Origin of the sequence: Pantoea sp. PSNIH1, assembly GCF_007680655.1 — a bacterium.
Lineage (GTDB): Bacteria > Pseudomonadota > Gammaproteobacteria > Enterobacterales > Enterobacteriaceae > Pantoea > Pantoea eucrina.
The window spans coordinates 228,123-285,793 of record NZ_VEIP01000003.1 but is presented as its reverse complement, the minus strand read 5'-3'; the positions used below and the strand labels follow the sequence as shown (position 1 = coordinate 285,793).

Annotated in this window: 39 protein-coding genes and 1 other RNA gene (2 of these 40 cut by a window edge); 11 read left to right on the top strand and 29 right to left on the bottom strand. The window is 58.8% G+C overall.

Going from position 1 to position 57,671, the window contains the following annotated elements:
• Positions 1 to 8 carry the beginning of a site-specific tyrosine recombinase XerD gene (gene xerD, locus FS690_RS10895; protein ID WP_104085473.1) on the bottom strand. The gene continues 919 nt to the left of window position 1, outside the view, so only the first 8 of its 927 coding nucleotides appear in the window; its start codon is at positions 6 to 8; its stop codon lies beyond the left edge, outside the window.
• Between the two features lie 68 nt (positions 9 to 76).
• Here xerD and fldB point away from each other — a divergent pair, with 68 nt between their 5' ends.
• Positions 77 to 595, top strand: a complete 519-nt coding sequence (gene fldB, locus FS690_RS10890; RefSeq protein WP_071668567.1) for a flavodoxin FldB — start codon at positions 77 to 79, stop codon at positions 593 to 595.
• Here fldB and FS690_RS10885 read toward each other — a convergent pair.
• Together FS690_RS10885 and sdhE are read right to left on the bottom strand one after the other, a co-directional pair.
• A complete protein-coding gene (locus tag FS690_RS10885) occupies positions 592 to 1,008 on the bottom strand; it encodes a protein YgfX (RefSeq protein WP_108570038.1) in 417 nt (138 codons plus the stop codon). The two genes, fldB and FS690_RS10885, sit on opposite strands and share 4 nt — an antisense overlap.
• Positions 983 to 1,249: an FAD assembly factor SdhE gene (gene sdhE / locus FS690_RS10880; protein ID WP_039380010.1), complete on the bottom strand. Its 267-nt coding sequence runs from the start codon at positions 1,247 to 1,249 to the stop codon at positions 983 to 985. The genes FS690_RS10885 and sdhE overlap by 26 nt, the downstream gene beginning before the upstream one ends.
• Before the next feature lie 226 nt (positions 1,250 to 1,475).
• Between sdhE and ygfZ the strand changes: the two genes are divergently transcribed.
• Entirely contained in the window at positions 1,476 to 2,459 is a 984-nt protein-coding gene (gene ygfZ / locus FS690_RS10875) for a tRNA-modifying protein YgfZ (RefSeq protein WP_145339619.1), read from the top strand.
• 55 nt (positions 2,460 to 2,514) lie between these two features.
• On the opposite strand, the gene FS690_RS10870 is transcribed toward ygfZ, so the two are convergent.
• On the bottom strand, positions 2,515 to 3,168 hold the full coding sequence (locus FS690_RS10870; RefSeq protein WP_108570039.1) for a hemolysin III family protein: 654 nt from the start codon (positions 3,166 to 3,168) through the stop codon (positions 2,515 to 2,517).
• 174 nt (positions 3,169 to 3,342) lie between these two features.
• Between FS690_RS10870 and FS690_RS10865 the strand changes: the two genes are divergently transcribed.
• Together FS690_RS10865 and FS690_RS10860 are read left to right on the top strand one after the other, a co-directional pair.
• The gene (locus FS690_RS10865) at positions 3,343 to 4,074 is read left to right on the top strand and encodes a MurR/RpiR family transcriptional regulator (protein ID WP_039385630.1); all 732 of its coding nucleotides are present in this window, start codon (positions 3,343 to 3,345) and stop codon (positions 4,072 to 4,074) included.
• Between the two features lie 125 nt (positions 4,075 to 4,199).
• Complete coding sequence (locus FS690_RS10860) at positions 4,200 to 5,639, top strand: 6-phospho-beta-glucosidase (protein ID WP_108570040.1); 1,440 nt, start codon at positions 4,200 to 4,202, stop codon at positions 5,637 to 5,639.
• Between the two features lie 19 nt (positions 5,640 to 5,658).
• Here FS690_RS10860 and FS690_RS10855 read toward each other — a convergent pair whose 3' ends face one another.
• From FS690_RS10855 to FS690_RS10820, 8 genes are all read right to left on the bottom strand, one after another.
• The gene (locus FS690_RS10855) at positions 5,659 to 6,402 is read right to left on the bottom strand and encodes an SDR family oxidoreductase (protein WP_145339618.1); all 744 of its coding nucleotides are present in this window, start codon (positions 6,400 to 6,402) and stop codon (positions 5,659 to 5,661) included.
• 59 nt (positions 6,403 to 6,461) lie between these two features.
• Positions 6,462 to 9,335, bottom strand: a complete 2,874-nt coding sequence (gene gcvP, locus FS690_RS10850; protein WP_145339617.1) for an aminomethyl-transferring glycine dehydrogenase — start codon at positions 9,333 to 9,335, stop codon at positions 6,462 to 6,464.
• A 96-nt stretch (positions 9,336 to 9,431) separates the two neighbouring features.
• A complete protein-coding gene (gene gcvH, locus FS690_RS10845; protein ID WP_039380024.1) occupies positions 9,432 to 9,818 on the bottom strand; it encodes a glycine cleavage system protein GcvH in 387 nt (128 codons plus the stop codon).
• Positions 9,819 to 9,838: 20 nt separating this feature from the next.
• The gene (gene gcvT, locus FS690_RS10840; protein WP_039380026.1) at positions 9,839 to 10,936 is read right to left on the bottom strand and encodes a glycine cleavage system aminomethyltransferase GcvT; all 1,098 of its coding nucleotides are present in this window, start codon (positions 10,934 to 10,936) and stop codon (positions 9,839 to 9,841) included.
• A gap of 600 nt (positions 10,937 to 11,536) precedes the next feature.
• On the bottom strand, positions 11,537 to 12,739 hold the full coding sequence (ubiI, locus tag FS690_RS10835) for an FAD-dependent 2-octaprenylphenol hydroxylase (RefSeq protein ID WP_145339616.1): 1,203 nt from the start codon (positions 12,737 to 12,739) through the stop codon (positions 11,537 to 11,539).
• A 13-nt stretch (positions 12,740 to 12,752) separates the two neighbouring features.
• Positions 12,753 to 13,931 carry a 2-octaprenyl-6-methoxyphenyl hydroxylase gene (gene ubiH, locus FS690_RS10830; protein WP_145339615.1) on the bottom strand — a complete coding sequence of 393 codons (1,179 nt, stop codon included), beginning with the start codon at positions 13,929 to 13,931 and terminating at the stop codon, positions 12,753 to 12,755.
• Positions 13,928 to 15,250: a Xaa-Pro aminopeptidase gene (gene pepP, locus FS690_RS10825; protein WP_108570044.1), complete on the bottom strand. Its 1,323-nt coding sequence runs from the start codon at positions 15,248 to 15,250 to the stop codon at positions 13,928 to 13,930. Before pepP ends, ubiH begins: the two co-directional genes overlap by 4 nt.
• A gap of 51 nt (positions 15,251 to 15,301) precedes the next feature.
• On the bottom strand, positions 15,302 to 15,883 hold the full coding sequence (locus FS690_RS10820; protein WP_039380033.1) for a YecA family protein: 582 nt from the start codon (positions 15,881 to 15,883) through the stop codon (positions 15,302 to 15,304).
• Positions 15,884 to 16,052: 169 nt separating this feature from the next.
• Here FS690_RS10820 and zapA point away from each other — a divergent pair, with 169 nt between their 5' ends.
• The 3 genes from zapA (at position 16,053) to FS690_RS10805 (ending at position 17,342) form a co-directional block, all read left to right on the top strand.
• Complete coding sequence (gene zapA, locus FS690_RS10815) at positions 16,053 to 16,382, top strand: cell division protein ZapA (protein WP_034823204.1); 330 nt, start codon at positions 16,053 to 16,055, stop codon at positions 16,380 to 16,382.
• 39 nt (positions 16,383 to 16,421) lie between these two features.
• Positions 16,422 to 16,605, top strand: a non-coding RNA gene (ssrS, locus tag FS690_RS10810) — 6S RNA.
• Between the two features lie 134 nt (positions 16,606 to 16,739).
• Positions 16,740 to 17,342, top strand: coding sequence for a 5-formyltetrahydrofolate cyclo-ligase (locus FS690_RS10805; RefSeq protein ID WP_104085466.1), 603 nt, complete (start codon positions 16,740 to 16,742; stop codon positions 17,340 to 17,342).
• Between the two features lie 21 nt (positions 17,343 to 17,363).
• On the opposite strand, the gene serA is transcribed toward FS690_RS10805, so the two are convergent.
• The gene (gene serA, locus FS690_RS10800; protein WP_145339614.1) at positions 17,364 to 18,602 is read right to left on the bottom strand and encodes a phosphoglycerate dehydrogenase; all 1,239 of its coding nucleotides are present in this window, start codon (positions 18,600 to 18,602) and stop codon (positions 17,364 to 17,366) included.
• Positions 18,603 to 18,880: 278 nt separating this feature from the next.
• Positions 18,881 to 19,540, bottom strand: coding sequence for a ribose-5-phosphate isomerase RpiA (rpiA, locus tag FS690_RS10795; RefSeq protein WP_039380041.1), 660 nt, complete (start codon positions 19,538 to 19,540; stop codon positions 18,881 to 18,883).
• Positions 19,541 to 19,722: 182 nt separating this feature from the next.
• Between rpiA and FS690_RS10790 the strand changes: the two genes are divergently transcribed.
• Complete coding sequence (locus FS690_RS10790; protein WP_094111519.1) at positions 19,723 to 20,628, top strand: LysR family transcriptional regulator ArgP; 906 nt, start codon at positions 19,723 to 19,725, stop codon at positions 20,626 to 20,628.
• 39 nt (positions 20,629 to 20,667) lie between these two features.
• Here FS690_RS10790 and FS690_RS10785 read toward each other — a convergent pair whose 3' ends face one another.
• On the bottom strand, positions 20,668 to 21,402 hold the full coding sequence (locus FS690_RS10785; protein ID WP_039380044.1) for an oxidative stress defense protein: 735 nt from the start codon (positions 21,400 to 21,402) through the stop codon (positions 20,668 to 20,670).
• Between the two features lie 214 nt (positions 21,403 to 21,616).
• Here FS690_RS10785 and FS690_RS10780 point away from each other — a divergent pair, with 214 nt between their 5' ends.
• Positions 21,617 to 22,930 carry an MFS transporter gene (locus FS690_RS10780; protein WP_145339613.1) on the top strand — a complete coding sequence of 438 codons (1,314 nt, stop codon included), beginning with the start codon at positions 21,617 to 21,619 and terminating at the stop codon, positions 22,928 to 22,930.
• On the opposite strand, the gene FS690_RS10775 is transcribed toward FS690_RS10780, so the two are convergent.
• The 7 genes from FS690_RS10775 to tkt all read right to left on the bottom strand — a co-directional run bounded on the left by FS690_RS10775 (position 22,914) and on the right by tkt (position 31,393).
• Entirely contained in the window at positions 22,914 to 23,612 is a 699-nt protein-coding gene (locus FS690_RS10775; protein WP_104085463.1) for a transcriptional regulator, read from the bottom strand. The two genes, FS690_RS10780 and FS690_RS10775, sit on opposite strands and share 17 nt — an antisense overlap.
• A 77-nt stretch (positions 23,613 to 23,689) precedes the next feature.
• Positions 23,690 to 24,310, bottom strand: a complete 621-nt coding sequence (gene argO / locus FS690_RS10770) for an arginine exporter ArgO (protein WP_071668577.1) — start codon at positions 24,308 to 24,310, stop codon at positions 23,690 to 23,692.
• A 131-nt stretch (positions 24,311 to 24,441) separates the two neighbouring features.
• The gene (mscS, locus tag FS690_RS10765) at positions 24,442 to 25,323 is read right to left on the bottom strand and encodes a small-conductance mechanosensitive channel MscS (RefSeq protein ID WP_039380053.1); all 882 of its coding nucleotides are present in this window, start codon (positions 25,321 to 25,323) and stop codon (positions 24,442 to 24,444) included.
• 308 nt (positions 25,324 to 25,631) lie between these two features.
• Positions 25,632 to 26,711: a class II fructose-bisphosphate aldolase gene (gene fbaA / locus FS690_RS10760; protein ID WP_039380055.1), complete on the bottom strand. Its 1,080-nt coding sequence runs from the start codon at positions 26,709 to 26,711 to the stop codon at positions 25,632 to 25,634.
• A 102-nt stretch (positions 26,712 to 26,813) separates the two neighbouring features.
• Positions 26,814 to 27,977 (bottom strand): phosphoglycerate kinase, encoded by a 1,164-nt coding sequence (gene pgk / locus FS690_RS10755; protein ID WP_094111522.1) that lies wholly within the window; start codon positions 27,975 to 27,977, stop codon positions 26,814 to 26,816.
• Between the two features lie 51 nt (positions 27,978 to 28,028).
• Positions 28,029 to 29,048, bottom strand: coding sequence for an erythrose-4-phosphate dehydrogenase (gene epd, locus FS690_RS10750; RefSeq protein WP_039380059.1), 1,020 nt, complete (start codon positions 29,046 to 29,048; stop codon positions 28,029 to 28,031).
• Between the two features lie 353 nt (positions 29,049 to 29,401).
• Positions 29,402 to 31,393: a transketolase gene (gene tkt, locus FS690_RS10745; RefSeq protein WP_039380061.1), complete on the bottom strand. Its 1,992-nt coding sequence runs from the start codon at positions 31,391 to 31,393 to the stop codon at positions 29,402 to 29,404.
• 272 nt (positions 31,394 to 31,665) lie between these two features.
• Here tkt and FS690_RS10740 point away from each other — a divergent pair, with 272 nt between their 5' ends.
• Positions 31,666 to 32,421 (top strand): M48 family metallopeptidase, encoded by a 756-nt coding sequence (locus FS690_RS10740; RefSeq protein WP_145339612.1) that lies wholly within the window; start codon positions 31,666 to 31,668, stop codon positions 32,419 to 32,421.
• 45 nt (positions 32,422 to 32,466) lie between these two features.
• On the opposite strand, the gene speB is transcribed toward FS690_RS10740, so the two are convergent.
• The 7 genes from speB to speA form a co-directional block, all read right to left on the bottom strand.
• Positions 32,467 to 33,387 carry an agmatinase gene (speB, locus tag FS690_RS10735; RefSeq protein ID WP_039380065.1) on the bottom strand — a complete coding sequence of 307 codons (921 nt, stop codon included), beginning with the start codon at positions 33,385 to 33,387 and terminating at the stop codon, positions 32,467 to 32,469.
• 144 nt (positions 33,388 to 33,531) lie between these two features.
• Complete coding sequence (locus tag FS690_RS10730) at positions 33,532 to 34,728, bottom strand: HlyD family type I secretion periplasmic adaptor subunit (RefSeq protein ID WP_370512306.1); 1,197 nt, start codon at positions 34,726 to 34,728, stop codon at positions 33,532 to 33,534.
• Positions 34,729 to 34,751: 23 nt separating this feature from the next.
• Positions 34,752 to 36,929, bottom strand: coding sequence for a type I secretion system permease/ATPase (locus FS690_RS10725; protein ID WP_145339610.1), 2,178 nt, complete (start codon positions 36,927 to 36,929; stop codon positions 34,752 to 34,754).
• Positions 36,926 to 38,377 (bottom strand): TolC family outer membrane protein, encoded by a 1,452-nt coding sequence (locus tag FS690_RS10720; RefSeq protein WP_071668581.1) that lies wholly within the window; start codon positions 38,375 to 38,377, stop codon positions 36,926 to 36,928. Before FS690_RS10720 ends, FS690_RS10725 begins: the two co-directional genes overlap by 4 nt.
• A gap of 71 nt (positions 38,378 to 38,448) precedes the next feature.
• Complete coding sequence (locus FS690_RS10715) at positions 38,449 to 52,992, bottom strand: Ig-like domain-containing protein (RefSeq protein ID WP_145339609.1); 14,544 nt, start codon at positions 52,990 to 52,992, stop codon at positions 38,449 to 38,451.
• A 304-nt stretch (positions 52,993 to 53,296) separates the two neighbouring features.
• Positions 53,297 to 53,986 carry an EAL domain-containing protein gene (locus FS690_RS10710; RefSeq protein ID WP_145339608.1) on the bottom strand — a complete coding sequence of 230 codons (690 nt, stop codon included), beginning with the start codon at positions 53,984 to 53,986 and terminating at the stop codon, positions 53,297 to 53,299.
• A gap of 665 nt (positions 53,987 to 54,651) precedes the next feature.
• Positions 54,652 to 56,631 (bottom strand): biosynthetic arginine decarboxylase, encoded by a 1,980-nt coding sequence (speA, locus tag FS690_RS10705; RefSeq protein ID WP_039380074.1) that lies wholly within the window; start codon positions 56,629 to 56,631, stop codon positions 54,652 to 54,654.
• Positions 56,632 to 57,416: 785 nt separating this feature from the next.
• Here speA and metK point away from each other — a divergent pair.
• Positions 57,417 to 57,671 carry the 5' end (the start) of a methionine adenosyltransferase gene (metK, locus tag FS690_RS10700; protein WP_071668584.1) on the top strand. The gene runs 897 nt beyond the window's last position, so the window shows 255 of its 1,152 coding nt (coding positions 1–255); the start codon lies at positions 57,417 to 57,419; its stop codon lies beyond the right edge, outside the window.

Sequence of the window (57,671 nt, the reverse complement as noted above, 5' to 3'; positions counted from 1 at the left end):
GTGCTCATTATGCCTTAAAGCAGAGGGGTTCTGGTACAATTGCGCCAGAGTGAGTTTCATACAGAGCATTAACCGCATGAATATCGGACTTTTTTACGGTTCAAGTACCTGTTACACCGAGATGGCAGCGGAAAAAATCCGCGATTTTATTGGTGAAGAGCTGGTGACGCTGCACAACCTCAAAGATGATGACCCCTCGCTGATGGAGCAGTATGACCTGCTGATCCTCGGTATTCCAACCTGGGATTTTGGCGAGCTGCAGGAGGACTGGGAAGCGGTATGGCCGCAGCTGCCGGGACTTAACCTGCAGGGGAAAATTGTGGCGCTGTACGGTATGGGCGACCAGATTGAGTACAGCGAGTGGTTTCTTGATGCGCTGGGCATGCTGCACGAACTGCTGCTGCCGATGGGCGTGCAGTTTGTCGGCTACTGGCCGCTGGAGGGGTATACCTTTACCAGCCGCAAGCCGCTGACCGCTGACGGCACACAGTTTGTAGGTCTGGCGCTGGATGATGTTAACCAGTTTGAGCAGAGCGACGAGCGTATTGAGCAGTGGTGCGAACAGATTCTCACGGAAACAGCTGACCGGCTTTAACGCCGGTCTGCAGCGCCACTGAGCGCGTCCTGCGCGCGCAGCTGCCGCCAGCTGCGCATCGTCATGGCGTCCTGCATCAGCCAGAAACGCCAGCGCTGGCCCTGCGCATTCTGCAGGGTCAGCAGCACGCCCCACGGCTGCCATTGCGCCGTCCGGGCGGTATACCAGCGGGTTCCCTGCCAGCCCCAGCTTCCCTGAACATCCCGCGTCAGCTCGCCGCAGCGTTGCCGTAAGCGCCGCTCAGTGCGCCAGCTTTCCGCCAGCACCGCCACGGAAAGCAGCGCCTGCAGCGCATGCCACTCCGCAGGCCAGACGAACAGCAGCAGAGTCACGCAGCTGAAACCCGCCGCCAGATTTGCCAGCCGGGCGCTGCGTGAAGGACGCAGGCTACATTGCCACCGGACCGCGTTCACGGTTGCGCTGCTGGATCAGTTTTACCATGCGCTTAAACTCGGGATCCGCGGGCTCGCCGTGGTCCATCATCCAGTTAAACAGATCCGGATCGTCACTCTTCAGTAAAGCAACAAACACCCGCTTATCTTCATCACTCAGCGAATCATACTCATAGTGAAAAAAAGGCATAATGGAGACATCAAGCTCAAGCATGCCCCGACGGCAGGCCCACTTAACGCGTGATTTATCATGAATATCCATGTGTCGTGTTCCACGGCTGTAAACAGTGGGGTCAGTGTACCTGCTTTTTTTACCTGCTGCAGGCTGAGTGCTGTTTCCTGCGCAGGATTACGCAAAGCGGCAGGCTGTGTTGCCGCATCATCACGCGATTTGTGCGCCCGGTTCCGTAAACAGTTTGCATTGCCCCGCTGCTCTTTTAACATTGAACAAACAACTCCGGACAAACTTGATTAATCAGGATGGACACATGCCGATTTTTACCCTCCCTCCCCGCCAGCCTGTCGCTGCGGCACGCCTGCCCCTGACGCTGATGTCGCTTGATGAGTGGGCGCTGGTGGCGGTACAGGGCAAAGACAGCACCAGCTATCTGCAGGGACAGCTGACGCTGGATGTCGCAACGCTGACCAGTGAGCAGCATCGTCAGGCTGCCCACTGCGACGCCAAAGGCAAAATGTGGAGCAACCTGCGTCTGTTTCATCGCGGCGAGGGATACGCTTATCTGGTGCGCCGCAGCCTGCGTGACCAGCAGATTGCTGAACTGAAAAAATATGCGGTGTTTGCCAAAGTGACCATCGAAGCTGACGATGAAGCTGTCGTACTGGGCGTTGCCGGCTTTCAGGCGCGTGCGGCACTGACGAATCTGTTTGCCACGCTGCCGGATGCCGCGCATGCGGTAGTGCAGCAGGATGAGAGCACGCTGCTGTGGCTGGATCAGCCTGCGGAACGTTTTGTCGTGATTACCACCCCTGCCAAAGCGGAAGCGATTAAAGTAGCACTCGAGGGCGAGGCGCAGTTCAACGACAGCAGGCAGTGGCTGGCGCTGGATATCGAAGCGGGTATTCCGGTTATCGATAGCGCTACCAGCGCCCAGCTGATCCCGCAGGCCACCAACCTGCAGGCGCTGGATGCGATCAGCTTTAAGAAAGGTTGCTATACCGGTCAGGAGATGGTCGCGCGGGCAAAATTCCGCGGTGCCAACAAGCGTGCCCTGTTCTGGCTGGCGGGTAGCGCCGGTAAAGTACCGGAAGCGGGGAGTTCAATGGAGCTGCAGATGGGCGATCGCTGGCGGCGTACCGGCACGGTACTGTGTGCGGTACAGCTTGAGGATGGCAGCGTCTGGGTGCAGATGGTGATGAATAACGATCCGGAACCAGATGCGATCCTGCGTGCTGAAGGCGATGAAGGTGGTGAACTCACCATTCAGCCACTGCCTTACGCGCTGGACGCGTAAGAGGCACAGAGCGGGAGGCCGTCCGGCGTCCCGCTGCAATGCGCATAAAGCCCGTTTATTTCACATAAAAGTAGATGGCGCAGAAGTGCAGCACGCTGCCGCCGAGTACAAAGCCGTGCCAGATCGCATGGTTAAAGGGTATCCGGCGCGACACGTAAAAAATCACGCCCAGGGAGTAGACCACGCCTCCCGCCGCCAGCAGCCAGACGCCTCCGGCGGAAAGCCGCATCGCCAGCTGATAGATCACCACCAGCGACAGCCACCCCATGCTGAGATAGGTCACCAGCGACAGCACCTTAAAACGGTGCGCTATCGTCAGTTTAAAAATGATGCCCGCCAGCGCCAGACTCCAGATCACCACCATCAGTCCGTGTGCCAGCGGCGATTTCAGCCCGACCAGCAAAAACGGCGTATAGGTGCCGGCGATCAGCAGATAGATAGCGCAGTGATCAAATTTCTTCAGCCACGGCCGGGCGCGCTGATGCGGAATGGCGTGATAGAGCGTAGAGGCGAGATAGAGCAGAATCATGCTGCCGCCATAGAGGCTGTAGCTGGTGATAGCAGTGATGCTCGCCTGCGTATCCACTGCCTGCGTCAGCAGCAGCACCAGACCGATAATACCAAACAGGCAGCCAACGCCATGGCTGACGCTGTTGGCTATCTCTTCGGCCAGCGAATAACCGGGCGTAATGAGTACGGGTTTTACCATGGTGCGGGATCCCTGAAGATAAAGGAGCGTGTTTTTTAACCCCTTCAGCCTAACCAGAAATATTTTCAGTGTACACATGTACGCTCAATTATTTCTGTGTCGGGGTGTGTCACCCGGCCTGCGGTGCAATCTGGTACACTGCAGGCTCCTTTTGCTGCCTGAGCGATGTTCCGCATGTTTGCACACCGCGATCTCTCCAGCCTGAACGATCTTGAGATGCAGGTTTACCATTTCATCATCAAACATCCGCAAAGCGTCAGCTATATGACCATTCGCGATCTGGCGGCGCAGGCGGGCGTCTCTACCACCACCGTACTGCGCTTTTGCCGCAAGCTGCACTGTGACGGCTGGTCAGAGTTTCGTATCCGCTTTCGCCTGGCTCAGGAGCAGACCCCGCCTGCAATCCCCTCATCGGGCGCTGGCGAAATGCTGAGTTTTTTCAAAAGTATTCACAATGCCGAGTTTGAGCAGCAGATTGCGCAGGCCGCGCAGATGATCCTGCAGGCCGGGCATATTTTCTTTATTGGTGCCGGCACGTCGGGCAGCCTCGGTAAATATGGCGCACGCTTCTTTTCCAACGTCGGCAAATTCAGCCACCATATTGACGACCCTTACTATCCGGTTATGCCCGGAGTCAGTGAAGGCGCGCTGGCGATTATTCTCTCCGTTTCCGGCGAGACCGAAGAGATCCTGCGCTTCGCCAGTCAGTTCAGCCTTAACCGCTGCAAAATCATCGCCATCACCAATCACGACACCAGCTCGCTGGCAAAAATGGCGGATTTTACCCTCTCCTATCACGTGCCGCAGATCACGCTGGCCGGGCAGCACGACATCACCACGCAGGTGCCGGTAATGTACATTATCGAAACGCTGGGACGCACGCTGGCGCATATGCTATCCCCCTGAAAACACCCTGTTTTTTAGCTGTGACAGGTTACATTCTGCACGCGGTGTTATAGCGTGACATTCACCGGCTGCTTGTTACACTGCGGGAAATTCTGTTTTCACCCGACGTATGATGAGGCTGAACAATGCGTGATGATTTGCAGTTACCACATGGGTTTCTCTGGGGCGGTGCAGTAGCCGCGCATCAGGTTGAAGGCGGCTGGGATCAGGGCGGCAAAGGCGTCAGTATCGCTGACGTGCTGACCGGTGGGGCACACGGCGTTGACCGCGTGATCACCGACGGCGTACAGCCGGGCAAACACTATCCTAATCACCAGGCGGTAGAGTTTTACTCACACTACAAACAGGACGTGGCGCTGTTTGCTGAGATGGGCTTTAAGTGCTTCCGCACCTCGATTGCCTGGACGCGCATCTTCCCCAACGGCGATGAAGCGCAGCCCAACGAGGCGGGCCTGCAGTTTTATGATGACCTGTTCGATGAGCTGCTGAAATATGGTATCGAACCGGTGATCACTCTCTCTCACTTTGAGATGCCTTATCATCTGGTAAAAGAGTATGGCGGCTGGGCTGACCGCCGGGTGGTCGATTTCTTTGTGCGCTTCAGCGATGTGGTGATGACGCGCTATCAGCACAAAGTGAAGTACTGGATGACTTTTAACGAGATCAACAACCAGCGCAACTGGCAATATCCGCTGTTTGGCTACTGCTGTTCCGGCGTGGTGTTTACTGAGCATGAGAAGCCAGAGCAGACGATGTATCAGGTTATGCATCACCAGTTTGTCGCCAGTGCAAAGGTGGTGAAACGCGGTCATGAGATCAATCCCGGTTTTCAGATCGGCTGCATGATCGCCATGGTGCCGGTCTATCCCTTCTCCTGTCATCCGGATGATGTCATGCGGGCGCAGGAGGCGATGCATCAGCGTTACGTTTTCAGCGACGTGCAGATGCGCGGCGCTTACCCCGCTTACACGCTGAAAGAGTGGGCGCGCAAAGGCTACCACATCGAGATGGCAGCAGACGATGCCGAAACCCTGCAGCAGGGCTGCTGCGACTACATCGGTTTCAGCTATTACATGAGCAACGCGGTCGATACCCGCGCCAGCGGCGTGGATGATCCGATCACCGGCTTTGACGGCGTGGTACCCAATCCGCACGTTAAAGCGTCAGACTGGGGCTGGCAGATCGATCCGGTGGGCCTGCGCTATGTGCTGAATTCACTCTATGAGCGCTATCAGAAGCCGCTGTTTATTGTGGAAAATGGCTTCGGCGCGATCGATAAACCTGATGCGGAGGGCTTTATCGCCGACGACTACCGCATTGACTACCTGCGGGCGCATATCGAAGAGATGAAAAAAGCGGTGGCGCTGGATGGTGTCGAGCTGCTGGGCTACACGCCGTGGGGCTGCATCGACTGCGTCTCGTTCACCACCGGTCAGTACAGCAAGCGCTATGGCTTTATCCACGTCGACAAAAACGACGACGGCAGCGGCACCTTTGCGCGTTCAAAGAAAAAGAGCTTCAGCTGGTATCAGCAGGTGATCGCCAGCAACGGCGCCACGCTCTGACCGGCGATGCGGGCGGATGTCAGAGTCCGCCCGTCACGTCCAGCATGCTGCCGGTGACATACGCGGCGGCATCGCTGCTCAGCCAGAGGATCGCGCGGGCGATCTCTTCCGGCTGCGCGCCGCGTCCCAGCGGAATACGCTGCGCCACCCGATCAACCCGCTCCGGCTCGCCGCCATCCGCATGCATGTCGGTATACGTGGAGCCGGGACGCACACCGGTTACCCGGATCCCCTGGGCGGCCACTTCGCGCGCCAGCCCGCGGGTCAGCGTGTCCACCGCCGCTTTTGATGCTGCATAATCCACATATTCGTCCGGCGCGCCGCTGTGTACGGCACCTGATGAAACATTCACAATCACACCGCCCTCCCCGCCGTGCGCCCTGCTCATGCGTTTCACCGCTTCCCGGCAGCAGATAAAAGTCCCGGTGACGTTCGTCGCCAGCACCCGCTGAATACGCTCAGCGCTTAGCGCCTCCACCCGGCACTGCGTAAACAGAATTCCGGCGTTGTTCACCACTATCCGCAGGGCACCCGGCTGCTCATCCAGCTGCGCAAACAGCCTCACGACCTGCGCCTCATCAGCAATATCCGCCTGCAGCGTGCAGGCGCTGCCGCCCCCGCGAATAATCTCCCCGACCAGCTGTTCTGCGTCCGTAGCCCGCTGACGGTAGTTGATTACCACGCGGTAACCCGCCTGCGCCAGCAGCAGCGAGGTAGCGCGTCCGATGCCCCGGCTGCCGCCGGTAACCAGTGCCAGATCCATATGTGCCTCCAAAAGAAAAAGGACCGGCAGCCGGTCCTTAAGGGGTCAGTTCACCGCGCTTACTGATATTCGCTCATCGGCACGCAGGCGCAGAAGACGTTGCGATCGCCGAAGACGTCATCAAGACGTTTTACCGTTGGCCAGTACTTATTCGCACTGCCTGCCGGGAATACTGCCAGCTCTCGCGTATAGGGATGCTGCCACTCGCCCACAATTTCCATTTGCGTATGCGGTGCGTTGACCAGCGGATTGTCATCAGCAGGCCACTCACCGGCGGTGACGCGGTCAATCTCCATGCGGATCGCCAGCATCGCGTCGATAAAGCGATCCAGCTCTGCTTTGCCCTCTGATTCAGTCGGCTCCACCATCAGCGTGCCCGCTACCGGGAAGGACATGGTCGGAGCGTGAAAACCGTAATCGATCAGGCGTTTGGCAATATCCAGCTCGCTGATACCGCTCTGCTCTTTCAGCGGACGAATATCGAGAATACATTCGTGCGCCACGCGACCATCGCGTCCGGTATAGAGGATCGGATAGGCCGATTGCAGACGACGCGCAATGTAGTTGGCATTAAGGATCGCCACTGAGCTCGCCTGTTTCAGCCCTTCTGCACCCATCATACGGATATACATCCAGCTGATAGGCAAAATCGAGGCGCTGCCAAACGGTGCAGCCGACACGGCGCCCTGCTGCGTCAGTACGCCATCAATCTGCACCACGCTGTGCCCCGGCACAAACGGAGCCAGATGCGCTTTTACGCCAATCGGTCCCATGCCCGGTCCGCCGCCGCCGTGCGGAATGCAGAAGGTTTTATGCAGGTTAAGATGCGAGACGTCAGCACCGATATAGCCAGGCGTAGTAATGCCCACCTGGGCGTTCATGTTGGCGCCATCCAGATATACCTGACCGCCATACTGATGCACAATCTGGCACACTTCGCGGATGGTTTCTTCATAAACGCCGTGGGTAGAAGGATAGGTCACCATGATGCAGGAGAGCGCATCGCCCGCCTGAGCCGCTTTCTCACGCAGATCGCCGAGATCGATATTGCCCTGTTTATCGCAGGCAACCACAACCACCGACATGCCCGCCATCTGCGCCGAGGCTGGGTTGGTGCCGTGTGCCGACCCGGGGATCAGGCAGATGTTGCGCCGGCCTTCATTGCGGCTTTCGTGATAGCGGCGGATCGCCAGCAGGCCGGCATACTCTCCCTGCGCCCCGGAGTTAGGCTGCATGCAGAGCGCGTCATAGCCGGTGAGCTGTACCAGCCACTGCGACAGCTGCCCAATCATCTGCAGATAGCCGGTAGCCTGTTCAGCGGGGCAGAATGGATGCAGTTCAGAGAACTCCGGCCAGGTGATCGGGATCATCTCTGCGGCGGCATTCAGCTTCATGGTGCAGGAGCCAAGCGGGATCATTGCCTGATTCAGCGCCAGATCTTTTTTCTCCAGGCTGTGCATGTAGCGCATCATTTCTGTTTCGCTGTGGTAGCGGTTAAATACCGGATGCGTCAGATATTCACTGCGGCGCTGCTGGCCTGCCGGAATAGCCGCACTCTCCGCCGATACGGTGGCATCAAGCTTATCGATATCCAGCCCGTGCGTGTCGCCCAGAAAAATGGCAAACAGCGCCTGTACATCTTCACGGCTGGTGGTTTCATCCAGCGTGATACCTACGGCGTCAGGCGTATCGCTGCGCAGGTTTACGCCAAAACTCAGCGCGCGATTCAGCACGCCGGCCTTGTCAGCAACCTCAACGGTCAGCGTGTCAAACCAGCTGCCGTGGCGCAGCGTCAATCCGCCTTTCTGCAGGCCGGTTGCCAGAATGCTGGTCAGGCGATGAATGCGCGAGGCGATACGTTGCAAACCCTGCGGACCGTGCCAGACCGCATAGAGGCCGGCGATATTGGCCAGCAGAACCTGTGAGGTACAGATATTGGAGTTCGCCTTTTCACGACGGATATGCTGCTCGCGCGTCTGCATCGCCATGCGCAGCGCGGTGTTGCCCGCCGCATCGCGTGAGACGCCGATAATCCGGCCCGGCATTGAGCGTTTGTGCTCATCGCGGCTGGCAAAAAAGGCCGCGTGCGGTCCGCCATAGCCCATTGGCACGCCAAAGCGCTGAGCGGAACCAAACACAATGTCAGCACCCTGTTTGCCGGGCGCCTCCAGCAGCAGCAGCGCCATGAAATCAGCGGCCACGCTCACAACAACTTTGCGGCTCTTCAGCTCTGCTACCAGATCGTGATAGTCATGTACTTCCCCACTGGTGCCCACCTGCTGCAGAAGAACACCAAACAGATCCTCATGATCGCGTGCTTTCTCTGCCCGATCGATAATCAGATCAAAGCCAAATGTTTCGGCGCGGGTGCGTACGACATCCAGCGTCTGCGGATGAATATCATCGGCGATAAAGAAGCGGGTGGCGCTCTTCAGCTTGCTGACGCGTTTCGCCATCGCCATCGCTTCAGCCGCCGCGGTGGCTTCATCCAGCAGCGACGCAGAGGCGATATCCATACCGGTCAGATCCAGCGTCAGCGTCTGGAAATTCAGTAGCGCCTCCAGACGCCCCTGTGACACCTCAGGCTGATACGGCGTATAGGCGGTATACCAGCCAGGGTTTTCCAGCATATTACGCAGGATCACCGGCGGAGTGATTACTGCACTGTAGCCCATGCCGATCCAGGATTTGTAGCGCTGATTCTGACTGGCCATCGCTTTCAGCTCTGCCAGCGCCTGCTGCTCGGTCGCGGCGTCACCCGTGGCCGGCGGCCCGGGCAGCTGAATATCCGCCGGTACGATGGTGCTGATGAGTTCGTTTAGCGAACCGGCACCAATCGCTTCCAGCATGCTGGCCTGCTGGGCGTCGGTGGGACCAATATGGCGCTCGATAAATGCACCGTTATGTTCAAGCTGGCTGAGAGTCTGGGTCATTACAGTCGATCCTGCATCGGGCTGGGTTACACAAAGGACTTACAACAGGCAGATAAAGAAGAGGTGCCGCACTGCGACACCTTCAGAGGCTACCGGTTACTCATCGATACTGGCTTTATAGGCGTCAGCATCAAGCATGCTGTCGAGTTCAGCTTCATCGCTGGCTTGCAGGCGGAACAACCAGCCATCGCCATAAGGCGCGCTGTTCACCAGCTCGGGTGAGTCGGTCAGCGCCTCATTCACCGCTACAATTTCACCGCTCAGCGGTGCATAGATGTCGGAAGCAGCTTTAACCGACTCCGCGACGGCGCAGTCGTCGCCCGCGCTAAACGTAGCGCCAACGTCTGGCAGATCGACAAACACCATATCACCGAGCAGCTCCTGTGCATGCTCGGTGATCCCCACGGTGTAAGAGCCATCTTCTTCTTTACGCACCCACTCGTGGCTGTCACGGTATTTCAACGTATTTGGCACATTGCTCATCGCCATTTCTCCTGAAAAATTTACTGAGCGACCGGCTTACCGGCGCGTACAAAAACGGGTTTAGTCACTTTTACCGGCATTTCGCGATTGCGGATCTCCACAATGGCCTGCCCGCCAATACCGGCAGGTACGCGCGCCAGGGCGATGCTGCAGCCCAGCGTCGGCGAGAAGGAACCACTGGTAATCATACCCTGCTGCGGTACGCCCTGCTCATCGGTAAAGCGCACCGTCTGACCACCGCGCAGTACGCCTTTTTCCGTCATGACCAGCCCCACCAGTTTTTCAGTGCCCTGCTCGCGCTGCGCTTCCAGCGCTTCACGTCCGATAAAATCACGATCGGCCGGTTCCCGGCTGATGGTCCAGCCCATATTCGCGGCCAGCGGCGAAACGCCTTCATCCATCTCCTGGCCATAGAGATTCATACCGGCTTCCAGACGCAGCGTGTCGCGCGCGCCTAAGCCGGCGGGTTTTACGCCCGCGGCCAGTAGCTGCTGCCAGAACATTTCCGCCTGGTCAGCGGGCAGCGCAATTTCATAGCCTGCCTCGCCGGTGTAGCCGGTGGTGGCAATGAACAGGTCGCCTGACTGCACGCCATAAAAAGGCTTCATGCCGGCAACGGCGGCACGCTGGCTCTCATCAAACAGCGTCTGTGCTTTCTGCTGCGCATTCGGACCCTGCACGGCAATCAGCGCCAGGTCATGACGCTCGGTCAGCGTCACGCCAAACGGTGCGGCGTGCTGCGTTATCCACGCGAGATCTTTCTCTCGCGTGGCGGAGTTGACCACCAGGCGGAAAAAATCCTCCTGCATGAAGTAGACGATCAGATCGTCTATCACGCCGCCCGATGCGTTAAGCATGCCGCTGTAGAGCGCTTTGCCGGGTTGAGTCAGTTTTGCGACATCATTTGCCAGCAGATAACGCAGAAACTCGCGGGTCCGTGCGCCGTGCAGATCAACGATAGTCATGTGCGATACATCAAACATGCCGGCGTCGCTGCGCACTGCGTGGTGCTCATCGATTTGCGAGCCGTAGTGCAGCGGCATCATCCAGCCGTGGAAGTCCACCATGCGTGCACCGTCCTGCTGGTGCTGCTTAAACAGAGGCGTTTGCTGAGTCATAACCATCCTGTGAAAACCAATAAGCGGGGCTCGCCTGCGCGGTAATAAACGCCGACGCAAACGTTCTCTTTCAGCTGACGTTACCACTGAAAAACAGATTTAACCATAAGCAAAACGAGGTCGAAGCCGGGCCTCATCTTTGCAGTGCATCCCATAGCATGCAGCATAATCCGCTGCCTTTGTGTGATTAAACGCGCAGATTATGCAACTCCGGGGCGATATCTCAGTAAATAAAACACGCCACCGCGGGTGAGGAGCTAAATGGCACGGCTGTGCGATTAATCCTGCATGAAAATAACTAATGCGAATCTGGCGGTAAAATTAGAATAAATCAAACGAGGCATCATTATGGCGCAGAGCGCTCTGTTTTAGTGCGAACAGGGAGTCAGGAGGAGGTTTTTGCCGGGGCGCATAAATGCGCCCCCTACCATAGGGCGGGTGCGAAATGTAACGTCCGGGGGATGGGGTTGCCGGGGCGCATTAATGCGCCCCCTACGCCAGGGCGATGCGAAACGATGACGTCCGGTATTGAGCCACCGTAGGGGCGCCATTTATGGCGCCCGGGTTGATGCGGATACGAAACGACAACGTCCTGGTTAGCTAGCGGATCCACTCTGGCAGGTCGTTCAGCCCCATCGCCTGCTTCAGCAGACGCGGCTTCACGCCTGGCAGCGTATCGGCCAGCTTTAGCCCGACGTCACGCAGCAGCTTTTTCGCCGGATGCGTGCCGGCGAACAGCTCGCGGAATCCCTGCATGCCGGCCAGCATCAGCGCTGCGCTGTGCTTGCGGCTGCGTTCGTAGCGACGCAGTGAGAGATGCTCACCGATATCACGACCCGCCTGATGCAGGCGGCGGATCTCACCAATCAGCTCAGCCGCATCCATAAAGCCTAAATTCACGCCCTGCCCGGCCAGCGGATGAATGGTGTGCGCCGCATCGCCGACCAGCGCCAGACGATGAGCTGCAAAATTGCGCGCATAGCGTGCCGTTAGCGGGAACGTTTTACGTTCGCTCTCAACGCTGCATAATCCCAGCCGCATATCAAAGGCTACAGAGAGTTGCTGATTAAACAGCGCTGCCGGCATCGACTGCATGCGCGCTGCTTCCTGTGGAGCCAGCGACCAGACGATTGAGCACAGGTGCGGATCCTGCATCGGCAGAAAGGCGAGAATACCTTCGCCGTGAAATACCTGACGCGCGATAGCATCATGCGGCATATCAGTACGCACGTTCGCGACCAGCGCATGATGCTCATAATCCCAGAACGTCAGCGGGATATCCGCTTTTTCGCGCAGCCAGGAGCCGGCGCCGTCGGCGGCTATCATCAGCCGGGCGCTCATCATGGTGCCATCTTCCAGCGTGATAAAGGCTTCATTATCACCAAACGCGACCTGCTGCAGGCGGGCCGGTGCAAACAGCGTAACATCTTTACACTGGCTGGCACGCTGCCACAGCGCACTGTGAATCACTTCATTTTCAACAATATAACCAAGATGCGACAGCCCCTGCTGCTCATCATCAAAGCTGACAGATCCAAAGCTGTCCTGATCCCACACTTCCATACCGTGATACGCGCTGGCGCGCAGGACGAGAATAGATGACCAGACGTCGAGTTTCTGTAGCAGACGTTCACTGGCTGCATTAATTGCGGATACCCGAATCGACGCGGCGGCTGCCGGATCGAACTGCGGTTCCGCCGCTTTCTCCAGTACTGCAACGCGCAGACCACTTCCCTGCAAACCGCAGGCCACTGCCAGACCGACCATGCCGCCACCGGCAATCACCACATCAAATGTTTGCATTGCTGCCTCTTTATTAACGCTTTACCCAGCCGAGCGTACGCGCGGCCAGCGGATGTTGCAGCCAGGGGAGGTGATCCATAGCCACCAGCCCGAGATTTCGTCCTGCAACCAGCGGTGCATAACGGTTAGCGAACAGGCGCACCAGGCCGTCAGTCACGCCGATTGTCGCCGCGCGGTCAGCCTGACGCCGGGCGGCAAAATGCTGCAGCACCGCATAACTGCCAGGATCCTGCTGCTGGCGCCAGGCGCCGGCCAGCGTTTCCGCCAGCGACATGACATCGCGCAGGCCAAGGTTAAAGCCCTGTCCGGCGATCGGATGCAGCGTCTGGGCAGCATTGCCGACCAGCGCCAGCCGGTGCGTCACCTGACGATCGGCGGTTTGCAGCACCAGCGGATAAATTTCACGCTGACCGGCATGGGTAAAGCGACCCAGCCGCCAGCCAAATGCGCGCTGCAGTTCGCGCCGGAATGTCTCTTCATCCCACGCCCGCACCCGGGATTCTGCGGCTGACGGATGGCACCACACCAGCGACATACGATTGCCGGACATCGGCAGCAGCGCCAGCGGCCCGTGCGGCGTAAAACGCTCAAACGCCTGCCCCTGATGCGGCAGCTGAGTGGACACGTTGGCAATCACCGCCAGCTGCTGATAATCCTCGCGCTGCCACTGAATACCGCATGATGCCGCCAGCGATGAGCGCGACCCATCTGCAGCCACCAGCAGCGTACCCTCCAGCGTTTCGCCGCTGTTAAGCGTCACCTGCGCATGCGCTTTATCACGCGTGACCTGCGTGACGTAATCGGGGCAGCGCAATGTTACGCCGGGCGCCTGCCGGAGACGCTCAAACAGGCGCTGTCCGACATCGAATAGCTCCACCACCTGCCCCAGCGCAGCCAGCTGATACGCCTCTGCGCTGAGCTGCACAAAGCCGCTGTGACCGCGATCGGAGACGTGAATGCGGGTGATCGGCGTGGCGCAGTCCGCCAGCGAACGCCAGAGGTCGATTGCTGCCAGCTGCTGGCAGGTGCCAGCGGCCAGCGCAATCGCCCGGCCATCAAAACCGGGGTGCGCACGGCTGGCCGGCTCGCTGCGCTCAATGAGCGTGACCGGTAACCTGCCCTGCGTCAGATGCGATATCGCCAGCGCCAGCGTGGCGCCGGTCATGCCCCCGCCTGCAATCAGAATGGTCATACGCCGCGCGCCGCTGCCATCAGGGCTTCAATCGCATCCGGATCTTTCACCACGCTATCAGTAAGATTCTCATGGCCTGTCGCCGTAATCACAATATCATCCTCAATGCGCACGCCTATGCCGCGGTACTGCGGCGGCACGCTGGCATCAGGTGCAATATAGAGGCCCGGCTCTACCGTAAGCACCATGCCCGGCTCCAGCACGCGGTCGCGGCTCGGCGTACCGTAATCGCCGACGTCATGCACATCCAGGCCCAGCCAGTGGCCGAGGCCGTGCATGAAGAAAGGGCGATGCGCCTGCGCTTCAAATAGTTCGTCGATATTGCCGTCAAGAATACCGAGATCAACGAGGCCGGTGATCATGATGTGCACAACTTCATCATTCACTTCATGAATGCTGACGCCGGGCCGGAACATCGACAGCGCTTTATGCAGCGAAGCCAGCACAATGTCGTAGATTTCCCGCTGCGGCGGTGTAAACCTGCCGTTTACCGGAAAGGTACGGGTAATATCACCCGCATAACCGTGAAACTCACAGCCGGCGTCGATTAGCACCAGATCGCCGTCGCGCATTGCGCTTTCATTTTCGGTGTAGTGCAAAATGCAGCCGTTTTCGCCACTTCCGACAATGGTGTTGTAGGAAGGAAAGCGCGCGCCGTGGCGGGAGAATTCATGGTGGATCTCCCCTTCAAGCTGATACTCATACATGTCGGGGCGGCACTGCTGCATGGCGCGGGTATGCGCCAGCGCGCTGATTTTTCCCGCCTGACGCAGTATCTCAATCTCTTCTGCGCTTTTAAACAGCCGCATCTCATGCACCCAGGGACGCCAGTCGGTCACGCTGGCTGGTGCGCTAAGATTCTGCCGGAAACCGCGACGTAATTTTTCCAGTGCGCTAAACAGCAGCTGGTCAGCGTAACCATATTCGCCCTGCGCGTGATACACCACGTCAAGCCCGTTCAGCAGCAAGTGCAGCTGTTCGCCAATATCATCCCACGGCAGTGCGCGATCAACACCCAGCTTCGCCGGCGCAGCCTCCTGCCCGAGGCGACGGCCAGACCACACCTCGGCAGTCAGATCGCGTATGCGGTTAAACAGCACGCTGTGATTGTGATGTTCATCGCTTTTGATCAGCACCAGCAGCGCCTGCGGCTCGTTAAACCCGGTGAAATACCAGAAGTCGCTGTTTTGGCGGTAGCTATATTCGGTGTCGTTGCTGCGCGTAACTTCAGGTGCTGCAAAAATCAGCGCCGCGCTGCCGGGGGCCATCTGCGTAATCAGCGCCTGACGACGCTGCCGGAACTGTTCCAGTGTGATCATAGTTGCACTCCCTGTTGATAACGGGCAGCAGCGCTGCCCGCAATGACGCGCTTAGTGTAGCGTAGGTTTCTGCACTTCCGGTGCGGTTGGCGTATGCGGGCGTGTGAAGGTGTCGTGACACAGCAGCGCCGCGACGCGCACATACTCAATCACCTCTTCCAGCGACTGCTCCAGCTCTTCCTGATCTTCATCTTCTTCATAGCCAAGCTGAGCAATAGTACGCAGATCGTCAATCGCCTCGCCGGTTTCACCGGTGACTTTATCCAGTTTAGGCTGCGTAACGCCCAGGCCAAGCAGGAAGTGATTAACCCAGCCCGCCAGCGCATCAGCCCGGTCAAACACGGTAATATCATCTTCATCCGGCAGCATCAGCTGAAACAGAAAGCCATCCTCTTCCAGGGTCGTAGTCAGGCTGTCATGCAGCGCCTGCAGCGGCTGCGCCAGGCTCTGCGAGAAGGCCATGCCTTCATTAGCCAGATCGTGCACCAGCGTCTTCCAGCTGGCGTCCTGATTACCGCCACACAGGATGCCACACAGCAGTCCATGCATTTCGGCAGGCGTCATGCCCACACCCTGCTGAGAGAGGGCTGCGGCCAGCGCGTTGTAAGTGGGTGTTGCGTTCTGTAAAGACATAAGCTTTGGTCGTCGTTGGCAGAATAAGTTCGTGATATGCTACCACCAGGTGCCTCAGGGTTTCCAGAAAAGGGGTTGTATCTTCTTACCCGCGTCTATATAGTTGCGCACCTTCCGGGCCAGTGGCGAGCCGGGTGGAGCGAACGAAGTAATCAGTCAGGATGGTGGCATGTCTGCACAACCGGTAGATATACAAATTTTTGGTCGTTCTTTGAGAGTAAATTGTCCGCCTGAACAGCAGGATGCACTAAATCTTGCCGCAGAGGACCTCAATCAACGGTTGCAAGATTTAAAAGTTCGCACTAGAGTCACAAATACAGAGCAACTGGTGTTCATCGCCGCGTTAAATATCTGCCACGAGCTGGCGCAAGAGAAAGGTAAAACGCGAGACTACGCAGCAAACATGGAACAACGTATCCGCATGCTGCAGCAGACGATTGAACAGGCTTTAGTTGAGCAGGGTCGCATTACCGACCGCCAGGGCCCTAAATTCGAATAATACTTCATGGTTCTCATGCCAGAGCAACGATGAAGTCCTGTTTCTCTGAGATGTTTGCAAGCGGGCCAGTCCCCTGAGCCGATATTTCATACCAACAGAGTGTGACGCTCTGTAGCCTGTGAGCATGCTCGGTTCGTCCGAGAAGCCTGATGGTTGCGACGGCATACTCACCTTGAACCAAGGGTTCAAGGGTTACAGCCTGCGGCGGCATCTCGGAGATCTCTTTTCTGTTTTATCCGGCATCATTTCAGGTAGTAGCGTCAGCCGAGACTGCGGCTGCTACCTGAAGCCAGTCCCCCTCCCCTTCTTTTGCATGTTATAGTCAGCGCAAGCTAACCCACTCTTTAGGGGGATCCTGTGTCCGCTATCGATTATTCCGAACGCCAGCTGCTGCGTCAGCATATCCGCCATCTGCGCCGGCATCTGACGCCTGAACAGCAGAGTGAAGCGGCCGAACAGCTGGCTGAGCACGCGATTAACCTGGCACCTGTCTCAGCGGCACAAAGCATTGCGCTGTTTCTCTCTACCGACGGTGAAATCAATACCCGCCCGCTGATTGCCCGTCTCTGGCAGCAAAAAAAAGCGGTTTATCTGCCGGTACTGCATCCGTTTGCGCCAGGCAACCTGCTGTTTTTGCGTTATACCCCTGAGACGCAGCTGGTCATGAATAAGCTGCGCATTCCGGAGCCGCCACTGGATATTACGCAGATGACGACGCTGGATCGACTGGATGTCATGCTGGTTCCGCTGGTGGCGTTTGATGAGAGTGGACAACGGCTGGGGATGGGCGGCGGCTTTTACGATCGCACGCTGCAGAACTGGCAGCGCCACGGCTGTCTGCCGATTGGCATTGCCCACGACTGCCAGCGCGTTGAGGCGCTGCCGGCAGCCGCATGGGACATCCCGCTACCCGCCGTGCTGACGCCGGCAAAGCTGTGGCAGTGGGATGCTTCGTTCTGACGGGCATATGCCCGTCACTAATCAGTAAAGCAGGCGCGCACGCATAGTGCCCGGAATAGCGCGCATGAGCTGCAGCGCTTTATCCGCCACATCTTTTTCCGCATCGATATCAATCACCACGTAACCAAGCTGTGGCGAGGTCTGCAGGAACTGCGCCGCGATATTGATATTCTGCTCAGCGAAAATCTGGTTGATGGCGGTAAGAATGCCCGGACGGTTTTCGTGAATGTGCAGCAGACGGCTGGCGCTGGCACCGTGCATCGGCAGTGATACCTCCGGAAAATTAACCGCAGAGAGCGTCGAGCCGTTGTCGGAGTATTTTGCCAGCTTACCCGAGACTTCCAGGCCGATATTCTCCTGCGCTTCCTGCGTTGAACCGCCAATGTGCGGCGTCAGAATAACGTTATCAAACTCGCACAGCGGTGAATTAAACGGATCGCTGTTGGTTGCCGGTTCGGTCGGGAAGACGTCAATAGCCGCACCCGCCAGATGTTTGCTGGAGAGCGCATGGCACAGCGCCGGAATATCGATAACGGTGCCGCGTGCGGCGTTGATCAGCAGCGCGCCCGGCTTCATCAGCGCCAGCTCTTCCGCGCCAATCATGTTCTGGGTTGAGGCGGTCTCCGGCACATGCAGGCTGACCACATCACTCATATTGAGCAGATCCGACAGGTGACGTACCTGCGTGGCGTTCCCCAGCGGCAGCTTGTTTTCAATATCGTAAAAGAAAACGTGCATCCCCAGGCCTTCAGCCAGCACGCCGAGCTGCATGCCGATATGACCATAACCAATGATACCCAGCTTTTTGCCGCGCGCTTCATAGGAGCCGGTTGCCACTTTGTTCCAGATACCGCGATGCGCTTTGGCGTTCGCTTCCGGAATGCCGCGCAGCATCAGCAGTATCTCGCCAATCACCAGTTCAGCCACGGAGCGGGTGTTGGAGAAAGGGGCGTTAAAGACCGGAATACCGCGCCGGGCGGCGGCGTTGAGATCGACCTGATTGGTGCCGATACAGAAGCAGCCGACCGCGACCAGTTTTTCCGCGGCGGCGAAGATCTCTTCCGTGAGCTGGGTGCGGGAGCGGATACCGATAAAGTGCGCATCACGGACAGAGGCTTTCAGCGACTCCGCATCCAGCGCCCCTTTGTGAAACTCAATGTTGGTATAGCCTGCCGCGCGCAGATTCTCCAGCGCGCTCTGATGCACGCCCTCCACCAGCAGAAATTTAATTTTGTCTTTATCCAGTGATACCTTTGCCATTTCCCGACCCTATTCAGAATTCAACGTGGAGTGCCATAAGATTACCTTCTGCCAAAATAACAAATTCTGGCAATGCGGCAATACAAACGATTGCGACCACGGCAGCACGCCCCGGCTTTCAGGCAGCACAAATCCATACAAAATCGCAGGATGCCGGGAGCAGAGAGCAGGAATCGGCTCTCCATGCTCTGTTTGTGACATAAGTCACCAAATTCAGGCTGATAAAGAAAAGCAGAATTAGCCGGGGGAAAAACGGCGCGTCAGGCGCGCCGGAGAGATCATTTGAGAATGGTTTTGACGCCATCCGGCGTGCCAATCAGCGCGACATCAGCGCCGCGCGTGGCAAACAGGCCGACCGTAACCACGCCCGCCAGCGCGTTGATGTTTTTTTCCATCGCGACAGGATCGAGGATCTGCAGATTGTGCACGTCGAGGATGATATTGCCATTATCGGTCACCACCTGCTGCCGATACTCCGGCTGGCCACCAAGCTTAACCAGCTCGCGCGCGACATAGGCACGCGCCATCGGGATCACCTCAACCGGAAGCGGGAAACGGCCAAGGATATCAACTTCTTTGGACGCATCCGCGATACAGATAAACTTCCGTGCGACCGCCGCCACAATCTTCTCGCGCGTCAGCGCCGCGCCGCCGCCCTTGATCATCTGCATATGCGGGTTGATCTCATCGGCACCATCGACATAGACCGCGATATCATCCACGTCGTTAAGATCGAAAACCGGTATGCCCAGCGATTTCAGCTTCAGGGTGGAGGCTTCAGAGCTGGAGACCGCCCCCTCAATCTGGTGCTTCATGGTGGCCAGCGCGTCGATAAAATGCGCGGCCGTTGAGCCGGTGCCTACGCCAACAATGGTGCCTGGCTGCACATACTGCAGCGCCGCCCACCCTACCGCTTTTTTCAGTTCATCCTGGGTCATGGTATGTTTAAAACCTGTGCGACATCAAAGTGCGCGTAGTATAAAACAACGCGCTGTAAAAGTGCGCGACTCACGCACCACCGATTTTTACCTTTGGAAGCCAGTCCGCAAAAATGCACCCGCCGCACAGCGCGGCCATTTTGTGGCATAGTACTTTCCACCCTGAACGAGAGAGAACAATAATGAAACGCCCGGATTACCGTACGCTTCAGGCGCTGGATGCAGTGATTCGCGAGCGCGGCTTTGAACGCGCCGCACAGAAGCTTTGTATTACCCAGTCAGCCGTATCGCAGCGTATCAAACAGCTGGAAAACCTGTTTGGTCAGCCGCTGCTGGTGCGCACCGTTCCGCCCCGCCCGACTGAGCAGGGGCAGAAGCTGCTGGCGCTGCTGCATCAGGTAGAGCTGCTGGAGGAGGAGTGGCTGGGTGACGATCAGAGCGGGACCACGCCGCTGCTGCTCTCGCTGGCGGTCAACGCCGACAGCCTTGCTACCTGGCTGCTGCCGGCGCTGAAAGATGTGCTGGCGGACTCCCCGGTGCGGCTGAATCTGCAGGTAGAAGATGAAACGCGTACGCAGGAACGTCTGCGCCGCGGTGAAGTGGTGGGCGCCGTGAGTATCCAGCCGCAGCCGCTGCCGAGCTGCCTGGTCGATCAGCTGGGAGCGCTCGACTATCTGTTCTGCGCCTCACCCGATTTTGCCGCCCGCTATTTCCCCAACGGCGTAACGCGATCTGCCTTGCTGAAGGCGCCGGCAGTGGCGTTTGACCATCTGGATGATATGCATCAGGCGTTTTTGCAGCAGAATTTCGATCTGTCACCGGGCAGCGTACCCTGCCATATCGTTAACTCGTCAGAGGCGTTTGTGCAGCTGGCGCGGCAGGGATCGGTCTGCTGTATGATCCCGCATCTGCAGATTGAGCGCGAACTGGCGCAGGGAGAGCTGGTGGATCTGACGCCGGGACTCTATCAGCGCCGGATGCTCTACTGGCACCGCTTTGCGCCCGAGAGCCGCCTGATGCGCAGCGTCACCGACGCGCTGATTGCTCACGGGCATCGGGTACTGCGTCAGGATGAGGTCGCAGCCTGAGCATAGCGCAGCGGCAGATGCCGCTGCGGCTGTCAGCTATCAGGGCGTCGCGGCGTTTGGTTTGATTTCAAACACCACATCGACCTGATCGTCAAAGTGAATACTCTGCTGTTCATACGTCTGCTGCGCGGTGGTATCCGCCGGCGCGGCGGCAGCTTTATACATGCGCGCCATCGGCATCGGCTGATAGTTGGCTACGTGATAGCGAACGCTGTAGACCGGTCCCAGCTTCGCGTTAAAGCCTTCTGCCAGCGCGCTGGCCTGCTGCGTCGCGTTAGCAATTGCGGCTTTACGCGCCTGCTCTTTATAGCTTTCTGCGTCTGCCACACCCAGCTCAACGGTGCGGATTTCGTTCAGACCCGACTTCAGCGCGCCATCCAGCAGATCGTTCAGCTTATCCAGCTGACGCAGCGTCACTTCCACCTGGCGTACCGCGCGGTAGCCTTTCAGTACCGACTTACCCTCTTTGGTGTAGTCATATTCTGGCTGGGTGCTCAGATTAGCCGCATCGATATCTTTCTTTTCGATACCGCTCTTTTGCAGAAAATCAAAATATTGCGCCACGCGCGCGTCAGCCTGTTTTTTAGCATCGGCGGCTTCTTTGGAGGCGACGCTGACCATAATTGAGAGCGTCGCCATATCCGGACGCGCATCAACGCTTGCCTGACCGGAAGTGACCACGTGCGGTCCCTCAGGCACTTCTCCGGCCTGTACCATGCCCGACAGTGCGCCAGTGCTCATTGCGGCGACCAGCGCCAGTGCTTTCAGTTTCACAAACTCCTCCTTGGAAATCGGGTTACCGGCTGCCACTATGGCGAAACCGCTACCGCTTTACTATGCGTGATGCTCTGAGTTTACGCAGACAGAAAAGTTCGTTCGCGCTGCGTTTTAACCTGCTGCTGGCTGCAAACTTATCACTACAGGGTTGCTAAAAACAGCATTGTGCGTTTCGCTTGATGGATACTCTCTGTTTCCAGGAACTCTGCCCATGGCGCACGATCCCTCAAGCCCTGGCGCGCCTGCTGCTGACGTGCGCGTCGGGCGCACGCGTTTTCTGATGCTGGCGCTGGTGTTTGTGAACATCATTATCAACTATATGGATCGCGCTAATCTGGCCGTGGCGGCACCAGCGCTGAGCGCTGAGTTACAGCTCACGCCGCTGCAGATGGGGCTGATTTTTTCTGCGTTCGGCTGGATCTACGCCGCGCTGCAGATCCCGGGCGGCTGGCTGATTGATCGACTTGGTGCGCGTATGGTGTATGGCGTGGCGATGATCGGCTGGTCGCTTATCACCCTGCTGCACGTCTGCGCCAGCAGCGTGGCGGCGCTGGTCGGACTGCGGCTTGGCGTCGGCGCGCTTGAAGCGCCGGTGATGCCGGCGAATAACCGTATTATTTCCGGCTGGTTTCCCCTGCATGAGCGCGCCAGCGCCATTGGCATTTACTCTTCGGCGCAGTTTGCTGGTCTCGCCTGCGTCACGCCGCTGCTGTTTCATATTGAAGCCGCATTTGGCTGGCGCGGGCTGTTCGCTATCACCGGCCTGACCGGCATTCTGTGGGCGGGCGTCTGGTTTGCGCTCTATCGCGAGCCTGGCGAGCATAAACGGGTGTCAGCCGCAGAGCGCGCCTGGCTGCTGGAGAATGGCGCGCTGCCCGACAGCGCATCCGCCGGGCGCACATCGCTACGCCTGAGCGACGTGCAGCAGATGCTGTGCAACCGCAGACTGCTGGGCATCTGTCTGGGCCAGTTTTCTATTTCCGCTACGTTCTGGTTCTTTCTGACATGGTTTCCGACCTATCTGGTCCGGTACCGGCATATGGATTTCATCAAAAGCGGTTATGTCGCCTTGCTGCCTTATCTGGCGGCGTTTTGTGGCGTGCTGCTGGCGGGGTTTATCTCCGATTATCTGATGCGGCGCGGCGTTTCAGCGAGCGTAGCGCGCAAGCTGCCGGTTCTGCTCGGGCTGACGATGACGCTGTTTATTCTCGGCGCCAACTACACGGATAACACCACGCTGATCGTGCTATTTATGTCGCTGGCTTTTTTCGGCAACGGGCTGGCAACCATAACCTGGGTTTTTGTCACCACGCTGGCGCCGCGTCATCTGGTCGGGCTGGCAGGCGGGATGTTTAACTTTACCGGTGCGCTCTCCGCGATTGTGGTGCCGATTGCAATTGGCGCGCTGATCGACGGCAGTGATTTTGCTCCGGCGCTGATATTTATCGCCGCCCTGGCGCTGGTGGGGATCGGCAGCTATCTGTTTATCGTTGGCCGCCCCGATGAGATTACTGCTCGCCGGTGATCTTCTGCGCCAGCGTTTTCAGCTGCGTCACCCGCTGCGCCAGATGCTCGTCATCCCTCTGCCAGATTTTAGCGAACGCCAGCGCTGCGCGATTATGATTGATCGGCAGCGCCATACCAATCTCACCATCATCACGCTGCCAGATGAGATGATCGCTCTGGCGCTTGCGCGCCAGCAGAGGCGCCATCTGCGTCCACTGCGCCGCGGCAAAACGCGGCTGCAGCTGCACATCGGGCTCTGCGGCCAGCAGCGCCATGCCAATCACCGACTGCCACGCCGGCAGCATGCGAAATCCGGCCAGCGCCTGACTGGTGCGGGTGCGTTCACCGGGTTCTGAGTGCCAGATATAGATGACCTGATCTTCCCACAGCACGCCCAGCGCCACCACGATATCGTGCGGTGCATAGAGCTCCAGCTGCGGCAGCGCCTGCGCAAACAGCGAGGAACCCCGAATCGCCTGCGCCGCCAGGGCGTGAACCCCCGGTCCTGGCAGATAGCGACGCTGCTCATCCTGAACGGTGAGGCCGATCGACGCCATCGTCATCAGCAGGCGGTTAACGCGCGTGCTGTTCATACCCATCTGACGCGCCAGCTCACGCCCGCCAATGGCTCTGTCGCTGGAGACCAGATACTGCAGGCAGCGGATACCGTCAATCAGGCTCTGGTTAGGTTGAGAAGACATCGGTCACCTCCTGGCGCTAAAAACTCAATCTTAGCAGCCTCGTCGCGTCAATAATGCCCCCTGCGCGTTTTACTTTTTTAATCCGTCAGCGCCTGATGCGCCAGCTGGAAAGCGATAAGCCACATGACGCTGCCGACCAGCAGGTTGATGATGCGCTGCGCGCGCGCGGTGCGCAGCCGGGGCGACAGCCAGGCCGCCAGCAGCGCCAGACCATAAAACCAGATTACGGAGGCGCTGACGGTGCCCAGCGCGAACCAGCGGCGGGCATCGGCCGAGGGCAGCTGACTGCCGAGGCTGCCCAGCACCACAAACGTATCCAGATAGACATGCGGATTGAGCCAGGTCACCGCCAGCATCGTGGCGACGATGCGCCAGCGCCCCTGTTTCAGCGCGCTGTCCTGCTCCAGCGCAATACCGCCGCGCCATGCGCTGCGTAACGCTCCCCAGCCATACCAGAGCAGAAACGCAACGCCAGCCCAGGTGATCAGCGTCAGCAGCAGCGGTGACTGATGCAGCAGCGCGCTGCCGCCAAATATGCCGCCGCAGATCAGCGCAATATCGCTCAGGGTACAGAGCGTGGCAGTCATCAGATGATAGTGGCGCTTGATGCCCTGATTCATAACAAAGGCGTTTTGCGGGCCCAGCGGCAAAATCAGTGCAGCGCCCAGCGCCAGCCCCTGCAGATAAATTGATAACACGTTGAATAACCTGAAAAGAGAAGAGGATGGACGCAGTATATCGGCCGGAGGGTATTAGCGGAAATTGAAAGATTTAATCGGTCATTAGCGTTGTTAATAAGAAAGGCACCCGCAGGTGCCTTACGCTAACGTTATTTAGTCAGGTTAACCGGCTGCTCCTGCGCCTCACCCTTAACCTGATGCAGATGCACATCCATCTGCGGATAAGGGATGCCGATGCCGTGCGCATCCAGGGTACGCTTAAAGTTTTTCATCAGATCCCAGTAAACGTTCTGCAGGTCGCCGCTTTTGCTCCAGCAGCGCACGACAAAGTTCAGTGACGAAGCCGCCAGCTCGTTCAGGCCAATCTGAATACCCATATCTTTCAGCACGCGCTCATCCGCTTCCACAACTTCGCGCAGCAGATCGATTACCTGATCGACATCCGCGTCGTAGGCCACGCCGATAATAAATTCGTTGCGGCGGATCGGCTCACGGGAGAAGTTAACGATATTGCTGGCGATAATTTTACCGTTCGGCACCACCACCATTTTACCGTCCGCGCTTTTCAGCGTGGTTGAGAAGATCTGCACATTCTGAACGGTACCCATCACACCACCGAGGTCAACAAATTCGCCGGTGCGGAATGGACGGAAAGTCACCAGCAGTACCCCTGCGGCAAGGTTAGAGAGCGAGCCCTGCAGTGCCAGGCCTACGGCCAGACCCGCTGCACCCAGCACGGCGATAACTGACGCGGTCTGTACACCCACCCGCCCCAGCGCTGCGATGATAGTAAATGCGATAACGCCATAGCGGACTAAGGCTGAGAGAAAATCTGCCACGGTCGCATCGATGTGGCGTGCCACCAGCAGACGATTCACGCCGTTTGAAACAATACGCGCGATAATCATACCCACGATAATAATCGCAATTGCTGCCACGATATTGACCGCATAGCTCAGGATCAGCGCCTGGTTACGCACCAGCCATCCACCTGCACTGTTAATGCCATTTACGACATTTAAATCTTCCATTTGTCAGCCCTGTTGTTGAGTTTCCCGCAGGAAATTACAAAAACGGCCAGATTGACTCCGGCACTCCAGGCTTCAAGGTTAAACAAAAACAGCATGAAGCGCCAAAATTAAGCTGATTTAACATTGTATTGAGGGAAAAACGTACCGGAATTGATGCAGATTAGCGCAGCACAGACCTGCAGGTTGCTGGTACGTATGCGGCAACGTATGGCGGGCTGGCGTGTGGTTTTGTCGGGAAGAGAGTACGGTGCCGCATCGTGAAAAGCACATAAAAAAGGCCCCAATGGGGCCTTTTTACTGCAGCGGACTTACAGTACGTCGACTGCGTTCAGCTCTTTGAACGCCTGCTCTAAGCGCACAACCATTGAAGATTGTGCTGCACGCAGCCAGACGCGTGGATCGTAGTATTTCTTGTTCGGGCTATCCGGGCCGTTCGGGTTGCCCAGCTGCGACTGCAGGTACGCTTCGTTAGATTTGTAGTACTGCAGAATACCGTCCCAGGTTGCCCACTGGGTATCGGTATCGATGTTCATTTTGATCACACCGTAGCTGATTGACTCTTCAATCTCTGCTGCGGAAGAGCCGGAACCGCCGTGGAACACGAAGTCCAGCGCGTTATGTTCCAGACCATGCTTCTCACACACATATTTCTGTGAGTCGCGCAGGATGGTTGGGGTCAGCTTCACGTTGCCTGGCTTGTACACGCCGTGCACGTTGCCGAAAGAGGCGGCGATAGTGAAACGCGGGCTGATTTTGCTCAGCTCGGTGTAGGCGTAATCCACATCTTCAGGCTGGGTGTAGAGAGCTGAAGCGTCCATATGGCTGTTGTCCACGCCATCTTCTTCACCGCCGGTGCAGCCGAGTTCGATTTCCAGCGTCATATCGATTTTCGCCATGCGCGCCAGATATTTGCTGGAGATTTCGATATTCTCTTCCAGCGACTCTTCAGAGAGGTCGATCATGTGTGAAGAGAACAGCGGCTTACCGGTTTTTTTGAAGTGCTCTTCACCGGCATCCAGCAGACCGTCGATCCACGGCAGCAGTTTTTTCGCACAGTGGTCAGTGTGCAGAATAACCGGCACACCATACTGCTCAGCCATCAGATGCACATGGTGCGCACCGGCGATAGCGCCGAAGATTGCCGCGCCCTGAGGTTTGTCGGTTTTGAAACCTTTACCGGCGATAAATGCAGCACCGCCGTTAGAGAACTGAACGATGACCGGCGCTTTAACTTTGGCAGCAGCTTCCAGTACCGCGTTGATGGAGTCCGTGCCGACGCAGTTAACTGCAGGCAGAGCGAATTTGTGCTCCTTCGCTACCTTGAAGACTTTCTGAACGTCATCACCAGTGACAACGCCGGGTTTTACGAAATCAAAAATTTTAGACATGGTTGTGTCCCGTTTCGTTACCGTTCATTCCCGAAGGGAATGGGATTTATTTGCCCCGCTCGGGGCCAGTTTTAAGGCAGCGCCGGAGCGCTGCCCCCAGAATTACTGCTTAGCGCGCTCTTCCAGCATCGCCACCGCAGGCAGCTTTTTGCCTTCCACGAACTCCAGGAATGCACCGCCACCGGTTGAGATGTAAGAGATCTTCTCTTCGATACCGAACAGATCGATAGCCGCCAGCGTGTCGCCGCCGCCTGCTACAGAGAACGCGTCGCTGTCGGCAATTGCATTGGCCACAATTTCGGTGCCTTTACGGAAGTTAGGGAACTCAAAGACGCCTACCGGGCCGTTCCACAGAATGGTTTTGGCCTCTTTCAGGATCTTCGCCATGTTCTGTGCGGTTTCATCACCGAAGTCCATAATCTCTTCGTTATCCTGCACTTCTGAAACCTTTTTCACGGTAGAAGGTGCAGTTTCAGAGAATTCCGTGCCCACACGGGAATCGGTCGGCACCGGAATACCGTACTGGTCACGCAGGCCTTTGGCCGCTTCAACGAAATCCGGCTCGTAGAGTGATTTACCGACCTTGTTGTCGATAGCCACAAAGGTGTTGGCGATGCCGCCGCCCACAATCACGGTATCCGCAATTTTTACCAGCGACTGCAGCACATCAAATTTAGTCGATACTTTTGAACCACCAACTACGGCAACCAGCGGACGCTCCGGGTTGCTCATGACTTTACCCAGCGCTTCCAGCTCAGCAGAGAGCAGCGGGCCTGCGCAGGCGACTGGCGCAAACTTGCCCACGCCGTGAGTCGAAGCCTGCGCGCGGTGCGCGGTACCAAACGCATCCATTACAAAGACGTCACACAGCGCGGCATACTTCTTCGCCAGCGTCTCGTCATCTTTCTTTTCGCCTTTGTTAAAACGTACGTTTTCCAGCACGACCAGCTCGCCAGCACCCACTTCCACGCCGTCAAGATACTCTTTCGCCAGCGTAACCTGGGTACCGTTCAGTTTTTCTTTCAGGTAGTTAACAACCGGCAGCAGCGAGAACTCTTCGTTATATTCACCTTCGGTCGGACGACCAAGGTGAGAGGTAACCATCACTTTCGCGCCCTGTTTCAGTGCCGCTTCGATGGTTGGCAGGGAAGCACGGATACGTGCGTCAGATGTCACTTTTCCTTCTTTCACTGGCACGTTCAGATCGGCACGGATCAGAACACGCTTACCAGCAAGGTCCAGATCGGTCATCTTAATTACAGACATGGTGAATCCTCTCGTTGATTCTCGTAAGTTTTGCCAGACGCCATCCGCGTCTTACCTGAAACCGCTTGCGGCCATTGCTAACGTAGTATCGATCATCCGGTTAGCAAAGCCCCATTCGTTGTCACACCAGACCAGCGTCTTGATCAGGTGATGACCGCTGACCCGCGTCTGCGTACCATCAACGATGGCACTGTGCGGATCGTGGTTAAAATCTACTGAGACTAACGGTAATTCCGTATAGTCAACTATACCACGAAATGCCCCTGCTGATGCGTTTTGCAGCAGCGCATTGACCTCACACGCCTTTACCGCCGCCCGCACCGAGACGCTCAGATCAATCGCCGTCACGTTGATAGTGGGTACACGCACCGCTATCGCTTCGAAGCGATCGTTGAATTTCGGAAAAATGCGGGTGATGCCGGCAGCCAGCCGCGTATCGACCGGAATGATCGACTGACTCGCTGCCCGGGTGCGGCGCAGATCGCTGTGATAGGCGTCGATCACCTGCTGATCGTGCATGGCTGAGTGGATCGTGGTCACAGTGCCGGACTCGATCCCAAAGGCATCATCCAGCAGCTTGATCACCGGAATAATGCAGTTGGTGGTACAGGATGCGTTAGACACAATGCGGTCAGTTTGTTTAAGAGCCTGTTCGTTTACGCCGAACACCACGGTTGCATCCAGATCGTTGCCGCCCGGATGCGAAAACAGGACTTTTCTGGCGCCCGCCTGCAGATGCGCCTCACCGTCGGCGCGGCTGCCGTAAACGCCGGTGCAATCCAGCACCACATCAACATCCAGCTGCTGCCACGGCAGCGTGCCGATCTCAGCCTGATGCAGGATGCGGATAGTGTCCTCCCCTACCCACAGCAGATCGCGCTCCTGCCGCACGTCGAAGGCGAAGCGACCGTGGCTGGTATCGTACTTCAGCAGATGCGCCATACCGGCGGCGTCTGCCAGCTCGTTAATCGCCACAACTGTAATTTCCGCCCGGCGTCCCGTTTCATAGAGCGCACGCAACACATTGCGCCCGATACGACCAAAGCCATTGATAGCAATACGAATGGTCATCGCTTTTCCTGCAACTGCACCTCTGAAATGTGCCAGATACCTTGAGCGTTTCATGCCATTTTGTACAGGTAATTCTTACGCAGCGCCTGGAGCATTGCTGAGAGATATCCTGCTAACTGAAACGGTTCAGCCAGAATAAAGCATGCGAGGAATAACCGGAATGATTGCGATCAAGGATGGTGATGATTATTGGATCTGCGTCACAAAAATGCAGCGATTAATCGATTACTGCAGGAATAATTGAAACGTTTCAGGTGGAGAAGGCGAAGAAAATAAAACAGGGCGCGCATCAATGCGCACCCTGTGGTTCACAATATCTGATCTGGTAACCCGCCCTTTAAGGCGACTCCGGATTACAGAATAGATTTTGCGGTATTAACCACATTCTCAACGGTAAAGCCGAACTCTTTAAACAGCAGCTCTGCCGGTGCAGATTCACCAAATGAGGTCATACCCACGACCGCACCGTGCAGGCCGGTATATTTAAACCAGTAATCGGCAATACCCGCTTCAATGGCAACGCGTGCGCCAACCGCTTTCGGCAGCACCGCTTCACGGTAGGCGGCATCCTGCTTATCAAACGCATCCGTTGATGGCATGGAGACCACGCGCACATTGCGGCCTTCGCTGCTGAGTTTGTCAGCGGCAGCTACCGCCAGCTCAACTTCAGAGCCGGTAGCGATCAGGATCAGTTCCGGCGTGCCGTTGCAATCTTTCAGCACATAGCCACCGCGTACCACGTTTGCCAGCTGCTCAGCGGTACGATCCTGCTGCGCCAGGTTCTGGCGGGAGAAGATCAGCGCTGACGGGCCATCGACGCGCTCAATGGCATATTTCCACGCGACAGCAGACTCAACCTGGTCACAGGGACGCCACAGGCTCATGTTTGGCGTCGTACGCAGGCTGGCCATCTGCTCAACCGGCTGGTGCGTCGGGCCATCTTCACCCAGACCGATAGAGTCGTGGGTATAAACCATGATCTGACGGATCTTCATCAGCGCCGCCATACGCGCTGCGTTGCGGGCATACTCAACAAACATCAGGAAGGTCGCGGTATAAGGCAGGAAACCGCCGTGCAGCGCAAGGCCGTTGGCAATCGCGGTCATACCAAACTCACGCACGCCGTAATGGATATAGTTACCCGCTGCGTCTTCATTGATCGGTTTAGAACCGGACCACATAGTCAGATTGCTGGGTGCCAGATCGGCAGAACCACCGAGGAACTCCGGCAGCAGCTTGCCAAAAGCTTCAATCGCATTCTGCGAGGCTTTACGGCTGGCGATTTTAGCCGGGTTCGCCTGCAGCTGCTCAATAAACTGCTGCGACTCCGCCTGCCAGTTAGCCGGCAGCTCATTGTTAACGCGACGTGTAAACTCTTCAGCCAGCGCCGGGAAAGCCGCCTTATAAGCTGCAAATTTCTCATTCCACGCTGACTCTTTCGCCTGGCCCGCCTCTCTGGCATCCCACTGCGCATAGATATCGGCCGGGATCTCAAACGGCGCGTGGCTCCAGCCCAGCTGCTTGCGCGTCAGCGCAATTTCATCGTCGCCCAGCGGCGCGCCGTGTGAATCGTGCGTGCCCGCTTTGTTAGGTGAACCGAAACCGATAACGGTTTTACACATCAGCAGTGACGGCTTGTCAGAGACGCGCTTCGCCTCTTCCACCGCCTGTTTGATCGCTTCTGCGTCGTGACCATCCACGCCGCGCACAACATGCCAGCCGTAGGCTTCAAAACGTGCTGCGGTGTCGTCGGAGAACCAGCCATCAACGTGACCATCAATGGAGATACCGTTGTCGTCATAGAACGCGACCAGCTTGCCCAGCTTCAGCGTACCGGCAATAGAGCAGACTTCGTGCGAAATCCCTTCCATCATGCAGCCGTCACCCATGAAAACATAGGTATGGTGGTCTACGATATCATGACCCGGACGGTTGAACTGTGCGGCCAGCGTGCGCTCGGCGATCGCAAAGCCCACGGCGTTGGCGATACCCTGACCCAGCGGGCCGGTTGTGGTTTCCACGCCTGGCGTGTAGCCATATTCCGGGTGACCTGGGGTTTTAGAGTGCAGCTGGCGGAAGTTCTGCAGCTCGCTCATTGGCAGATCGTAGCCGGCAAGGTGCAGCAGGCTGTAGATCAGCATAGAGCCATGCCCGTTCGAGAGCACGAAGCGGTCGCGGTCAGCCCACTGCGGGTTAACCGGGTTGTGGTTCAGGAAGTCGCGCCACAGCACTTCAGCGATATCCGCCATGCCCATCGGGGCACCCGGGTGTCCCGATTTAGCTTTCTGTACTGCGTCCATACTTAACGCACGAATGGCGTTGGCAAGCTCTTTACGAGAGGGCATGTTCTACTCCAGATCGGATTAAGGCTCCGCCGCGCTTAACGTATTGTAATTAATCAGTTATAAGGCGAAGCGTGAAAGAAGTCGCCCATCAATGTACATGAAAATCGGCACAAAAGTACATGCATCCGCGTGCTAATTATCATGGCTGCGATTGCATTTTAAGCCGCGTCTGCTAGCAACCGCGAAACGGGCGCGCTATAAACATCGGGTTTATACATCTGGCCTGCTTTCAGGTGTCTGTTTTTACGACGAGTTACTTAAAGGATGATGATATGAAAATCCGGGCTACGGTTACGGCAATCGGAATGGCAGCGCTACTGAGCGGCTGTCAGGGGTTTGATAACAACGCGCTGCTGCAGTCGGGCGCGCAGGCCTATCAGGCCTATTCGCTCAGTGATGCGCAGGTAAAACAGCTGAGTGACCAGTCCTGTACGCAAATGGACAAAGAGAATCAGGTCGCGGCGGCAAACAGCAGCTATCAGCAGCGTCTGAATAAGATCGCTGCCGCGCTGGGCGACAATATCAACGGCACGCCGGCGAACTATAAGGTGTACGTCACCAAAGATGTCAACGCCTGGGCGATGGCCAACGGCTGCATCCGCGTTTACAGCGGCCTGATGGATATGATGACCGACAGTGAAGTGGAAGGCGTACTGGGCCATGAGATGGGTCACGTCGCGCTGGGCCACACGCGCAAAGCGATGCAGGTTGCCTTTGCCACCGAAGCCGCACGCGGTGCTGCCGCCTCGGTCGGCGGTATTATTGGTTCGCTGTCGCAGTCGCAGCTGGGCGATATCGGCGAGAAGCTGGTTAACGCGCAGTTCTCGCAGACTCAGGAGTCGCAGGCAGATGACTACTCATATGATCTGCTGAAAAAGCGCGGCATCAATCCGCTCGGTTTAGCCACCAGCTTTGAGAAGCTGGCGAAGATGGATCAGGGGCATCAGAGTTCGATGTTTGACTCCCATCCTGATTCAGAAGCGCGCGCGCAGCATATCCGCGATCGTATCGCCGCAGACGGTAAATAAGCGCCTGATGCAGCCCTTCTCCCGACGGGAGAAGGGCAGCTGCTATCAGCCTTTGTTCGCTGCCTGCACGTGCAGCATATCCAGCGCCAGCGTAGCCGCCGCCAGCGCGGTCAGATCGGCGTGATCGTAGCCTGGCGCCACCTCAACCAGATCCATGCCGACAATATTCATTCCCTGCAGGCCGCGCACCAGTTTGGTCGCTTTGTCGCTGCTCAGACCACCAATCACCGGCGTACCGGTGCCTGGCGCGTGCGCCGGATCGAGGCAGTCGATATCAAACGTCAGGTAGACCGGCAGGTCGCCCACGGTGCGCTTCACCTCCGCCAGAATATCATCCACGCTGCGATCGTTAACCTGCGCCGCGTCCAGCACGTTGAAACCCAGGCTCTTATCAAATTCAGTACGGATACCGATCTGCACCGAGTGCTGCGGATCGATCAGCCCCTCTTTTGGCGCAGTGAAAAACATGGTGCCGTGGTCAAACGTCGGGCCGTTAGAGTAGGTGTCGGTATGCGCATCAAAATGCACCAGCGCCATTTTGCCGAAATGCTTCGCGTGGGCGCGCAGCAGCGGCAGCGTAATGTAGTGGTCACCGCCAAAGGTCAGCATGCGCTTGCCGCTGGCCAGCAGTTTTTCCGCATGCGCCTGCAGTTTGTCTGAGAGATCCTGTGAGTCACCAAATGCGTAAACCAGGTCACCGCAGTCCACGACATTCAGGCGCTGACGCAGATCAAACTCCCACGGCCAGCGGCACCCTTCCCACGCCAGGTTAGTGGAGATCTGACGAATCGCGCCCGGCCCCAGACGGCTGCCCGGACGGCCCGACGTAGCGGCGTCAAACGGCACACCGGTGATCACCCACTCAGCATCGCTGTCATATGGCTGGAAGTTGAGCGGAAAACGCATGAAGCCAAAGGCGTTGGAAACCAGGGAGTTGTCATACTGATTGCCCAGGGTGTTGTACATAATTCATCCTCTTTACGTCAGGCAGCACCGGCCTGATTACGGGTCAGGTATAAAAAAATCCCTTCCGCGTCGTTAAGCCCGACGAGGAAGGGATTGATGGCGTGATTATCGCCGGGAATATACTCCCCTGCAATCCTCATCCGCTTAGCGCTCGCGCATCGCCTCTTCAGCTTTATTAAACGGCTTGACCAGATAATCCATCACGGTTTTCTCTCCGGTTTTGATATCCACCGTGGAGACCATGCCGGGCGTGATAGAAAAGCGCCGGCCCGCTTTGTTCTGCACATAGTCGTTATCGGTGCGGATAAACACCCGATAGTAGTAGATCTCTGGTTTCACCTCATCCTGGATGGTATCCGGCGAGATGCTCTCTACTACGCCATTGAGACCGCCATAGATGGCGTAATCGTAGGCGGAGATCTTCACCACCGCGCGCTGCCCCGGATGGATAAAGGCGATATCGCGCGGCGACAGGCGCGCCTCCACCAGCAGCCGGTCGTTGAGCGGGACAATGTTCATCAGCTCGCCATTGGGCGGCACCACGCCGCCGACCGTGGAGACTTTGATATTTTTGACAATGCCGCGCATCGGGGCGCGGATCGTCAGCCGCGTCACCGTATCTTCGCGCCCTTTAATCACTTCCGCCAGGCTGTCCGCTTCCGCGCTCGCTTTGGCCAGCTCTTCGCGCGCCTGGACATAATATTGCGAACGCATATCGGTCAGCTTCAGCTCCAGATCGGATTTTTCACGCTGCAGGCGCAGCACCTCCACATTGCTGGCAGCCCCGCTCTTTGCCAGCCGCTGCGTAATCGCCAGCTCGCGGTTAGCCAGCGCCAGCGACGCGTTAAACTGCTTCGTCGCGTCGTTGAGCTGTGCCCGTTTAGTATTATAGAGACGGGTTTCTGCCGCGATCAGATCGGGCCAGCCGCTGAGCTCATCCGGAAAGGTCAGCCGGGTGTCGTTAACCTCTGCCCGCAGGCGTGACGCCGCCGCCAGCGCGGCGCGATAGCGTGCCGCGCTCTCACCCACGCTTGACTGGGAACGGGTCGGATCGAGACGCGCCACCACCTCACCCGCCTGCACCTGATCGCCCTCATGCACGTACAGCTCCGTCAGAATACCGCCCTCCAGCGACTGCAGCACCTGCTCGCGCGAGCTGGGGATCACCTTGCCGGTCCCGGTTGAGACTTCATCCAGCACGCCAAACCACGCCCAGATCAGCGCGACCAGCATCAGCGCGGCGCTGATAACAATCAGCCGCACCGCCCCGCTGTAGTGCGTTTCCGATTTCAGTTCGCCCAGCAGATCGTCTGACGCGTCTGTTTCAGCAGCCGTGACCAGCCGCAGTTTTGCCGGCAGCTGCTTCATGCGTTCACCTCCGGCAGATTTCCGCCGCTGCGCGCTGGCGGCAGCGCTTTCTCTTTCGGACTGTCCATAACCAGCTGCCCCTCTTTCAGCACCAGTATCCGATCCACCAGCGACAGAATCGCGGCGCGATGCGTCGCCACGATCAGCGTGCGGCCGTTCAGCCATGCGCTGAGGCGCTCAATAAACTCTTTCTCCGTATGGTCGTCGAGCGCGGCGGTGGGTTCATCCAGCAGCACGATATTAGGATCGCGCAGCAGCATGCGCGCCAGCAGCAGCGACTGCCGCTGCCCGCCGGAGAGGCCGGTGCCCCCCTCCATGATCGGGTGATCCAGCCCCAGCGGCAGGCGGCGAATAAATTCCGCTCCGCCGCTCACCGTCAGCGCAGAGAAGATGGCGTCGTCGGTAGCGTGCGCCGCGCCGAGCGTCAGGTTTTCACGCAGCGTACCGTGAAACAGACGCGCGTTTTGCGTCAGCAGCCCGACGTTGCGCCGCACGTCGGCCACGTCAATGTGCGGCAGGCTGAGGTTATCAAGCCGCAGCTCACCGCTCACCAGATCCATGCCGCCCGCCATCGCCTGCAGCAGCGTGGATTTACCGGAGCCGTTGCGGCCCAGCACCGCAATACGCTCCCCAGGCTGAATGGTCAGGGATTTAATGCGCAGCGCCATGGTCAGCGAGTCGCTGTAGTAGCGAAACATGGCGTCGGTGAACTGATAGTGGCCAAACAGCACCGGACAGTGAATACGCGTCTCATCGCTGCTGTTCTCTACCGGCAGATTCATCAGGCCGTCGAGGCTGGTTTTCGCCGCCCTGACCTGCTGCCAGCGCGCCAGTACGCCGCACAGCGTTGCCATCGGCGCAATCATGCGCGAGGAGAGCAGCGACGCCGCGACAATCGCCCCGGTGGTGATATCGCCGTTGATCACCATCGGCGCGCCCACCACAATGACGCTGGCGTAAACCAGCCCCTGCACCGTTACGCCCCAGCTAATGAGCGAGTGCATCACCTTACGCATCGCGACGCCTGACTGCGCAGTAATACGGATATAACTGTTCCACTGTTGCAGAAAGCGATCTTCCGCCTGCATCAGCTTGATATCCTCCAGCCCCTGTACGCTCTCCACCAGCACTGCGTTACGCAGCGTGGACTCTTTCAGCGCCTGCTGCGCCAGCTTCGCCAGTTTTTTCTGGCTGAGCAGGCCCGGCAACACCATCAGCAGCACCGCCACCGGGGCGATCCACGCCAGCTGTGGCGCGATAATCGCCATAACCAGCAGAAACAGCAGGAAAAATGGCATATCGACAATCGCCGTCACGGTGGTTGAGGTCACCATTTCCCGGATCGCCTCCAGTTCACGCAGCTGGGAGATAAAAGTGCCGGTAGAGCGCGGCACCACGCTGTTGCGCAGCCGCAGCGCATGACCAAACACCCGATCGGAGACGCGCATATCGGCGCGCTTGCCCAGCAGATCGGTGACGTGATCGCGGCCCACGCGCAGAATATAGGTAAATACCACCGAAATGATCACGCCAGCATAGAGGACATAGAGCGTGGGATAAGATTGCGCCGGGATCACCCGGTCATAAACCTGCATCGAAAACACAATCCCTACCAGCGCCAGCAGATTGATCAAGAAGGACGCCAGCATCACATAGCCGTAGGGACGCAGATCGTGCAGCACCAGCCGCCGCAGCCAGTCGGGGCGAACGGTGGCGAGATAGCGATCGACCCGGCTATCTTTCGCCGCCGCCACCGGTCGCAGCGCGGCCACCACGCGGAGGGCGGGCAGCAGATCGGTGAGCATCACCGGCGTCGGCTGTTCATCGCCGGAAAAGTGCACCCGAACGCGGTCATCACCATCAAACGCCGTCACCACGCCGACCTGGCCATCATCCAGCTCTACTGCCAGCGGCAGGCGCCAGCGCGTGATCTCCCGGCTCTCCTCTGCAAACAGCTGCAGCGACAGCCCCGCCTGACGTGCCAGATGGCGCAGCGCTTTATCGCGCGTCTGTTTGCCCTGCCACTCCGCTGCCGCCATGATCATGCCTGGCGAACAGGGCAGCCGGTAGTGGGTGGCGATCTGAATAATGGCCGTGGCCCAGCCGTTAAGCGGCAGCTCGCCGCCGCTGGCGGGCTGGCTCTCAGGCGCGTCCGGAATTGGTAATTGGGTCATGGCTGGATCTCCACGGTCTGGATGCGCTGGTTATTGAGCGTAAAGGCTGAACGTATCTGTCCGGTGCTGTAAAGACAGTCGAGCTGCAGCGATCGCAGCTGGCTTACGGTCTGCTGTAGCGTAAAGCGGGTCTGCCACACCTCCTGTTCGGCATTGAGCACGTCCAGCAGCGGGCGTGTCCCGAGCTGCAGATACTGATCCTGATAGAGCTGGCGGGTTTTCTCGCCCAGCGCCTGCTGGCGCCCCATAATCGCCAGACTCTGCGACAGGCTGAGCGCCTCATTCTGCGACTCACTCAGCTGCTGACGCGCTTTCAGCCGTGCGGAATTTACCGCTGCGTTCGCCGCCTGCAGCGCGCTGGCGGCGGCGTCGCGCGCGGCGGTGATCCCGCCGCCCTGATAAAGCGGCATCTCGACTTTGACAAAGGCAGAGTACTGCGTGCGGTCCAGCGACTGACTGCCGGCGTAGCGATCGTTGAGATAGTGGGTAACCTGCGGTTCCAGCGAGATAGTCGGCAGGTTCTGCGCGCTGGCGTTATCAAGTTTGGCCTGCGCCTGATTAGCCTGCGCCCACGCGGCCAGCACCGCCGGGTTGGTTTTGTCATCCGCTTTGCCACTGGCGCAGCCGCGGGTCAGCGTCGCGGGAAACTGGTCGCTGACCTGCTTTACCAGCGGCCAGCCCAGATAGGTGGCTAAAGTCGCGCGCCAGCGGTTAAGGCTCGCCTGATACTGTGTCAGGGTGGTGCGCGCGCCTTCGATACGCGCATCGGTCTGGGTCGCGTCGGAGAGCGAGGCCGCGCCCTCCTCATTACGCTGCCGCGCCAGTACGCCAATCCGGCTCAGGGCGCTGAGCTGATCGCGGGCAATCTTTACCAGCTGCTGATAGCCCTGCACCTGAACCAGTGCCGCTGCGGTATCGTGCGCCACGCTATCGATACTCACCAGCACGTTTGCCTGCTCCTGCGCCACGCCCGCCTCGGCAGAGCGCACCGAGCTGCTGACTTTGCCAAAGTCATAAAGCATCTGCGACACCGACAGCACAAATGAGGGGCTGAAGCCGCTGCCGCTGTAACTGTTGCTATAGCCATTGTTCATGCCCGCACTGATTTGCGGATAATATTTTGCTTTTGCCACATCGACCTGATTCGCCTGCTCCAGCATGGTGCCAATCGCCTGCGCGATATCAGGATGCCACTGCACCGCACGCTGCACCGCCTGCTCAATTGTCAGGGTGTCCGGCACGCTGCCCAGCGCCGGTTCGGCGACTTCGCCCGCGAGCGACGGCAGCTCCTGCTGCTGAACCAGCTCGCTTTGCGTAATAGATCCAGCGCGTATCAGCGTCTCACTGGCGGCACTAAGATGCGCACTGTAAAACAACAGAAAGCCCGCGCTTACTGCGGCGGGCAGAGAGGAACGGCGAAAAGGTGCGCCGGATTGCATCAGATCCATCGATTATCCACCAGTCAGAATAGAGAAAGGGCACCTCCTGTGCCCGTGATGCTTCCCTGCGTCACACACCACTATGTCGTGTGGTTTTGGTGCGGTTGCTGCAGCAGCTCCTCCAGTGACACGTTAACGCCTTCCAGCGTGATCAGCTGCGTAGTGCTGTAGCCCGTCCCGCTACCGTCACGATCGATTGAAAGCACGGTGCTGCCATCAGAAGTATGGTCCACTTTCACGAAATCATTAATATTACTTGTGGAATCATTCCAGCCGATCAGCAGTTCACTGATATCAATCTTGTCTCCCTGGGCGACGTTAAAGTCGGTCCAGGTGTCGTGGCCGTTGCCGCCGGTGGCATCAGCGCGATCCAGCAGATGGTAAACCAGCGTATCTGCGCCGGCGCCAGCGGTGATGGTGTCATCGTAGGCGCTGCTGGTCAGCGTATCGTTACCGCCGGTTCCGTTAATGGTCGGGTGCAGCTCAATGGTGAAGCTGTGGCTGGTCAGGGTGCCGTCCCGGCCCGCCAGGGTGTAACTGAATACCTCCTTATGCGTAATGTTCTGGACGTTAACATCCGCATTGAGTGAGTAGGTGTAGCTTCCGCTGGCGCTGACCTGCAGCACGCCGAACTCACCGGCTACCTGCGTCATACCGGCCGCTCCCACCGTGGTTTCTGCCCCCAGAGCATTAGTGATGGTTAAGGTTCCGCTGTGCGTGCCGGCGCTGTCGGCCCAGATGCTGCCGCTCGCGTCATGCTCAGCGCTGCTGCTCTCCGCCAGCAGGCTGGTGGCGGCAAACAGCGTGGCCGCCGGGCCGTTATGCAGCGTTACCGTCAGCGTGGCGGAGGTTACCGTGCCGCTGGCGTCCCGCACTGAATAGGTAAAGGTATCCGTCGCCGGCAGCGTGTCGATATTCAGTCCCGCTTTCAGCGCATAGGTGTAGTTACCTCGCGCATCCAGGGTCAGCGTACCGTAGCTGCTGGTGATCACCGTATTACCCGTGCCGGCAACCGTTGCGCCGCCCGCCGTCGTGACCGCCACGCCAGCCGGTACCGTACCGGCTATCGAACTGGTGTCGTTCGCCAGCAGATTACCGGTGACGGTGGCCGCCGTGGTTACCGCCAGCGTGGTGTAGTCTGACACCGTGCTCACGGTAGTGGTGGGTAGTATGCTGAGGTTGGTATTCGCGCCGACCACTACCGCGTAGTTACCGGTACCCAGATTGCTGTAGGTGACGTTACCGCCGCGAATCGTTCCGACTGAAAGCAGGGAACTGATGTAGTTGCTCTGCGAACTCACCAGCTGCCAGGAGCCGTTACTCAGCTGCGTGTAGAGGTTAAGCGAGTAGTTGGCCGCCACGCCGATGCTGTTCACTGAGCCGTAGAGCGTCACCGTGCGGAAATCGTCCTGACCCACATTAAAGATATAGGCGTTGCCGTTATTGAGCACGCTGGCACCCAGTATCGATCCGACCCCCAGGGTAAGCAGCGCCGTGTGTGAAGAGTTCACGGTGCCATTATTGATGGTGGCCTGCGTGGTGCCGTAATCGACCTCGTTAACATCGTTAGTCGCCACAATGCGGATGGCCCCCAGCAGCGACGCCGATGGCGAAACGTTGCCCGCCCTGTCGCTCTGCGTCACCGAGAGCGTGGCACCGGTAGTCTGCGCTGTGCTCAGCGCCACTGACCAGCTGCCGCCGCTGCCCACCGTGGTGGTGCCGAGCGTGGCGCCGCTGGCGTCGCGGACCGTTACCGTTGCGCCGACCTCACCGCTGCCGGTGACGCTGGTGCCGGCGCTGTTGATCAGCAATCCGGATACCGCCGCCGGTGGCACCGTGTCTACGGTAACGGTGGTCGCCACGTTGGTGCTGCTGACGTTGCCTGCCGGGTCAGTCACCGTGGTGCTCAGGGTATGCGCCCCATTGCTCAGCGCCGCGGTGGTAAAGCTCCAGCTGCCGCCCGTGCCCACCGTGACGGAACCCAGTGCGGTGGTGCCGTCAAAAATGGTCACCAGCGCGCCCGCTTCTGCCGTACCGCTCAGCGTCGGCGTGGTATCGCGCGTAAAGGCACCATTGGTCAGCGTTACCGGCGCGCTGCCCGCATCATCCGTAATGGTGAGCGTGCTGGCCGCCGGCGCCACGGTGTCAATCCGCAGCGTGACCGAAGCCTGCGGGCTGACGTTGCCCGCCGCGTCGGTCTGCGTCACGTTGAGCGTATGGGCACCATTACCCAGCGCTGGCGTGATGAAGCTCCAGCTGCCGCTGCCGCCAACGATCGCAGTTCCCAGCAGCGCGGTGCCGTCGTAAACGCTGACGCGTGCGCCCGCCTCGCCCGATCCGCTCAGCAGCGGCGTGCTGTCATTGGTCACGCCGTTATTGGGGATTGCGATTGCCGTACTGCCGTTGTTATTAGCCAGGGTCAGCCCGGTTACGGCAACCGGCACCGTGGTGTCGATAATCGCCGTCGAACTGATGCTGCTGCTGACGTTACCCGCGGCATCAGTGGCGGTGATGCTGAAGGTGTGCGATCCCTCGGAGAGAGCTGTTCCCGGCGTGAAGCTCCAGCTGCCGCTGCTGCTGGCGGTCACCGACCCCAGGACAGTGGTGCCGTCGCGCACAATCACCAGACTGTTTGCCTCGGCCGTGCCGCTCAGGGTTGGCGTGCTGTCGCGCGTCGCGCCGCCGTTTGCCACCGTGACATTGTTAATGTCGTTAGTGACCACCAGCGTTGGCGCAGCGGGAGCCACGGTATCGACGGTAATCGACACCGCCGGCTTCGCCGGGCTGACGTTGCCCGCGGCGTCACGTACCGTCGCGCTCAGCGAATGCACGCCGTTGCTCAGCGCAGCTGGCGTAAAGCTCCATGCCCCATCGCTGCCTGCCACCACCGATCCCAGCAGCGTGCTGCCGTCATACAGCGTGACGACCGCGCTCGCCTCCGCCGTCCCGCTTAGGGTTGGCGTCGCGTCGTTGGTGACCGCGCCATTTGCCAGCGGTCCGGTCACCGGCGCCACATCATCCGTGATCGTCAGGTTGCTGACCGCTGCCGGCGCCACCGTATCCACCGTCAGCGTGATGCTGGCTGGCGGACTGACGTTTCCGGCGGCGTCGGTCTGGGTCACGTTCAGGGTGTGGCTGCCTTCACTCAGCACCGGGCTGACAAAGCTCCAGCTGCCGTTACTGCTGACAATCGCCGTGCCCAGCGCAACATTGCCGTCAAGGATAGTCACGCGCGCACCCGCCTCGCCAGAGCCGGTCAGCAGCGGCGTGCTGTCACTGGTCACGCTATTATTGGGAATCGCGATCGCCGTACTGCCGTTGTTGTTGGCGGCAGCCAGACCGGTAACCGCACCTGGCGCAACGGTATCAATGATCGCCGTTGAGCTGACGCTGCTGCTGACGTTGCCTGCCGCATCGGTGGCGGTGATGCTGAAGGTATGCGATCCCTCAGCGAGCGCTGTAGCAGGGGTAAAGCTCCAGCTGCCGGTACCGCTGGCGGTGACTGAGCCGAGTAGCGTGGTGCCGTCGCGGATAATCACCAGGCTATTGGCCTCGGCGCTGCCGCTCAGGGTTGGCGTGCTGTCGCCGCTTGCTGCGCCGTTCGCCACCGTGGTGTTCGCCACGTCGTTAGTCACGACCAGCGTTGGCGCAGCCGGCGCCACGGTGTCCACGGTGATTGCGACCGTGGGCGACGCCGCGCTGACGTTGCCTGCCGCATCACGCACCGTGACGCTCAGCGCATGCGGACCATTATTCAGCGCGGGCGACGTAAAGCTCCACGCGCCGCTGCCGTCGGCCACAGCGGAACCCAGTACTGCAGTGCCGTCATAGACGGTGACCACGCCCCCCGCCTCTGCCGTACCGCTCAGCACCGGCGTGGTGTCGTTGGTCACGGCGCCGTTAGTCAGAGGACCGGTGTTCGGCGCGGCGTCATCGGTGACCACCAGATTGCTCACTGCGGCTGGCGGAGTGGTATCGACCGTCAGCGTCAGCGTCGCATTCGGGCTGACGTTACCGGCCGCATCGCTGGCGGTAACGTTAAAGGTGTGTGCCCCCTCTGCCAGCGCCGGCGTGACAAAACTCCACGCGCCGCCGCTGCCCGCCGTTACCGATCCGAGAACGGTGTCGCCGTCGCGGATCGTCACCACGCTGCCCGCCTCTGCCGTGCCCCTGAGCAGCGGAGTGGCATCGCTGGTGGTGCCGCCGGCGGCAATTGCCACCAGCGCGCTGCCGTTGTTGTTAGCCGCGTTCAGGCCGCTCACGGCGACCGGCGCCACGCTATCCACAATCAGCGTGGTGCTGGTCGCGCCGCTGACGTTGCCCGCCACATCGGTGGCGGTGACGCTCAGGGTATGCAGTCCCTGGTTCAGCGTAGTGCTGACATAGCTCCAGCGTCCTTCCGCATCAGCGGTCACCGAGCCCAGCACCGCGTTACCGTCGCGTACCGTGACAATGGCGTTCGCTTCCGCCACGCCGCTTAAGGTCGGCGTCGCATCGCTGCTGTAGCCGCCCGCCGGGATGGTTGCGCTGGTCACATCGTTGGTCACCACCAGCGTTGAGGTGGCTGGCGCAGTGGTATCCACGACTACGGTAAAGTTCACCGGATCGCTGCTGCTGCCCGCCGCATCGCGTACCGTGACGCTGAGCGGATGCGTGCCTTCACTCAGCGCGGCAGGGGTGAAGCTCCAGGCTCCGTCGCCGTTTGCCACCACCGATCCCAGCACCGTAGTGCCTTCACTGATCACCACCACGCTGTTTGCCGCGGCGCTGCCGGAGAGCGTTGGCGTGGTATCGTCCGTCGGCGTACCGCTGGTCAGCGGCCCCTGAATCGCGCCGGCGTTATCCGTTACCGTCAGCGCCGTGACCGGGGCAACCGCTGCGGTCAGCACGGTAAAGCTGATATCGCTCACCGGGCTGACGTTGCCCGCCGCGTCGGCGGCACTCACGCTCAGCGTGTGCGGACCATCCGCCAGCGCGGCGGTGGTAAAGCTCCACGCGCCGTTGGTGCCGGCGGTTACCGAGCCGAGCACGGTGGTGCCGTCCCGCACGGTAACGATGCTGCCCGCCTCAGCGGTGCCGCTCAGCTGCGGCGTGTTGTCGCTGGTGGTGCTGCCAGCCGCGATAGTCAGCGGCGTGCTGCCGTTGTTGTTGACCGCCGTCAGGCCGGAGATGGCCGCCGGTGCCACGGTATCCACCACTACCGTGGTGACGGCAGAGGCGATACCGGTATTACCGGCCGCATCGGTGACGCGCACGCTCAGGGCGTGACTGCCCTCGCCCAGCGCGGCAGGGGTAAAGCTCCAGGCGCCCGCGCCGCTGGCGATAGCGGTACCGAGCAGCGTGGTGCCGTCATACACGCTGACCGTGGCGTTTGCCTCCGTGGTGCCGCTCAGCGCTGGCGTACTGTCATTGATGGTTGCCCCGCTGGTGAGCGGCGTATCCGAATCACCCGCGGTGACGTTCACCGTGCCGGCCGCAGGGGCTACCGTATCGACCGTGATGTTCAGCGCGCCGGAGCGATCGCTGACGTTGCCCGCCGCATCGGTCACTGTCACGCTGAGCGCGTGCGCGCCCTGGCTCAGCAGCGGCAGCGTGGTGCTCCATGCGCCGTCGCCGTCAGCAGTGACCGAAGCGATTACCGTATTGCCATCGTAGATGGTCACCAGCCCGCCCGCTTCCGCCGTGCCGCTGAGCTGTGGCGTACTGTCGTTAGTCACGCCGTTATCCGTCACCGGCACCGGCGTGGCGCCGTTGTTATTGGCCGCCGCGAGATCGGTTACGACATCGGGCACAACGGTATCGACGATAAAATTAATCACCTCTGACGGATCGCCAGGATTGCCGGTTTCATCCGTGCTGACGACAGAAATCGCGTGCGCGCCCTCATCCAGTACCGGATCTGGCGTATAGCTCCACTGTCCGTTCGCGTCTATCGGCAGAGTAGCCAGCACTGTACCGTTATCAGAAATGGTTACAGTGCCATTTGCCGGGCCCGTTCCCTGCAGGACCGGCGTGTTGTCACGGATAGCGGCCCCGTCTGCTACCGTTACCAGCGTGCTGCCGCTGTTATCGGTGATCTGCAGCGTGCTGTCGACCGGTGGCAGATTGGCTTCAACGGTCAGCGTGAAGGCGTCAGTAGCCGGGCTGACGTTACCCGCCGCATCGGTCACGGTGAACGTAAAGCTATGCTCGCGGTTTGACAGCGCAGCGTCTGGCGTAAAGCTCCAGCTGCCGTTTTCGTCAGCGGTGGCCGTTCCCAGCAGCACGTTGTCGTCATAGACCGTTATCGTGCTGCCCGTCTCCGCCGTGCCGCTGAAGGCCGGGAGATTATCATCAGTGATCGCGCCTGACGTCAGCGGACCTTCAGCGCCGCCGACGCTGTCGGTAACAAGCAGATCGTCAATTGCCTCCGGTGCCACCGTGTCGATAGTGATGGTAATCGGGCCGGTAACCGGGCCGGCGGTGCCCGCCGCGTTGCTGACCGAGACGCTGAAGGCATAGGTTGCATCGTCCAGCGCTGCGGATTCATAACGCCAGACGCCATTCTCACCCACGGTTGTGGTGCCAACGATGGCTCCATCCTGAATGATATTCACCACCGTGCCGGCGACGCCGGTTCCGCGCAGCACCGGCGTGCTGTCACTGGCGAAGCCGTTGTTCGCCACCAGCACCGGCGTGGTGCTGGCGTTGTTGTAGATATCAAAGCTCAGCACCGCGGCTGGCGTACTGGTATCGACCGTAAAGCTGACCGTCGACGCCACCTCGCTGACGTTGCCCGCTACATCGGTGGCGGTCACCGTCAGGGTGTGCGCCCCCTCAGCCAGCGCGCTGGTGTTGAGGCTCCAGGCCCCCTGAGGATCGGCGGTGGTTCTGCCAACCTCCTGCGCACCGTCATACACAATAATGGTCGCTCCTGCCTCTGCGGTACCGCTGATGAGCGGCGTCGCATCAGGAGTTACGCTGTTGCTATTGATGGTTACCGGCGTCGCTTGTATATCATTCTGCAGCAGCAGATCGCCTGCCGGCTGCGGCGCAGTGGCATCAATAGTGATGGTCAGCGCACCGGACGGTGCGCTGACGTTGCCCACTTCATCGGTGACCGTGGCGCTCAGCGTGTGCTGGCCGTCGGTCAGTACCGGTGAGCTGAAGCTCCAGCTGCCGTCGCCGTCCGCCGTCACCGAGCCAATCACCACTCCGCCGTCATACAGCGTAATCAGGCTGTCGGGTTCCGCGGTGCCGCTCAGCAGTGGCGTATTGTCCGTGGTCAGCGCGCCGTTTGTCAGAGGCTGCGGTGTCGTACCGTTGTCGTTACTGACCACCAGCGATGTGGCATCCGGCAGCGTGGCGTCCACGGTAAAGGCGACAGGAGCAGAAGCCGGACCGGTGTTACCGGCCGTATCGGTCACCGTGGTGGTGAGGCTGTAGCTGCCATCGTCCAGCTGCGGCAGCTGATAGCTCCACTGTCCGTTACTGCCGGTGGTCACGCTGGCCAGTATTGCGGTTCCGTCCAGAATCGTCACTACGCTGCCCGGCTCTGCGGTGCCACTGAGGAACGGCGTATTATCCGTGGTGATGCTGCCGCTGGCGATAGCCACCGGCGTGGTGCCGTCGTTGTTCGTCAGCGCGATGTTCGCTGCCACCGCCGGCGGCGTGGTATCAACGATCGCACTGAAAGTCACCGGTGCGCTGACGTTACCAAGCGTGTCAGATGCCGTGGCGGTAAAGGTGTAGCTGCCGTCCGCCAGCGCGGTGGCAGGCGTAAAGCTCCAGCTTCCCTGTCCGTTTACCGTGGTGGAACCCAGCAGCGTACCGCTCTGATCGGTAAGGGTAATAATGCTGCCCGCATCCCCGCGACCGCTGAACAGCGGCGTGCCATCATTAGTGAGGCCCCCGTTGGGAACGGCTACCGGCGCAGTGCCGTTATCATTACTCAGCGTCAGCTGCGTAACGGCGGAAGGCGCCGTGGTGTCCACGGTAAAGGCGATCGGCGCACCCGGCGCGCTGCTGTTACCGGCGGCGTCGGTGACCGTCACGCTCAGGCTGTGCGGGCCGTCGCTGAGGATCGGCGAGAAGCTCCAGTTACCCTGCGCATCGGTCGTGGTGGTACCGAGGATCAGATTGCCATCAGATATAACGATGGTGCTGCCAGGCTCTGCGCGACCGGAGAACTCAGGCGTGTTGTCACCGGTGGTGGAGCCGGATGTAATCGCCTGCGGCGTAGCGCCATTGTTGTTCACCAGCGCGATCTCAGTGGCCGCAGCCGGTGCGACCGTATCCACGGTAAAGGTGATTGTGGGCGAAGCGGGGCTGGTGTTCCCGGCTGCGTCGCTGACAACGGTGCTCAGGTTATGCTCGCCCTGCGTAAGCGCGCCGGTCGTGAACTGCCAGCTGCCGCTGCTGTTCACGGTAACCGAACCGATTTGCGTAGCGCCGTCATAGATCAGCACCACGCTGCCCGGCTCGGCTGAACCGATCAGCTGCGGCGTCGCGTCGTTGGTCACGTCACCGCTGTTGATCGGCACCAGCGTGCTGCCTTCATTGTTGTTAACCAGCACGTTCTGCGCTGCTTCCGGTGCCTGCGTATCCACGTTAATCGTGGTTACGGCCGAGGCCGGACTGACGTTGCCCGCCGGCGTCGTCTCCGTAATGCTCAGCGCATAGCTGCCATCATCCAGGGCTACGGGCGTATACTGCCAGCCGCCATCCCCACCGGCTACCACGCTGCCGATAGCCGTGCCGTCATTATAAATAGTGATCAGACTGCCGGCGGCGGCCGTACCGCTGAGCTGCGGCGTACTGTCGCTGGTGTAGCCGTTACTGGCAACCGGCACGCCTTCGCCGGAAGTGACGGAGAAAGCAGGTGCAGCCGGCACGCTGGTATCCACCGTCAGGGTCACAGAGTTGCCTGTAGCGCTGACGTTGCCTGCGGCGTCGGTCGCGGTGGCCCGTAAGGTATGTGCGCCATCGGTCAGGACCGTGTCGCTAAAGCGCCAGGCCCCGTCTGCGTCTGCCCGGACAGAGCCGATAGCGGCTGTTCCGTCATAGAGCGTTACCAGGCTACCTGCCTCAGCGCTGCCGCTCAGCACCGGTGTGGCGTCGTTGGTGACGCCGGTGATCGGTGCGTTATTGTCATCCCTCGCGGTCAGGTCGACTACGGCGCCAGGGGCTGTGGTATCGATGGTGAAGTTATATGCAGAGGAGGCCGCGCCGGTGTTACCGGCGGCGTCAGTCACTCGCGTGGTCAGGCTGTAATCGCCCTCAGCCAGCGGCGCATCCGGCGTAAAGCGCCAGCCGCCGTCACTGCCTGCAGTGACGCTGCCCAGTACTTCGCCGTTGTTATAGACGGTCACGATGCTGCCCGCTTCCGCCGTGCCGCTTACCACCGGCAAGGTGGTATTAGTCGCACCGGCCTCATCGACAGGGCGCGCCACGCCGCCCGCCTCATTGCTGACCTGCAAAGCCTCTGCAGCTTCGGGTGCCGTTGTATCAATGGTGAAATTCAGCGGTGCCGATGGCGCGCTGACGTTGCCCGCCGGATCGGTAACGGTAGTGGTCAGGCTGTAATCGCCCTCAGGCAGCGGTGCCTCTGGCGTGAAGCTCCAGTTGCCGTCTGTATCTGCGGTTACGCTGCCCAGCACCGTGTCGCCATTGGAAACGGTGATCAGCGCACCCGGTTCGGCGCTGCCGCTCAGCACCGGCGACGTCGTGTTGGTCACGCCGTTATCAACCGGCAATGGCGTTTCGCCGTCGTTGTTACTGAGCTGCAGCTCGCCTGCCGCCGCTGGCGGAATAGTATCAACGGTAAACACCAGCGCAGCAGAAGGCTCGCTGACGTTACCCGCCGGGCTGGTTACCGTAGCCGTCAGGCTGTGCGGACCCTCGCTCAGCGGCGACTCTGGCGTAAAGCGCCATGCACCGCCGTCATCCACGACCACGCTGCCCAGCACCGTGGTGCCGTCAAGTACCGTTACCGTGCTGCCCGCAGCCGCCGTGCCGCTCAGCACCGGGGTGGTATCACTGGTAGTCCCGTTGGTGACCGTCACCAGCGTGCCGCTGCTGTCATTGCTCAGCACCAGGTCATCCGCCACAGGCGGCGGCGTAGTGTCAATCGTAAAGTTAAGCGGTTCAGACTCATCGCCGCGGTTACCCGCCGCATCCGTAACCGTAGTGGTCAGGCTGTGCGGTCCGGCTGCCAGCGGCGTTTCCGGCGTAAAGCGCCACGCTCCGGTGCCGTCAGCGCTGACGCTGCCCAGCAGCGTGCCGTTATCATAGACGCTGACCGTGCTGCCTGGCTCAGCGCTGCCGCTCAGCGCCGGCGAGGTGTCGTTAGTTACGCCGCCGGCGTTGATGGCGTTACCGTTTTGATCGTTACTCAGCTGCAGGCCGCCTGCCGCAACGGGCGGTGTAGTATCAATGGTCAGCACCAGCGGTGCAGAAGGCGCACTGCTGTTCCCTGCCGGTGAGGTGGTGACGCCCGTCAGGCTGTGCTCACCGTCTGCCAGCGGTTCGTCTGGGGCAAAACTCCAGCTTCCCGCCTCTCCCACGGTAACGGAGCCCAGTACCTCATCCCCATCTGAAATTGTCACCACGCTGCCTGCGGCCACGCCGCTGCCGCTCAGCAGCGGCGTGGCGTCATTCGTCAGACCGTTGTTAACCGGAACCGGCGCAGTACCTTCATCGTTAGCCGCCTGCAGAGCAGCGGGTGCCGCTGGCGCAGTCGTATCGATGGTAAACACCACTGCCGTGGACGCTGCCCCGCTGTTGCCAGCCGGATCGGTGACAACCGTGGTCAGGCTATGTTCACCCGGCTGCAGTACCGGTGAGGTAAAGCTCCAGCTGCCGTCGCTACCGGCGGTGGTGCTGCCCAGCACGTTACCGTTATCAGAAACGGTGACGGTACTGCCTGGCTCAGCGCTTCCGCTGAGTACCGGCTTAGTGCTGTTAGTGATGCCGGTGATTTCGTTACCGTTTTGCCCGTTGCTCAGCAGCAGATCGCTGGCGATCGCGGGTGCAGTAGTGTCGATCACCACGCTGACCGGGGCACTGGCCGGCCCGGTGTTGCCCGCCGTATCGGTTACGGTGGTGGTAAGCGCGTGCGCGCCTTCATCCAGCGGCTGCGGCGGCGTAAAGCTCCAGCTGCCGTCGCCGCCCGCCACGGTACTGCCCAGAACGTCGCCATTATCAGAAACGGTGACGATGCTGCCCGGCTCGGCGCTGCCGCTGAGGGTCGGCGTGGTTTCATTCGTGGCACCGCCCGCCGGCAGCGCGTTACCCTCCTGGTTGTTCAGCTGCAGACCGCTGGCGGCGGCCGGTGGCTGCGTATCTACCGTGACCGCCACCGGGTCAGAGGCGGGGCCGGTATTACCGGCCGCATCGGTGACCGTGCTGGTCAGCGCGTGTTCGCCATCGCTGAGCGGCGGCGTGGTATAGCTCCAGTTGCCCTGAGCATCCGTGGTGGCGGTGCCAAGCACCGTATCACCGTCGCGGACGGTCACCGTGGAGCCAGGCTCCGCGGTGCCGCTCAGCGTCGGCGTAGTGAGACTGGTGCTGCTGCCTGGCGTAACCGGATCGCCATTTTCATTGCTGAGCTGAACGCCGGACGGCGCGGCGGGCACGCTGGTATCGATGGTGATATTGATAACCGATGAGGAGGTCTCCGCCCCCGCTGCGCTGGTGGCAACCGCCCGGAACGCATAGGGGCCGTCGGCTAACGCGGCAGGCGTAAAGCGCCACTGGCCGTCACCGTCTGCGACGACGCTGCCCAGTAGCGTAGTACCGCTATAGAGTCTGACCACGTCGCCAGCGGTGGCGACGCCGCTCAGCACCGGGGTGTTATCGCCGGTGCTGTCGTTATCTGCCAGCGTAACCAGCGTGCTGCCGCTGTCATCTGTTACCTCCAGTGAGCTGGTTGCCGGCACGCTGCCGGCATCAATCGCCAGCGTAAACGCCGGTGACGCCGGGCTGACGTTCCCTGCAGCGTCGGTCACGGTGGTGGTAATGTTATGCTGACCGTTGCTCAGCGCCGGCAGCGTCAGGCTCCAGCTGCCGTTGCTATCCACAACGGCGCTGCCCAGCAGCACGTCGCCGTCATAAATGCGCACCACGCTGCCCGCTTCGGCCGTGCCGCTCAGCGTCGGCGTGTTGTCATCGGTGAGCTGGCCTGAAGTCAGCGGGCCGGTACTAGCGCCTGCGTTATCAGTGACCTGCAGATTGCTGACCGCCGCTGGTGCGACTGTATCTACGGTAAAATTCAGCGGCGCAGAGACGGGGCTGCTGTTGCCAGCCAGATCGGTTACGGTGGTGGTCAGGCTGTGGCTGCCCTCACCCAGCTGCGGCGTGGTAAAGCGCCAGCTGCCGTCGCTGTTGGTGGTCACGCTGCCCAGCACGGTGTCGCCATCACGAATCGTCACCAGCGCACCCGGTTCCGCCGTGCCGCTCAGCACCGGCCGGGCATCGTTAACGGTGCTCTCCGGCGCGATATTGACTACGGTGCTGCCGTCACTGCCGGTTAGCGTCAGCGCATCAGCCGCTGCCGGTGCCACGCTGTCGACGGTGATATTCAGCGGCGCGCTTTGCGTGACGTTGCCTGCGCCATCGGTAGTACGCAGGTAGAAACTGTGCAGCCCCTGGAACAGACCGCGCAGGGCAAACGACCACTGGCCGTTGCTATCGGCGACAACGCTGCCGATTTCAGTGTTTCCGTCAAAGAGTGTAATCAGGTTGCCCGGCGTGCTGACGCCGCTTAGCGTTAACTCCTCGCTGCGCGTGGTCGCGCCGTCGGTCAGCGGCTGCAGCGTATTATCACCGGTGCTTACCGCTTCCAGCGGCGTGGTCGCTGGCGGCAGATCCGCCTGGACGTTAAGCGTGAAAGGTGTGCTGGCCGGACCAATGTTACCGGCCGCGTCAGTGCTGATAACGGTGAAGCTGTGCGCGCCGTTGCTGAGCGCAGGGGTGGTAAACTGCCAGCTGCCGTTAACGTCAACCAGGGCCACACCAAGCAGTACGTCACCATCGTAGATGCTGACCGAGGCGCCCGGCTCCCCGCTGCCGCTCAGCACGGGCGTATTGTCATCAGTAGTGGCGTTTTGCGGCAGCTCAACCTGGCTGTCGCCCGCGTCGTCAAAGACCCGCAGATCGGTTATCGCCTCCGGAGCCGTGGTATCAACCGTCAGCTGCAGCGGAGCGGAAGCGGGGCCGGTATTGCCTGCCGCATCCGTCACGGTAGTAGTCAGAGTATGGCTGCCTTCACTCAGCACCGGGGTGGTAAAACTCCAGCGCCCGTCGCTGTCTGCGATAGCGCTGCCCAGTACCGTCGTGCCGTCACGTACGGTGATGACGCTGCCTGGTTCAGCGCTGCCGCTTAACACCGGCGTGGTATCACGGGTCACGCCATTCGTGGCAATTGGCGCGAGCGGGCCGCTGCTGTCGCTGCTGAGCAGCAGATCGCTGGCGACGGCTGGCGGCACCGTATCAATAGTAATGGTCAGCGTGACGGATGATGTGCTATTTCCGGCGGCATCGGTGGCTACCGCGCGGAAGGCGTAGCTGCCATCCGGCAGCGCTGCAGGCGTAAAACTCCACTGCCCGCTTGCGTCGGCAAGCGTGCTGCCAAGTACGGTAGTGCCGTTATAGAGCGTAACCAGCTCATTGGCGCCCGCCAGCCCGCTCAGGGTTGGGGTGGTGTCACGCGTGCTGGACCCGTCCGGCAGCGTACGCAGCGCAGGGCTGCTGTCATCGGTGATTTCCAGCGTGCTGCTGGTAGGTGCGATGCCGGCGGCGACATTGATCACGAATCCGCTGGTGGCGGGACTGACATTGCCTGCCGCATCGGTGACCGTCACGCTCAGCGTGTGGCTGCCGTTATTCAGTGCCGGTGTGGTAAAGCTCCAGCGCCCGTCTGCTCCCGCCGTGACGCTGCCAAGCAGAACGGAACCGTCATACACTTTAACCACGGCTCCCGCTTCCGCCGTACCGGTCAGCGTTGGCGTATTGTCATCGGTGGTTTGCCCGTTGAGTAACGGCCCCTGGCTGCTGCCGACATTGTCGCTGACCACGATATTTCCGGCCGGATCGGGTGCGGTGGTGTCGCCGTTACCAGGATTGCCGCCACCGTTGCCGGGATCGCCGCCGCCAGGATTGTTGCCTCCGTTACCGGGATTAGTGCCGCCGCCGGAATTATCCGTATCGTCGCCACCGCCACCGCCACCGCCGCCACCGCCGCCGGTCGCAAACAGCGCCCCGATACCGGCCAGAGCCGCACCGCCAATACCGAAGGCGGCAATCGTGCCGTTATCCGTTACGTTTTCTGCCAGCAGACCTTCAGTGCTGTCGATCGACACATACTGAAAGCCCTCTGTGCCGGGATCTTCAACCCACCAGAGCGCACCGCGATCGTCCTGCAGGACCAGATCGCTGTCGCCATTGGCGCTGTAAAAATCATGAATAACAAGTGTTTCACCTGATTTAGTTGTTACGACTAAATCATTACCATTGCGTGTGAAAGCCTTAATGTCAGCCTGATTCAGGTTAAGTTTAACCACACTGGGTGCGTTCAGCGTAACCTGAGTACCGCTCACTTCGTTAGCAATCGTCCCACCTTTGGGCGTGATAGAAATATTGTTCATGTTATCGGGATCCCGCGCAGATATAAGTTTATGAGCGTTACTGGCACGCCCGGTATCATCAGATACCGCTTGCTATCGCAAGTAATTCAGGGAATTACTTACATCCTTCATCGGCCGTTCTTATTCCGGTAAAAGAGTAAGAACAGCGCTGAACAGGTTTAATTGCGGATTCAGAAAGGACATCAGGCGTTATGCGGAATACAGAAGCGTTATTCAGAAGTGAATATAAGCGCAGCAGGCACGCTTACCCTTTCAGCTGAAATGACTTTCTGCGCAGACCATAATCGCAAAGCTGTGTGCTGAATTACGCAAATAAATCATCAAGATAAACACTCTGCCAGTAGTAACCCTGCATGCCATAAACGGGCTTATGCGCAAGCAGATCCACATAGTGCTGATTTTCAACCCCCTCAACAATGACGCCGCGGCATAATTGATTAAGGTGATTAAGCAGAATGTCAAAGGTGCGGTCTTCGCTGAATTGCCAGAAAAACGCTTTATCAATCTTGACGATCTCAAATATTCCGCTGTCAAGCATGGTCAGGCTTGAATAACCCGGACCAAAATTGTCGAGCCAGAGAGGAGCCGGCGTAATTTTCGCTACGCCTTTAAGGGTCAGCAGATCCTCACTATTAAAACGCGAGGTGAAAAATGCAGAGATTTCGAGCCGCAATAATGCAACAGACGCCAGTTTTTCCTGAATGACTTCGTCTGCAAATATGCCGGCAACAATATCTCTGTCTACGTTTACGCTGATAACCTGGTTAAACCCCTGCTGACCAAGCTGAATAATATTTTCGACCTGGTGAAGGAATAGCTGCCATTTTTCATCGGCAGGAAGCAGAGAGAAAAAATGCTCTTCTCTGTCGGGATTACGTTGTGTAATTGTCGCTTTTTTTTCTTTAAAACGTGTCAGCAGCTCCCATGAAGTCACCTCTCCGGTCAGACTGTGAACGGGTTCCAGCAAGAAAACCGGATTAAAACGCTCGGTCATGGCACCCTTCCTGAATACGCTACTGACAAGGCCAAAAAGATCAGAATTACTCATGTTAACCGAAACAGAAACATCGACAAAAATTACTATAGCAACTGGAGATTAGCCTGCAATTTACATTTTGAAAAATAGTTTTGAGCTAAAAATGGTCCTGAAATGATAGTTAAAACCAATCATTTTCTGACAACCGCTCCGGTAATATTTTATAAATAGCACCTGTAAATAAGCCTGCTCTCTTGCACTGCGCGAGCATAAGCGTCTCACTTAGCGTTATATTACTGATTTTGAATTAAACTAATGTTGAAGCGCGGCGTTATCAGCGTTTCACTTTAGGAATAACCAGATATTTTTCAGGAAACCTGGCGCCTGTAAATGCGCCAGATGCATCACGGCTAAAAACATCTCTTATTTATTAAAAACATAAATAAATTATGATTTAAGGATAAGCGAAACATTAAAAAAATTATCAATACATAAGAAAATGCAGAGCCAGAGCGAGGGATACCGGCAAAGGATATTGATTTTTAAGCCAAATTGATCGGACAGCAGCGGCAGAAGAAAACGAGGAAGTGGCGCTCGTATGAAATAGTGAATTACGTCACAAACCAGAAAAAATTTTAAAGCCAAAAAAAAGGGCTCCGCAGGGCCCGATGCGTTATTACTGATTATTCATCTTCAAGATAGGTATAACCATAAAGGCCGCTTTCAAACTCGGCAAGGAACTGCGATCGCAGCTCTTCATCTATATCCTGCTGTTGTTTCACCTGATCGCGGAATAGCGTCATCAGATCGTCCGGATTCAGCTGCACATATTCCAGCATGTCAGCGACGGTATCCCCTTCATCTGATAACTGCACTTCCACGCTGCCATCCTGGAAAGCAAACACATCTACTGCTTCGGTGTCACCAAATAGATTATGCATATTGCCGAGGATCTCCTGATAAGCACCCACCATAAAGAAGCCCAGCATTGGCGGATTATCCACGTCATATTCAGGCATCGGCATAGTGGTTGCGATCCCGTCACCGTCAACGTAATGGTCGATTGTCCCGTCGGAGTCACAGGTAATATCCAGCAGCACAGCGCGGCGCTGCGGCATCTTGTTCAGACCTTCCAGCGGCATAACCGGGAAGAGCTGATCGATACCCCAGGCATCCGGCATCGACTGAAACAGAGAGAAGTTAACGTAGATTTTATCTGCCATACGCTCCTGCAGCTCATCGATAATCGGGCGGTGTGCACGATTGCTCGGATCCAGATGCTGCTGGATGTAGTGACAAATGCTCAGATAGAGCTGTTCCGCCCACGCGCGCTGTCCCAGGTCGTAGGTGCCGGATGAGTAACCGGTGTGGATATCAAACAGATCCATCTGGCTGTCATGCAGCCATTCACGCAGCGAGCGGCGCACGTTGGGCTCATGCATCTCCTGCCAGGTGTCCCACAGGCTCTGAATCGGGCGCGGTGCATCCGTATCAGGTGCGACCGGCGTGCTGAATTCGTTACGCTCTACGCCGATGATGTTAGAGACCAGCACGGTATGGTGTGCCGTTACGGCGCGGCCTGACTCGGTGATCACCGTCGGATGTTCAAGACCATGCTCTTCGCAGGCGTCGCCAATCGCCCAGATAACGTTATTGGCATACTCATTCAGGCCATAGTTTACCGAGCAGTCAGACTGAGAGCGGGTGCCTTCATAGTCCACCCCGAGGCCGCCGCCGACGTCAAAGCATTTGATATTTACGCCAAGCTTTGCCAGCTCAACATAGAAGCGGGCAGATTCGCGTACGCCAGTCGCGATATCGCGGATATTCGCCATCTGCGAGCCGAGATGGAAGTGCAGCAGCTGCAGGCTGTCAAGCCGGCCAGCTTTGCGCATGATATCCACCAGCTGCAGCACCTGAGATGCCGCCAGGCCAAACTTCGATTTCTCACCACCGCTCGACTGCCACTTACCCGAGCCCTGCGAGGCCAGGCGCGCGCGGATGCCGAGACGCGGTACCACATTCAGACGCTCCGCCTCTTCCAGTACCAGACGGACCTCGGTCATTTTTTCCAGCACCAGGTAGACTTTATGGCCGAGCTTTTCACCGATCAGCGCCAGCCGGATATATTCACGATCTTTATAGCCATTACAGACGATAACGGTGCGCGTTTTGCCCGCGTGCGCCAGTACCGCCATCAGCTCTGCTTTTGAGCCCGCTTCAAGGCCCAGCGGTTCACCCGAGTTAACCAGCGATTCAATGACGCGCTTGTGCTGATTAACCTTGATCGGATAAACCAGGAAGTAGTCGCCTTTATAACCATAGGATTCGCGTGCGCGCTTGAACGCCGCGTTGATGGAGCGCAGACGATGCTGCAGGATCTGCGGAAAACAGAACAGCGCCGGCAGACGCTGACCGTCAGCCTCGCGCTCTTTGACCAGCTTCGCCAGGTCAACCCGCACCTCAGGCCGATCGGGATCCGGACATACGCTGATATGGCCCAGCTCGTTTACGTCGTAATAGTTGTTGCCCCACCAGGCGATGTTATAGGTGCGCAGCATACGGCTCGCTTCCTGATCGCTTATCGCCACCTCCTGCATTGAGCGGAGGACACCCTGTTCGCCAGCTGACGAACCCTTGATATTCTTCATGTCGTCAGACATCGCGAACCTCAGTTTTCTGTTGAAATAGTAGAGAGTTATCAGGTACTGCTGGTGCGTTTGCGGCTAAAAACTTATTCATGCTGCGTGTCCCGCCTCATCAGGTTACCCCGGGTGTTACTGCCAGTAAGTGTAAAACATCGTGCTGCAGTCAGTGGAAATCCAATCGGATTTGGCACGGCTGCGGGTATAAATCACGCGCGTGTGCTGGTGTCTGATTTCAGCCGCAGTTTAATGGCTATGCATGTCGTCATGATTGCGCGGCGGCAAACATCGACAGAAAGAACAGGAAGAGTGAACAGCAGAAAGAGAGGCCAGCGCGCAAAATATGCGCTGTGAACCAGAGAGCAGATGGGAACGGTTCATTACTTTACTCACCTCCAGCGCCTGCGGGCAGCATGCGGAAACGGAGCGGAAAAAAATCAGACACGGTATCTGATCGTGCAACGCCTGACGGCGTCCTGGCATCAATAGCGGCGTTTTATACCGCCAGCCGGGTAAAATTGCAAAATCTTTGTCCCCGCCCTGCGCGCGCTGTCAGCAAAAGCTTCCAGTAAGCCGCTTTTTGAAACAAACCGAATCAGAAAAAGCTCTGGTAAAATGCACATCGGGTAACCTAAAATAGCCGTCCAGATGGTTTTCCATCTAAACTGAATAAGTTCCAGGCGGTGTGAGCCTGGCGTGCTGACACTCCCTGCTGCTCGTGGCTTTGCCTGAAGGGGCGCTAAGCAGGTTTTTCACTGGCGCTATGCAGTCGAATTCAACCCATTTCTAAGGTAAAGAACAGAATGGCTAAACACCTTTTTACATCTGAGTCCGTATCAGAAGGACATCCTGATAAGATCGCTGACCAAATTTCCGATGCCGTGCTGGATGCCATCCTCGAACAGGATCCGAAAGCGCGCGTGGCCTGCGAAACTTACGTCAAAACCGGTATGGTACTGGTAGGCGGTGAAATCACCACCAGCGCCTGGGTCGATATTGAAGAGATCACCCGCAATACCGTACGTGAGATCGGCTATGTTCATTCTGATATGGGCTTT

Excerpts from the sequence above, each read along its gene's own strand:
- fldB (WP_071668567.1), top strand. The coding sequence starts at position 77 with ATGAATATCGGACTTTTTTACGGTTCAAGTACCTGTTACACCGAGATG.
- sdhE (WP_039380010.1), bottom strand. The coding sequence starts at position 1,249 with ATGGATATTCATGATAAATCACGCGTTAAGTGGGCCTGCCGTCGGGGC.
- ygfZ (WP_145339619.1), top strand. The coding sequence starts at position 1,476 with ATGCCGATTTTTACCCTCCCTCCCCGCCAGCCTGTCGCTGCGGCACGC.
- FS690_RS10870 (WP_108570039.1), bottom strand. The coding sequence starts at position 3,168 with ATGGTAAAACCCGTACTCATTACGCCCGGTTATTCGCTGGCCGAAGAG.
- FS690_RS10865 (WP_039385630.1), top strand. The coding sequence starts at position 3,343 with ATGTTTGCACACCGCGATCTCTCCAGCCTGAACGATCTTGAGATGCAG.
- FS690_RS10860 (WP_108570040.1), top strand. The coding sequence starts at position 4,200 with ATGCGTGATGATTTGCAGTTACCACATGGGTTTCTCTGGGGCGGTGCA.
- FS690_RS10855 (WP_145339618.1), bottom strand. The coding sequence starts at position 6,402 with ATGGATCTGGCACTGGTTACCGGCGGCAGCCGGGGCATCGGACGCGCT.
- gcvP (WP_145339617.1), bottom strand. The coding sequence starts at position 9,335 with ATGACCCAGACTCTCAGCCAGCTTGAACATAACGGTGCATTTATCGAG.
- gcvH (WP_039380024.1), bottom strand. The coding sequence starts at position 9,818 with ATGAGCAATGTGCCAAATACGTTGAAATACCGTGACAGCCACGAGTGG.
- gcvT (WP_039380026.1), bottom strand. The coding sequence starts at position 10,936 with ATGACTCAGCAAACGCCTCTGTTTAAGCAGCACCAGCAGGACGGTGCA.
- ubiI (WP_145339616.1), bottom strand. The coding sequence starts at position 12,739 with ATGCAAACATTTGATGTGGTGATTGCCGGTGGCGGCATGGTCGGTCTG.
- ubiH (WP_145339615.1), bottom strand. The coding sequence starts at position 13,931 with ATGACCATTCTGATTGCAGGCGGGGGCATGACCGGCGCCACGCTGGCG.
- pepP (WP_108570044.1), bottom strand. The coding sequence starts at position 15,250 with ATGATCACACTGGAACAGTTCCGGCAGCGTCGTCAGGCGCTGATTACG.
- FS690_RS10820 (WP_039380033.1), bottom strand. The coding sequence starts at position 15,883 with ATGTCTTTACAGAACGCAACACCCACTTACAACGCGCTGGCCGCAGCC.
- zapA (WP_034823204.1), top strand. The coding sequence starts at position 16,053 with ATGTCTGCACAACCGGTAGATATACAAATTTTTGGTCGTTCTTTGAGA.
- serA (WP_145339614.1), bottom strand. The coding sequence starts at position 18,602 with ATGGCAAAGGTATCACTGGATAAAGACAAAATTAAATTTCTGCTGGTG.
- rpiA (WP_039380041.1), bottom strand. The coding sequence starts at position 19,540 with ATGACCCAGGATGAACTGAAAAAAGCGGTAGGGTGGGCGGCGCTGCAG.
- FS690_RS10790 (WP_094111519.1), top strand. The coding sequence starts at position 19,723 with ATGAAACGCCCGGATTACCGTACGCTTCAGGCGCTGGATGCAGTGATT.
- FS690_RS10780 (WP_145339613.1), top strand. The coding sequence starts at position 21,617 with ATGGCGCACGATCCCTCAAGCCCTGGCGCGCCTGCTGCTGACGTGCGC.
- FS690_RS10775 (WP_104085463.1), bottom strand. The coding sequence starts at position 23,612 with ATGTCTTCTCAACCTAACCAGAGCCTGATTGACGGTATCCGCTGCCTG.
- mscS (WP_039380053.1), bottom strand. The coding sequence starts at position 25,323 with ATGGAAGATTTAAATGTCGTAAATGGCATTAACAGTGCAGGTGGATGG.
- fbaA (WP_039380055.1), bottom strand. The coding sequence starts at position 26,711 with ATGTCTAAAATTTTTGATTTCGTAAAACCCGGCGTTGTCACTGGTGAT.
- pgk (WP_094111522.1), bottom strand. The coding sequence starts at position 27,977 with ATGTCTGTAATTAAGATGACCGATCTGGACCTTGCTGGTAAGCGTGTT.
- epd (WP_039380059.1), bottom strand. The coding sequence starts at position 29,048 with ATGACCATTCGTATTGCTATCAATGGCTTTGGTCGTATCGGGCGCAAT.
- tkt (WP_039380061.1), bottom strand. The coding sequence starts at position 31,393 with ATGCCCTCTCGTAAAGAGCTTGCCAACGCCATTCGTGCGTTAAGTATG.
- FS690_RS10740 (WP_145339612.1), top strand. The coding sequence starts at position 31,666 with ATGAAAATCCGGGCTACGGTTACGGCAATCGGAATGGCAGCGCTACTG.
- speB (WP_039380065.1), bottom strand. The coding sequence starts at position 33,387 with ATGTACAACACCCTGGGCAATCAGTATGACAACTCCCTGGTTTCCAAC.
- FS690_RS10725 (WP_145339610.1), bottom strand. The coding sequence starts at position 36,929 with ATGACCCAATTACCAATTCCGGACGCGCCTGAGAGCCAGCCCGCCAGC.
- FS690_RS10720 (WP_071668581.1), bottom strand. The coding sequence starts at position 38,377 with ATGGATCTGATGCAATCCGGCGCACCTTTTCGCCGTTCCTCTCTGCCC.
- FS690_RS10715 (WP_145339609.1), bottom strand. The coding sequence starts at position 52,992 with ATGAACAATATTTCTATCACGCCCAAAGGTGGGACGATTGCTAACGAA.
- FS690_RS10710 (WP_145339608.1), bottom strand. The coding sequence starts at position 53,986 with ATGACCGAGCGTTTTAATCCGGTTTTCTTGCTGGAACCCGTTCACAGT.
- speA (WP_039380074.1), bottom strand. The coding sequence starts at position 56,631 with ATGTCTGACGACATGAAGAATATCAAGGGTTCGTCAGCTGGCGAACAG.